This window comes from Pengzhenrongella frigida, assembly GCF_004168625.1.
Lineage (GTDB): Bacteria > Actinomycetota > Actinomycetes > Actinomycetales > Cellulomonadaceae > Pengzhenrongella > Pengzhenrongella frigida.
Genome location: NZ_SDWW01000021.1, coordinates 1 through 56,763 on the forward strand (window position 1 = coordinate 1; position 56,763 = coordinate 56,763).

The following is a 56,763-nucleotide window of genomic DNA, read 5'->3' on the forward strand; positions in this document are numbered from 1 at the left end:
GTCACCGAACCCGCCAGCACCAGCGGGGCGAACCCCGCCCGCGCCGCATACAGGGCCGCGGTGTACCCGGCGGGGCCAGACCCCACGATGATCAGGTCGCGGAGGGTGCTCGTCTGCTCGGTCAAGAGATGGTCCTTCGAAGAGATCGGTCGAGGGTGGACTTGTTCGGATCCACCGTGCAGCAGAACGGTTTCACCGGAGGATCTGTTCCGGTCGAGCGGTCAGGACACGCCCACCTCGGCGAGCTCGAGCCGGTTCTTGCCGTCGGCCGTCTGCGGCAGCGAGGTGAACCACAGCACGATGCTCTGGGTCTCGGTCGGTGCGGAGAGCGTCAGGACCGTCGTGCCGCCGAGGGTTCCCGACGCCAGGACGTCTCCCTGGTTCGGGGTCGACGGATCCGTGGCCCGGACCTCGACCTGCCCGCCTGTGCCGTTGACCTGCAGGGTCACGGTGGAGACGTTCGCCGGGGCCTGGAGGGACACCGCGTAGCCGACGCCCTCCTTCAGGCCGGAGAATTCCGGCGAGTTGAACGTGCGGGTGAACCAGAAGGTCCCGGGGTCGCCGTCGATCGCGAGCGGGGCGGCCTCGGGGTGCTCGTTGTCGTCGCCGGCGGGCGGCGGGTCGAGCGACTGGCCCGAGACGATCGCGGGTGCCGCACCGGGCTCCACAGCCGGGGCCGGGGCGGCATCGGGCTCAGCGGCGGGGGCCTCCTCGGCGGGAGCGCTGACCGTCGGGAGCGGATCGCTGCGCGGCGGCGCGTCCCGGATCGGGGCCGTCAGGGCCTGGAGCGCGAGGTAGAGCCCGATCACCACGGCGATCACGACGACGGCGAGCACGAGGCGCGTCGGGTCGAACCGCTTGGTCGCGACCTGCTCCCGTGCGGAGACGACCTCGTCGAAGGCCCGCGGGCCGGTGCCTTCCCGGCCGGCAGCGGGTCCACCGGTGGGTCCCGCTGTGGGTCCCGCTGTGGGTCCGGCGACGGAGGGACCACCCACCACGGCCCCCGCGGCGCGCGGGAGCGGCGCGCTGCGTCGCTCGTCGTCCACCGCAGGCGCGGGTCGGGGCGGGGCCGCGGGCGCCGCGGGTGGCGTGGTCGGCGTCGGCGGCAGGGCCCGCGACGAGCTCGGTTCCGCCGGCGGGAACGCGGGCGGGGGAGTCGAGGCGACCACTGCGGTCGGGACCACTGCGGTCGGGGCCGCGGCGGAGTCGTCCGCCGATGCGCGCGCCGTCTGAGCCGACGCGCGCGCCGCTTCGGCCGCGGCGGCCTGCGCAGCGTCAGCCGTGCGGGCGGACGCGTCCCGGGCTGCTGACGAGGCTGCTGCAGCGCCGACAACTGCCGCAGCGCCCGCACCGACCCCGGACACGGCACCGAACTGGCTGGACCGGGCCGGGGCCGCGGCGGGAGGGGTCGCCGGGCGAGCGGCGGTACCGGGCGGCTGCGCGGCGAACGCGGAGCGGACCGACTGACGCTGCACCGTCGGGGGCGCCGACACCGGGGCGGGCTCCACCGCGGCAGCCTTGGCGTCCGCAGCGGCCTTGCGGGCGGACCGGGCCGAGGTGGTCGTCGGGTCCCACTGCGGCTCCTTGGCGGCTGCGAGGAGGTCGCGTGCACGGATGCTGCCCCACGGCTCGAGCTCGAGGACGAGCTCGGCCGGGCTGTGCGGCCCGTCGTCGTTCGGCCCGAGAGTGACGGCGCAGAGGGTGTCGAGGTCGTTCGGGATGCCAGCCACCAGCTCGGAGGGCGCGATGGGGCGACCCTCGACGAGCGGGGCCGCGGGGAGCTGGGCGGTCGCGCTGGCGGGGTCGTCGGTGCCGAACGCGGCTCCGGGCCACCGGCCGGTGAGCGACGCATAGAGCAGGGCGACGAGGCCGACCGTGTCCGCGCGGGTCGTCGACCGAGCGTCGCCGATGCCCTGCCCCAGGAGCGCGCCGTCGACGGCGAGGCCGGTGATCAGCACCCGGTCGTCGGCCGCGAGGTGGAGGACGGAGGGGCGCAGCGTCAGGTGGTGCACTCCCCGGCGTCGAGCGGCCTCGAGCGCGGCGGCGGCCTCGCCCACGATGGCGCGCGCCTGGTCGGCGGGCAGCGGACCGCGTGAGACGAGCTGGGCCAACGACGGGCCGGTGACCGGCTCGGTGATCATGTACGCGACGCCCTCGTGGTCGCCGACGTCGAGCACGCGCACCAGGCGCGGATCGGCGACGAGCGCCGCGCGGCGGGCGGCGTCGACCGCCTGCGGCACGCGGCCCTCGGTGAGGAGGGCGACCCGAACGCCTCGATCCAGGATCTGGTCGTTCGCGTCCCAGGCGGCGGCACCGACGAGGTCCGACGGGATAGGTCGCAGCAGCCGATACCGGCCCGCCAGCAAGGTGCCTTGTCCGACGACGCCGTCCACAGGGCCTCCCCCTCGCTCGTCACGCGTGACCCGCGTGGTTGTGGGTTACCGACCGCTGGCCGGTGCGGCCATGCTACGCGGAGCGGCCCACGCGCCGGAGCAGGGGACGCAGCAGGTCGTCGAGCTCGCTGACCCGCATGACCTTGAGCAGGCCCGCGTAGATCGCGGTCATGAGCAGGCCCACCACCGCGCAGATCAGCGCCGCGCGCCCGAACCCCGTGTCGGGGAGCCCGCCGATGAGGTGCACGACGGCCCACCCGGCACCCGCCGCGACCCCGGCGGCCACGCCGACCCGGACGTACAGCCGCAGCACCCGCCCGGCCCCGAAGCCCTCGAGCCGGCGCCGCTGCATCCACAGCGCGACGACGGCACCGACACCGTACGAGAGCGTCATGGCCGCGCCGGCGCCCGCGACCCAGTATTTCGGGGACAGCAGCGCCTGCCCGAGCAGCGAGCCCGCCACGACGACCAGGGCCATGCCGATCTGGATCGGGAGCATGGACCGGGCGTCCTCGTACGCGTAGAAGACGCGCTGGGCCATGGACCACGCCCCGAACGCGGGCAGGCCGAGGATCATCACGACGATCACCGTGGCGAGCGCCGAGATGTCCGCCGGACTCGCGGAGAACTGCAGCACCCGGGCGAACGGGTAGGCAAGGACCGCGATCACCGCGGTCGCGAAGACCGTGAACAGGCCGACGGTCCGGAGCCCGAACGACAGCTCGTCGCGCACCGCAGCGACGTCACCGACCGCAGCCTTCGCCGAGAGGCCGGTGAACAGCGCGGTGAGCAGCGAGACGGTCACCAGCGAGTGCGGAAGCATGAAGACGAGGAAGGCGTAGCTGTAGACCGCGTTGCCGGCCACGCCGAGCCCGGCGTCGGGTGTGGAGTTGACCGCGCTGGCCACGTTCGTCACGACGAGGATGCCCAGCTGGCCGACGACGAGCCCGGCGAACGTCCACGAGGCGACCTGCCCGGCCCGGCCGAGGCCCACGCCGCGGAAGCCCCAGCGGGGCAGGTAGCGGAACCCGCTCCGGTAGAGCGGGATGAACAGCACGAAGGCCTGCGCGACGACCCCGAGGGTGGCCGTCCCGGCGAGGAGCGCGACCTGCCCGCCGGACCAGGTGGTCGGATCGGCGATGACGTCCTTGTTCGCGTTGAAGCTCCCGAAGACCGCGAGGTAGACCCCGAGCCCCGCCATGGACACGAGGTTGTTGACCACGGGCGCCCACATCAGCGGGCCGAAGCTGCCGCGCGCGTTGAGGACCTGGCCGATGAGCGTGTACACGCCGTAGAAGAGCACCTGCGGGAGGCACCAGTAGGCGAAGAGCACGGCGAGGCCGGTCAGGGCCGGATCGCCGAGATTCGAGTAGATCGCGACGAAGACGGGCGCGGCGAGGGTGAGGATCGCCGTCAGCACGGCGAGCGCGACCGTGCCGAGCGTCAGCAGCCGGTTGACGTAGTCGTCGCCCTGGCCGTCGGTCCGCTGGTAGGCGCGGACCACCTGCGGCACGAGCACCGCGTTGAGCACCCCGCCCGCGATCAGCAGGTACAGGATGTTGGGCAGCGTGTTGCCGAGGGCGAACGCGTCGGCCGCACCGCCGGTCATCCCGATCGCGTACACGAGCAGCGAGCCCTTGACGAACCCGAGGATGCGCGAGACGGCCGTGCCGGACGCCATCAACGACGTGTGCTTGCCGAGGTTGGTGTGGCCGGAGGCGGTCGGGGACGTGGTCATGACTTCTCCGGGGGAGGTCCGGTGATCTCGGCGATCTCCGCGATCTGGGCGGGACTGGCGCCTCGGGTCTTGGTCTGGCCTCGGCGGATCGTGCGCCCGATCCCGAACAGGAGCCCGAGCCCGAGGACGCCGGCCACGACGGCGGTGCCGACGTTCTCCCAGTCGGCCCGCACGCGCACGGTGAACGAGGTCGGCTCGGACACCGGGGCGCCGCCGGGCGCGAGCAGGGTCACCTCGACCCGGACGTCGCCGCTGCCCACCGCGTGGAACGGGATCCGCGCCTGCGTCTCGGAGTTGGCCGGGACCGTGATGGTCTCGGGTCCGTCGACCACGAGCAGCCGGTTCTCCGGGACGAGCGAGACCTGCAGCGTCACGTCCTGGTCGAGCTCGTTGCGAAGCCCGACGGGCAGGAAGCCGGACCGGGAGATGAGGCTGAGCACGCTGCCAGGAACCACCGACACGCCGGTGGCCCGCGCTGCCAGGTCCGTCGCGACCTCCTGCACGACGTCGGCGCGTCCGCCCTCGTCGGCGCGCCAGGCCACGGACAGCGGGGCGAGCACGGCGGCATCGGCTCCCGCGGTCAGCGCCGCCGGGTCGGGGACCAGGGTGGCGAACGTCGTGAGGTCCGCGCGGGCCGAGCTCAGCGAGCTGATCGCGGACGGGGTGAGCTCGCGGTCGGCGGTCACCTCCGAGGGCAGGGCTTCCCGCTCGACCGCTGGGTCGGCCGTGCCGATCAGGGTCGCCAGCGGGGCCAGGTCGACCCAGGGCGCCTCGGCCAGCGCCGCGAGCTGCGCACGCGCGACGGCGACGTCCGGCGACCAGCCGCGCCGGGGGGCGATGAGCAGGTGGCGGGAGTCGCTCGGCCGTTCGCGCGCGACGATCGCGGTCTCGGCGAGCACGCGCTGCGCCGCGGTTGCGGGGGTCGTCTGCGCGGCCGGGTCGCCGGTGGCGGCGGTCGGCGCCGCGGGGTCCGTCTCGCTCGCGTCCGACTCGCTGGTGCTGTCGGGATCGGTGAACAGGTCGGTCAGCGTGCTGTCGGCGACGAGCGCGGCGACCTCTCCCGCGGCGGTCGGCACGGTCGCTCGACCGGTCGAGGTGTAGTTGAGGTCCAGCGCCGCCAGCCCGTCCCCGCCCACAATCACGGTGCGCGCGCCGACCTGGGCCGCCAGGGCGACCGTCTCGTGGTCGGGGACCTCGTCCGCCGGCCAGGCCAGGTCGGTGCGCGGCGGCGAGCCGAGCAGGGGAAGGGGGGCGGCTCCTGCGAGCGAGACCGCGGTGGCCGCGACGTCCTGCTCTCCCGCGTGCGCCAAGGCGGCGAGGTCGGGGTCGAAGGCGGGCAGGGTGAACACGTCGCGACCGGCAGCGGCCCGGCCGAGACCCGTGCCCAGGGCCCGGGCGTCGGCGTCGGACGCCGCGGTGCTGAGGTCGCTCGACGCCTCCGGCGGGGCGTCCGGCCCGGCCAGCCCGGCCAGGACTGCAGGGTCGAGCGCCCAGGCGACCTCGGGCCGGTCGCGGGTGATCTCGAGCAGGTCGGCGAGCCGTTCGATCGTGTCGTCCGTCGGGAGGGTGGGTTCGGTGGCGGCCTCGGCATCGAGGGCCTCGCCCGTGAAGGGCACGGCCACCGACACCCGGACGGAGGCCTCGGGCTCGGCCGGGAGCCAGAGGGTGAACGTGCGGGCCAGGCCCACCCGGGCGCCGTCGTCGGTCACCTCGACCGAGATCCCGCGCGGCCCCCAGGCGGCCGGCGCCGAGGAGAGGAGCAGGTCACCGGCGGGGACGAGGAACTCGACGTCGGCCGACGCGCCCGGGGCGAGCGGTGCGCCCAGCACGACCGGCTGCCCCACGGGGGTGCCGGCCGTGTCGGTCGCGCCGAAGCCCGTCCACTCCTCGACCGCGCTGCGGGTGGAGATGAGGAAACGTCGGATCCGCAGCGTCGCGCGCGGCTCGGCGATCGCCTCGTCGCTCCGGTTCGTCACGGTCGCCCGGACCGCGAGCTGGCCGTCGGGTCGCAGCACCTGGGGTGACACGGCGGTCACGGCGACCTGGACGGGAAGCTCGAGCGGCACCTCGTCCGTGGGGGAGGGGGTCGCGCTCCCGACCTCGGCGAGGGCGTCGCTGCCCGTGCTCACCAGGCCGGTGAGGACGACCGCCGCGCCCAGCAGCGTCCCGAGCAGGCCGCGAAGCAGGGGGCCGGGCCAGGGGCGCCGCGCGCGTCGGAGGTGGGCGTTCATGCCCCGTTGACGAGCACCACGTGCGCCGCCTCCGCGAGCCGTCGCTCGTTGGGGTAGGCGAGCCGCTGGGGGAGGTCGCTCAGGGCGACCCACTCCGCGATCTCGGCCTCGCCGTCCGGGTCGCCCTCGACCGTCAAGGTCCCACCGAGGGCATCGAGCAGGAAGTGGTGGACGACCTTGTGCACGCGTCGGTCGTCGCCGGTGAACCAGTAGTCGACGATTCCCAGCCGACGCACGACCTCGCCGCGGATGCCGGTCTCCTCCGCGATCTCACGGACGGCCGCCTCCTCGGGGGTCTCGGTCCCCTCGAGGTGTCCCTTGGGCAGGCACCACTCGAGTCGACCGGCCCGGTTGCGCCGGGCGATGACCGCGGCGAGGTGCACGCCGTGCACCAAGGACACGACCAACCCGCCCGCGGAGGTCTCGTCGACCACCGGAAGGCTCGGTGGCACTGCCCGCGCCACGGAGGGGTCGATGCGTAGCGCGTGCCCGCCGGGAGGCGCCGGCACGCCGGGCGGGCGTGGTTGTGGCGCGACGCTGGACATGCCGCCACTGTAACTACCCCACGCGGCGACCCCCGGCATCTGGGGGACTCCGGACGGTCCGACTGCAGGTGAGCGGGCGCCTGCGTCCGCCCGCGGAGACTTCTGGCAGGCTTGGACGCCGTGCCCCCGAACGAGAACACCACCGTGAACGCCGCCCCGTCGGACCCGGGAGCCGCCGGCGCCGGGCCCGCGGTGCTCGCCGACCTCCAGCGACGGGCACTGGGAATCCTCACCGAGCTGGCTCCCGCCGCCATCGAGCTGGGCGAGGTGTTCGCCGCCGCCGGCCACGAGCTCGCGCTGGTGGGCGGACCGGTCCGCGACGCGTTCCTCGGCCGGGTCAGCGCCGATCTCGACTTCACGACGTCGGCCACCCCCGACCAGACGCAGGCGCTGCTCGCGAAGTGGGGCGACACCCACTGGGACATCGGCAAGGCGTTCGGCACGATCGGCGCCGGGCGGCGCCGGGGCGGCGAGGACGTCGTCGTCGAGGTGACGACCTACCGGACCGACGCGTACGACCCGTCGTCGCGCAAGCCGGAGGTCGCCTTCGGGAAGACCCTCGAGGGCGATCTGTCGCGGCGGGACTTCACGGTGAACTCGATGGCGGTGCGGCTGCCGGGCCTCACGTTCGTGGATCCGTTCGACGGGCTCGCCGACCTCGCCGGTCGGACGCTGCGCACCCCGGTGGCGGCGCGCCAGTCGTTCGACGACGACCCGCTGCGGATGATGCGGGCGGCGCGGTTCGTGGCGCAGCTCGGGTTCACGCTCGACCCCGAGGCGCGGACGGCGATCGAGGAGATGGCCGAGCGGATCACGATCGTCTCGGCCGAGCGGGTGCGCGACGAGCTGGTGAAGCTGATGATCTCGCCCCGGCCGCGGCGCGGGCTCGAGGTGCTGGTCGACACCGGGCTCGCCGACCACGTGCTCCCCGAGCTGCCGGCGCTCCGGCTCGAGATCGACGAGCACCACCGGCACAAGGACGTCTACCAGCACTCCCTGACGGTGCTCGAGCAGGCGATCGACCTGGAGACCGGGCCGGCGGGCGCGGTGCCGGGTCCCGACCTCGTGCTGCGGCTCGCGGCGTTGTTGCACGACGTCGGCAAACCCGCCACCCGCCGGTTCGAGGAGAACGGCGGCGTGAGCTTCCACCATCACGAGGTCGTCGGCGCGAAGCTGATCTCCCGGCGGCTCAGGGCGCTCCGGTTCGACAAGGACACCGTCAAGGCGGTCGCGCGGCTGACCGAGCTGCACCTGCGCTTCCACGGGTACGGCGAGGGCAGCTGGACCGACTCGGCCGTGCGCCGCTACGTGACCGACGCCGGCCCGCTCCTCGAGCGCCTGCACCGCCTCACCCGCTCCGACTCCACGACCCGGAACCGGCGCAAGGCGGAGCGGTTGTCCGGCGCCTACGACGCGCTCGAGGCGCGGATCGCGGTCCTGCGGGAGCATGAGGAGCTCGCCGCGATGCGGCCCTCGCTGGACGGCGGCCAGATCATGGCGATCCTCGACCTGAAGCCGGGGCCGGTGGTCGGGAAGGCCTACGCGTTCCTGCTCGAGCTGCGGCTGGACCGCGGCCCGCTCTCGGAGGCCGAGGCCACGCAAGCCCTCCAGGAGTGGTGGGCGCAGCAGCCCCGGTAGCGGTGAGGCCTGTCCTGGGGCCTGTCCTGGGACCTGCTCAGGGGTGGCGCGCGGTCCGGGGGGCGCGGGCGCCGTAGACCGCCGCGGCGGTGAGGTAGGCGACCGCGAGGAGCGCGAACAGGGCCGGCGAGTACCCGGTGTCGGGCAGGACGAGCGCCGCCAGCGCCGCAGCACCGACGAACGCGGCGTTGTAGAGCACGTCGTACAGCGCGAACGCCCGACCGCGGAACGCGTCGTCGGTGTCCCGCTGCACGATCGTGTCCACCGCGATCTTCGCCCCCTGGGCCGCCAGCGCGAGCGCGACCGCCGCCGCGAGAAGGGCCCACCGCGAGATGGTCACCGTCAGCAGCAGCTGGCTCACCGCGGCCAGCACGAGGCAGTACACGATCCAGGCGTGCGGACCCGTGCGGCGGCTCAGCACCGGCGTGAGCACGGCGGCGAGGACGAACCCGACCGCGGACGCGGCGAGGACGGTGCCGAAGGTCCGCAGCCCCGCAGCCGGGTCGGCGGGGTCCGCGAGCAGGTTGCGCGAGATGAGGATGCTCGCGATGAACACCACCCCGTAGAGGAACCGGTGGGTGGCCATCACGCCGAGCGCCCGCGCCGGGGTCTGGCGCTCGCGCAGGTGGCGGGCGCCGGCGACCAGGCCGCGGGCGAGGTTCTGCAGGGCCGCGCGCATCTGACCGGCGTCGGTCCGGCGCTCGGGGCCGAGCAGGTCGCGGCCCATCCGGGTGGCGAGCAGGGATGCCGTGGCGAACAGGATGGCGGCGACGGTCAGGACCGTCGCGTCCTTGCTGCGGCCGGGCTCGAGCAGCAGCCCGAGCACGAATCCGATGCCCGCACCGAGGCCGGCGGCGCCCGCGCCGAGCGTCGGCGTGAGCGAGTTCGCGGTGAGGAGCAGCGGACCGTCGACGACGCGCGGCAGCGAGGCCGACAGCGCTGCGAGCAGGAAGCGGTTGATCGACAGGTCGACGAGCGCGAGCACGTAGACCACGGGACCGACGCCGCTCGTGAGCAGGATGCCGGCGATCGCCAGGGTGATCACCACCCGGACGAGGTTGCCGACGAACAGCACCTGGCGCCGCCGCCAGCGGTCGAGCAGCACGCCGGCCCACGGTCCGACGACCGTGAACGGCAGCAGCAGGACCGCGAACGCTGCCGCGACGCCCGTTGCCGTGCTCGCGTTCTCGGGGGAGAAGAAGAACAGGGTGGCGAGGCCGACCTGGAACATCCCGTCCCCGGTCTGGCTCACCAGGCGCACCGCGAACAGCTTGCGGAAATCGGGAAGCCGCAGGAGCTCCTGGAGTTCGCTGATCACCTGCACGCGGGTCAGCGTAGTCGGCGTCCAGGGCCCCGTCGTCGACCCCTCGACCACCACGACACGGGGCGCCCGCACCTCTCCTCGGAGAGGGCAGGTGACCCCCGACCGGTCGGCGGTAGCGTGCCGGTGGCCTCGAACCTTCGAGGCCCGACCCGTCTTGGCGGGCGACGAAGGGATCTGGCGCGATGACGGACGACCGGCTGAACCTCACGCACGTCGACGAGCGCGGTGCGGCCCGGATGGTGGACGTGAGCGCGAAGGACGTCACCGTCCGCAGCGCGACCGCGAGCGGGTTCGTCTCGACGACGCCGATCGTCATCGGGCTGCTGCGCGGGGAGGGCGTGCCGAAGGGTGACGCGCTCGCCGTCGCGCGCATCGCGGGGATCCAGGCGGCCAAGCGCACGCCCGACCTGGTCCCGCTGTGCCACCCGATCGCGATCCACGGCGTGACGGTCGACCTCGAGGTCACCGACGACGGCGTCCGGATCGTCGCCACCGTGCGCACCGCCGACCGCACCGGCGTCGAGATGGAGGCGCTCACCTGCGTGGCCGTGGCCGGCCTCGCGCTGATCGACATGGTCAAGGCCGTCGACCGGGGCGCGACGATCACCGACGTCCGCGTCGAGGAGAAGACCGGCGGGCGCAGCGGGACCTGGCGCCGGACCCGGTAGTCGACGTCGGCCCTGGTTCGTCTGGGCCAGGCACGACGAAACCCCCGGCGACGTGCTTGCCGGGGGCCTCGTCAATCGCGGTGAACGACTAGCGCTCGTTGTCGCCGCGGATGAAGGCCTCGAGCTCCGCGCGGCCCTTGGTGTCTTCCATCTGCACGGGCGGGGACTTCATGAAGTACGTCGCGGCCGAGAGGATCGGGCCACCGATGCCGCGGTCCTTGGCGATCTTGGCGGCGCGGACGGCGTCGATGATGATGCCGGCCGAGTTGGGCGAGTCCCAGACCTCGAGCTTGTACTCGAGGTTGAGCGGGACCTCACCGAACGCGCGACCCTCGAGGCGGACGTAGGCCCACTTGCGGTCGTCGAGCCAGGCGATGTAGTCCGACGGCCCGATGTGGACGTTGCGCGGGGCAAGGTCCTGCTTGAGGTTCGAGGTGACGGCCTGCGTCTTGGAGATCTTCTTCGACTCGAGGCGCGTGCGCTCCAACATGTTCTTGAAGTCCATGTTGCCGCCGACGTTCAGCTGGTAGGTGCGGTCCAGGATGACGCCGCGGTCTTCGAAGAGCTTCGCGAGCACGCGGTGCGTGATGGTCGCGCCGACCTGCGACTTGATGTCGTCGCCGACGATCGCGACGCCGGCAGCCTCGAACTTGGCAGCCCACTCGGGGTCGGACGCGATGAACACGGGCAGGGCGTTGACGAACGCGACCTTCGCGTCGATGGCGCACTGCGCGTAGTACTTCGCGGCCTGCTCCGAACCGACCGGCAGGTAGCAGACGAGCACGTCGACGCGGGCTTCCTTGAGCGCGGCGACGATGTCGACGGGCGCTGCGTCGGACTCGTCGATCGTGTCGCTGTAGTACATGCCGAGACCGTCGAGCGTGTGGCCCCGCTGCACGGTCACGCCGAGCGGCGGGACGTCGGCGAACTTGATCGTGTTGTTCTCGCTGGCACCGATGGCCTCGGACAGGTCGAAACCGACCTTCTTGGCGTCGACGTCGAACGCAGCGACGAACTCCAGGTCGGAGACGTGGTAGTCACCGAACTGCACGTGCATGAGGCCGGGCACGGTGCTGGTCGGGTCAGCGTCCGCGTAGAAGTGCACGCCCTGGACCAGTGATGACGCGCAGTTGCCGACGCCGATGATGGCGACGCGGATGGAGGTCATCCTCGCTCCTTCGGTTCTGTGCCGGGACGAGTGCCGTCCACGGCGGGATCGGCGACGGTCGGTTGACCGGTGCCGTTGAGGCTCGCGCGGCGGGTGCCGCGCTCGTTGTCGATGAGGTCGTCGAGCCAGCGGACCTCTCGCTCCACGCCCTCGAGCCCGTGCCGCTGCAGCTCGAGGGTGTAGTCGTCCATGCGCTCGCGAGCGCGGTTGAACGACAGGCGGACCGTCTCCAGCCGCTCGGTGAGCCGGCTGCGCCGGCCCTCGAGGATCCGCAGGCGGGTCTCGGCGTCGGTCTGCGCGAAGAACGCGAACCGCACGTCGAAGTTCTCGTCCTCCCAGGCGGCCGGGCCGGACGAGGCCAGGATCGACTGGAAGTGCTCCTTGCCGTCGGCCGTGAGCTGGTAGACGATGCGCGCCCGCTTGCCGGACAGGGCGTGCGGCGGGGCGTCGGGGGAGTCGGTGCCGACGATCCAGCCTCGGACGACGAGCGACTTCAGGCAGGGATACAGCGACCCGTAGGACAGGGCGCGGAACGAGCCGAGCACGAGGTTGAGCCGCTTGCGCAGCTCGTAGCCGTGCAACGGGGACTCGTCGAGCAGGCCGAGGATGGCCGGCTCGAGAACGTCCGAACGTCCGCGCACAGCGGTCCTCCTCTACGGTGATCGTCGGTACTGCCATGCTTGACCGGCGGCGTTCGCGCTGCCGATGTATCGAATGGATACATCGAGAGAGTATGACCAACCGCGCGATCCGGCAACTGTCCGGCGTGCGGAGCAGTCGTGCGCATCGTGTGGAGCATCCCGGTGTGGAGCCCGGCACCGGGTCTTCTCCCGGGTTGCTCACGCATACTGTTCGCGCAACGGGCAGGTCCGCGCCAGGTCGCGGGGCCCTTGCGGACTAGTCGTCGGCGGGAAGGCAGGACGTGGCAAGCGCGAATCAGCAGGGTCGATCGGCGGGGTCGTCGCGATCGGCGGGTCGAGGTGCGACGAAGCGTGCGTCGTCGGGCAAGGGCGCGGCCAACGGCCGGCTCATCGACTACCCGCGGGCGGGCAAGTCCGGCGTCCGGCGCTGGCTGCCGTCCTGGCGGTTGGTGCTCGGCGTGATCCTCGCGGCCGGGTTCATGCTCCTCGGGCTCGTGGTCGCGGCCTATGCGACGACGACCATCCCCGAGGCGGACGAGTTCGCGCTGGCCGAGACGACGACCGTCCGGTACGCGAACAACGCCGACGGCACCCCCGGCGCCGTGATGGGGACCTTCGCCGAGCAGAAGCGGGTGCTCGTCGACGCGACGACGCTCCCCGAGCACGTGGGCCACGCCGTCGTCGCCTCGGAGGACTCCAGCTTCTACGAGAACGCGGGCGTCGACCCCGTCGGGATCGTCCGGGCGTTCGTCAACAACGTCAAGGGCGGTGCCACCCAGGGTGCCTCGACGATCACGCAGCAGTACGTCGAGCGGTACTACAACGGCAAGACCACCTCGGACTACGTCGGCAAGTTCCGGGAAGCCCTGCTCGCGGTGAAGATCAGTCAGAGCCAGGACAAGGAGGTCGTCCTGGGTAACTACCTGAACACGATCTACTTCGGCCGTGGCACCTACGGCATCCAGGCGGCGTCCCAGGCGTACTTCGCGGTCGACGCGAAGGACCTGACCGTCGCCCAGGGCGCCCTGCTCGCGGGGATCATCCCGTCGCCGTCGAACTGGGACCCCAAGACCAACCCCGAGCGGGCGCAGCAGCGTTGGGAGCGCGTCCTGGACCGGATGGTGCTGGGGGGCTGGCTCACGGCCGAGGAGCGCGCCGCGCAGGTCTACCCCGAGACCATCGAGCCCACGACCTCGCAGACCTTCGCGGGCCCGCAGGGGTACCTGCTCGCGATGGTGAAGGCCGAGCTCATCGACAAGGCCTCGTTCACCGAAGACCAGATCAACCGGGTCGGGCTCGACGTCGTCACGACGATCGAGCAGCCGCTCCAGGCCGCGGCCGAGGCGGCCGTGACGAGCCTGCGCGACGGCTCCCTCGCCGGCGAGGCCCCGAACGCCGCCACCAAGGTGGGGCTGACGTCGATCGATCCGGCGGACGGCGCGATCGTGGCGCTGTACGGCGGCCCGGACTACATCACCTCGGCGCAGAACGCCGCGACGCAGGACGTGGCCCAGGCTGGGTCGACCTTCAAGCCGTTCACGCTGGTCGCCGCGCTGGAGAACGGCGTCAGCCTGAGTGACACCTTCAGCGGCAAGAGCCCGCAGAAGATCGAGGGCTGGGAGAGCGAGACCGGGAAGGTCACCAACTTCGGCTCGGGCGGCGGGCAGAGCTTCGGCACGATCGACCTCGTCAAGGCCACCGCCGAGTCGGTCAACACCGTGTATGCCCAGCTCAACATCCAGGTGGGACCGGACAAGACCGCCGAGGTCGCCCACCGGGCGGGCATCACGACCGACGTGACGCAGGTCCCCTCGAACGTGCTGGGCAGCGACGCCGTCCACCCGCTCGACCTCGCCTCCGCCTACGCGACGTTCGCGGCCCAGGGCTACCACGCCGCACCGTTCATCGTGCGGGAGGCGAAGTACCTCAAGGACGGTGGCATCGCGTACCAGGGTGCCGGCGCTCGCGAGCAGGTGTTCGCCCCCGAGGTGATGGCCGACGCGACCTACGCGATGACCCAGGTGGTCGAGACGGGGTCGGGCAAGAAGTGGGTCAAGCCGCTCGGCCGCCCGATCGCCGGCAAGACGGGCACGTCGTCCGACAACAAGTCCGCGTGGTTCGTCGGCTACACCCCGCAGCTCGCGACGTCGGTGGCGTTCTACCAGCCGACGGCGGACGGGCTCGGTGAGGATCCGATCTCCGAGTTCGGCGGGGTTGCGCAGATCACGGGTGGCACGTGGCCGGCCAAGCTGTGGGCCGCGTACATGAAGCCGGTGCTCGAGGTGCCCAAGTACGCCGAGGTCGTGGACTTCCCCGAGCGGTCCAACGTGAACAAGAAGAAGCCGACCGCGACCGCGACCCCGACCCCCACGGCCGAGCCGACGCCGACCGAGGAGGCGCCGGTCGCGCCCACGGAGTCGACGGTGCCGGCCGGACTGGTGGGGATGACCCGGGCCGACGCGGAGGCCGCGATCATCAACGCCGGGCTCAGCGCCGGCGTGACCGAGGCGGTCGATGCGACCGTGCCGAAGGGGCGGGTCATCAGCGCCTCGCCCGCGGCGGGGGCCTCGGCGGCGCCCGGCTCGACGGTGGCGATCGTGATCTCCCTCGGTCCGGCGGTCGTGCCAGCGACACCGGTGGAGCCGACGCCGGCCGGTCCACCGGCCCAGTAATCCACACCTGCCGCCCCGGAGGTCTTCGGGGCGGCAGGTAACCGGTATCGTGGTGGGCTGCTGTGCCCATCGGACCTCGTCGCCTATCGATGCAGGCCCGGGTGCAGCGACGTACAGCCCTCCTGTCACGGAGAGACCGTGACCGCAAAGTCCACAGGAGGTGGGTAACCGCATGCGTCAGTACGAACTGATGATCATCCTCGACCCCGAGGTCGAAGAGCGCACCGTCGCACCATCGCTCGACAAGTACCTCACGGTGATCAAGACCACCGGCGGCACCGTCGACAAGGTCGACATCTGGGGCAAGCGCCGTCTGGCGTACGACATCCAGAAGAAGTCCGAAGGCATCTACGCGGTCGTGGACTTCACGGCCAGCTCGGACACCGCCAAGGAGCTCGACCGCCAGCTCGGCCTCAACGAGGTCGTCCTGCGGACCAAGGTCATGCGCGCCGACGCCAAATAGCGGCGTCGTTCGCACAATCTGACTCTCAAGACGACAAACGAGGAGCTGGCATGGCTGGTGAGACCGTCATCACGGTAGTCGGGAACCTGACCGGGGACCCGGAGCTGCGCTTCACCCCGTCGGGTGCGGCCGTGGCCAACTTCACCGTGGCATCCACTCCGAGGACCTTCGACCGCCAGAGCAACGAGTTCAAGGACGGCGACACGCTGTTCATGCGTTGCTCGATCTGGCGTGAGGCTGCCGAGAACGTGGCCGAGTCCCTGACCAAGGGCACTCGCGTCATCGCCTCCGGCCGGCTCATCCAGCGCTCCTACGAGACCCGCGAGGGTGAGAAGCGCACGGTGGTCGAGCTGCAGGTCGACGAGATCGGCCCGTCGCTTCGTTATGCCAGCGCCAAGGTCACCCGCGCCCAGCGCAGCGGTGGCGGCGGTGGTGGCGGTTTCGGTGGCGGCGGCAACAGCGGTGGCAGTGGCGGGGGCAACAGTGGCGGCGGTGGATTCAGCGGTGGCAGCTCTCAGGGCGGCCACCAGCAGGACGACCCGTGGGCCACGTCGGGCCCCGGCAACTCGTCGTCGGGCAGCTCGCTCTCCGACGAACCGCCGTTCTGACTCGTCTGTCTTCCGTTAGTCAACCGGGCGCCGAGCCCGTTCACCACCCATCCCGGGGCATGGCAACGCCCCGGGCTCCGCATCACGACAAGGGAGCCCCACGATGGCCAAGGCCGTTGTACGCAAGCCCAAGAAGAAGCTGAACCCGCTCAAAGCGGCGAAGATCACCGTTATCGACTACAAGGACACGGCGCTGCTGCGCAAGTTCATCTCCGACCGCGGAAAGATCCGCGCTCGTCGGGTGACCGGCGTGACCGTCCAGGAACAGCGCGCGATCGCGCGTGCCGTCAAGAACGCTCGCGAGATGGCGCTCCTGCCGTACTCGTCGTCTGCACGCTGAGAAGGAGGTTGAACTCATGGCAAAGATCATCCTGACCCACGAGGTCACCGGTCTCGGTGCCCCGGGCGACGTCGTCGACGTGAAGGACGGGTACGCCCGGAACTTCCTCGTCCCCCGCGGCCTGGCTCACGCCTGGTCCAAGGGCGCCGAGAAGCAGATCACGTCGATCCGCAAGGCTCGCAAGGCCCGCGAGATCGAGTCGCTCGACGACGCGAAGGCCATTCGGGACTCGCTGCAGTCGAAGACCGTCTCCGTGACGGCCAAGGCCGGAAACGGCGGCCGCCTGTTCGGTGCCGTCACGACGTCCGAGATCGCCGACGCCGTCAAGGCGGCCGGTGGCCCCTCGGTCGACAAGCGCAAGGTCGAGGTCGGTCAGCCGATCAAGGCCCTGGGCGACTACACGGTCCAGGTTCGCCTGCACCCGGAGGTCACCGCGACCATCTCGATCACGGTCGTCGCCGCAGCCTGATCCACCAGCTCGTCCCGGTTCGCGCAAGCACCGGTCGCACGCCAGAAGGACCCGGCCCCCTCGGGGGGACCGGGTCCTTCTGACATCCACCCCCGGCCGATCCGGCAGATCTCGCCGAGTGCGGGCGTTCTGCTGCTCGGCAGGCCTCCGGACCAACCGAAGGCCCGCACTCGGCGCCTTTTGGGCGGGTGGGCGGGTGGGCGGGGGGTGGGGTCAGGTTCCCGTGAGCATCCAGGTGGTGGTGCGGGCGCGCAGGCCGGTGGTGACGGCTCGGGCCAGCATGAAGATGCCCGCGAAGGCGGCCCAGAGGTAGGCGAGGCCGGGCGCGCCGTCGGGGGCCCAGGCGCGGACCGCGAGGGCGACCGGCGCGTACGCGAGCAGGGTCAGCAGGCCGGTCGCTGCCAGGTACCGGCCGTCGCCGGCGCCGATCAGGACGCCGTCGAGCACGAAGACCCAGCCGGCCATCGGCAGGAAGACCGCCATCACGACCAGCGAGACCGCCACCGCTCGGCGCACGTCCGGGTCGGTGGTGAACAGCGGAGCGAGCCACCACCCGCTCACGGCCACCACGACCCCCAGGGCGGCGCCGGCCCCCACCCCCCAGGTGAGGGTGCGGCGCAGGACGGCGCGGGTCTGGCCGACGTCGGCCGCCCCGAGCGAGAACCCGACCAGCGCCTGCGCGGCGATGGCCAGCGCGTCGAGCGCGAACGCCGTCAGACCCCAGATCGAGTTCACGACCTGGTGACCGGCGAGGGCGACCTCCCCGAGTCCGGCCGCGACGAACACGGTGAGCAGGATCGCCAGCCGCAGCGACAGGGTTCGGACGAACAGGGGCGCACCGGCCCGCGCGCTGCCCCAGATCCCGCCCCGAGCCGGTCGCAGCGCCGCCCCCCGGGCGCGGGCTCCGCGCACGACGACGACGGTCAGCGCGGCCCCCATCCCGAGCTGGGCGAGGGCGGTGCCCAGGCCCGAGCCCGCGATGCCCATCCCGGCGCCGTACACGAGGGCGAGGTTGAGCACGGTGTTCACGATCGCGCCGCCGGCGGCCACCCACAGGGGCGTGCGGGTGTCTTGCAGGCCCCGCAGCGCGCCGGTGGCGGCGAGCACCACGAGCATGCCGGGCAGGCCCGGTGCCGACCACCGCAGGTAGGCGACGGCGTGCTCGGCGACCGCGGGCGTGGCCCCGAGCACCGTGACCGCCCAGGGGGCCGCCAGCCAGGCGGCCACGGCGAGGAGCAGCCCGAGCCCGGCTCCGAGCCACATCCCGTCCACCCCGAGGGTCAGGGCGCCGCGCGCGTCGCCCGCACCGATGCGCCGCGAGACCGCGGCCGTGGTCGCGTACGCGAGGAAGACGCAGAGCCCGACGAGCGTGACCAGGACGGTGGACGCGAGCGAGAGACCGGCGAGCTGCGCCGTGCCCAGGTGACCGACGATGGCCGAGTCGGCGAGCACGAACAGCGGTTCGGCGACGAGCGCGCCGAGGGCCGGGACGGCCAGTGCGAGGATCCGGGCATCCAGCGCGCGGACCCCCGGTCCACGCCTTGGATCGGCCACAACGAATCTCCTGTCCACAACCTGCTGCGAGTGTCGGTGCCGGTCACGCGGGGTATCGGTTGACAAACTGAACCTTGTACACAGGCTTGTCCACTACCTGTGCACAGCCGTCCGGTCTGTCGTCCACAGGTTGCCCACAGGTGGGCGCACAGGCCGCGTTGAAGTCCGACCCGCTGGAGCCTAACCTCGCGTAGGCGCAAATCCCGAAGTCAGGAATGTGGCTCGGGATCGTCCTGTCGGACCCTCCTGCTAGAACATCTGTACGACGAGGTATGACAAGGCAGGGGTGGGTCCGGGTGTCGATCGACGAGCTTGAGCAGGGGTACTCGACGGGCCCCGCACGGCCGAGCTTCGACCGGACCCCGCCGCAGGACATCGCCGCCGAGCAGAGCGTGCTCGGCGGGATGATGATCTCCAAGGACGCGATCGCCGACGTCGTGGAGCACCTGCGCGGCACCGACTTCTACCGGCCCGCCCACGAGGCCGTCTACGACGCGATCCTCGACCTCTACGGCAAGGGCGAGCCCGCCGACGCGGTCACGGTCTCGGCCGAGCTGACCAAGCGCGGCGAGATGGGCCGGATCGGCGGGGCGCCCTACCTGCACACGCTGATCTCGATGGTCCCGACCGCGGCCAACGCCGGGTACTACGCGAAGATCGTGCGGGAACGGGCCGTGCTCCGCCGGCTCGTCGAGGCGGGCACCCGCATCGTCCAGCTCGGGTACGCGACCGAGGGCGGGGACGTCGACGAGATCGTCAACAACGCCCAGGCCGAGGTGTACGCGGTCACCGAGCAGCGCACCTCGGAGGACTACCTCCGCCTCGGGGACGTGATCGGGGGCACGGTCGACGAGATCGAGGCAGCCGGTCATCGCGGCGACGGGATGGTCGGCGTGCCGACGGGGTTCGCGGACCTAGACCGGCTGACGAACGGGCTGCACCCCGGCCAGATGATCGTCCTGGCGGCACGCCCGGCAATTGGCAAGTCAACAATGGGTCTAGATATTGCAAGGTCTGCGTCAATAAAACACAATATGGCGTCGGTGATCTTCTCGCTCGAGATGAGTCGGAACGAGATCACGATGCGACTGCTCTCGGCGGAGGGCGGCATCCCGCTGCAGAAGATGCGCAACGGGACCATGGGCGACGGCGACTGGCAGAAGCTCGCCGGCACCATGGGACGCATCTCCGAGGCGCCGCTGTTCATCGACGACTCGCCGAACATGTCGCTGATGGAGATCCGGGCCAAGTGCCGCCGGCTCAAGCAGAAGCACGACCTCAAGCTCGTGATCATCGACTACCTGCAGCTGATGAGCTCCGGCAAGCGCGTCGAGTCCCGTCAGCAGGAGGTCTCGGAGTTCTCCCGCGCGCTCAAGCTCCTCGCGAAGGAGCTCGAGGTCCCGGTCATCGCGATCAGCCAGCTGAACCGTGGCGCCGAGCAGCGCACGGACAAGAAGCCCGCGATGAGCGACCTGCGCGAGTCGGGCAGCATCGAGCAGGACGCCGACATCGTGATGCTGCTGCACCGCGAGGATGCCTACGAGCGCGAGAGCCCCCGAGCAGGAGAGGCCGACCTGATCGTGGCCAAGCACCGAAACGGCCCCACCGACGTCATCACGGTGGCCTTCCAGGGTCACCTGTCCCGCTTCGTCGACATGCAGAGCAACTGATGATCCGTAGCCAGCTCGCACGCCTGTACTTCGCCGTCAGCCGCTGGAACCTGCGGCTCGAACCGCTCCCGGAGGAGGGGGTCGGGCTCCTCATCGGGGCCCCGCACACCTCCAACTGGGACTTCATCCTCATGCTCGCCATCACCTGGCGGGCCGGGGTCTCGGCGAAGTTCCTCGGCAAGCACACGCTGTTCACGGGGCCGGCGGGTCCCCTGATGCGCGCGCTCGGCGGCATCCCGGTGGACCGGGCAAATCCGCGCGGCCTGGTCGAGGACATCGTGGCGCGGGCGGCCGCGGGGGAGAAGTTCTACCTCGTGGTGACCCCCGAGGGCACGCGCAGCAAGGTGAAGTTCTGGAAGTCGGGCTTCTACCGCATCGCGATCGACACCGGCCTGCCGGTCACCCTGGGGTACGTCGACCGGACCACGATGACGACCGGGCTCGGGGTCACGCTGCACCTCACCGGAGACGTGCGCGCGGACATGGACCGGATCCGGGAGTTCTACGCCGACAAGGCCGGGTTCAAGCCGCAGTACCGCACCGAGCCGCGCCTGCCGCACGAGGACTCCCGCCCGAACATGGACTAGGTGGACCAGACCCCGAACAGCTCCGCGAACGCGCCGCTGAACAGGTCGGCACCCTTCATCGCGCTCGTCTCGGCCGGGCCGAGGATCCGGCGGGTGCCGTCCGCGTCGACGAGCTGCGACGCGCCGCCGTCGGGCCCCAGGGGCAGCACGATGAGCTCGGGTGCGGCCGCGTAGGTCGCCGTCGGCTCCCGCCCCTCGATCAGGGCGCGGATGTTGGCCGCGACGACCTTCGCGTGGGCCTGCGCGGCCGACGCGCGCTTGGTCTCCCTGATGTCGGTGATGTCACCGACGGCGAAGACGCGATCGAAGCCCAGGACGGTGAGCCGGGTGGTGACCGCGACCTCGCCGTCCCAGCCGCGCGCGACCCGCAGCTCGCTGCCGAGGTAGTCGGTGGCGGGCAGGTTCCCGTAGCAGCGGAACCAGATCTGGGCCTCGATCGATCGCCCGGCGGCCGTCTCGACCGTGAACGGTCCGAAGACGCCGACGTCGTGCGGCGGCAGCGAACCGAGCGGCGCACCGAACTCGAAGACCACGCCGCGCGCTTCGAGCTGGGAGCGGACCGACGCGCGGAGCTCGGGGGAGTAGTCACCCGTGGTCAGCACGTCGTCGGCCTGGTCCACGATGGTGATGGCGAGCGCGGGGAAGGCTGCCAGCAGCTCCCCGGCGAGCTCGAGGCCGACGGGTCCCGCTCCGACCAGCAGCGCGCGGTCCGCGGCCCCCAGCGCCTCGCGCATCCGGGCCAGCCGTGCGCGGGCGACCCAGGCGTCGGACTCGACGAACTTCGCGGGGAACGGATAGGCGGTGCCTGTGGCCAGGACCAGGTAGTCGGCGGTGATCGACCGGTCGGCGGAGAACTTCACCTCGGTGGGACTGACCAGCTGCGCGTACTCGTGGATCACCCGGCCACGGGCCAGCAGCCGGTCGTACGGGAAGAAGATCCGGTCCTCCCAGGTGGCGTCGACCGCGGCCCGGAGCGCGCCCACCGCATGCACGAAGGCGTCCTTCGGCTCGACGAGGACGACGTCGGCGACGTCATCGAGCGCCTTCGCGACGGCGATCCCGCCGTACCCGCCGCCGATGACGACCACTGTGGGCATGACCATGAGCGTTCCTCCCCTTGACCGAGGCCCCCATCCTCACACCCGATGCGTGGTCGAGACGTTGCCGGGCGAGGTGGCGAGCGTCACGCTCCGGCTGGGCCCGCCGGGCCCGCCGGGTCGGCCGCACCGGGCTCCCCGGCCGGGCGAGCGGCGGCCAGGCTGGACGGGATCGTTCCCAGCGCGAGCAGGCCGCCGGCGACGAGCAGCCCGGCGCAGATCAGCATCGACGTGCGGTTGGCCGGGCCCAGGGTCGCGGGGTCGATCAGGCTGGTCCCGACGCCGGCGGCCAGGGGCAGGACCGCGACCGCCATCAGCCCGGCTGCGCGCGCGACGGCGTTGTTCACCCCGCTCGCGACGCCCGCGTGCCGATCGGCGGCGGAGGTGAGCGCTGTCACCGTCAGCGGCGCGACGGTGAGGGACAGGCCGAGCCCGAACACGACGATCCCCGGGAGCACGCCGGTCAGGTAGGTCGAACCGGCGTCGATCCCGGCGAGCAGGACGGCGCCGCCGGCGCAGATCAGCGGTCCGACTGCCATCGGGACCCGCGGTCCGATCCGCTGCGCCAGCCCGCCGGCCCGTGCGGACAGCACGAGCATGAGGGCGGTCACGGGCAGCGGGGCGAGACCGGCGGCGAGCGGCGAGAAGCCCACGACGACCTGCAGGGTGATGACGAGGAAGAAGAACAGCCCGCCGATCGCGCCGTAGACGAGGAACGTCACGACGTTGGTCGCGGAGAACACGCGCGAGGCGAAGATCCGCAGCGGGAGCATCGGATGCGACGAGCGGGCCTCGACGACGACGAAGCCGATCATCGCGGCCGCGCCGACCGCGAGGGTGCCGAGCACGAGCGCGTCGGCACCGCGCTCGGGCCAGGCCGTGAAGCCGTAGGTCACGCACGCCAGGCCCAGCGCGCCGGTGAGCGAGCCGGCCACGTCGATCCGGCGGGAGGCATCTGGATCGGCGGACTCGGGGACGTGGCGCAGGGCGACGACGACCACGGCCAGCGCGATCGGCAGGTTGATGAGGAACACGAGCCGCCAGCTCGCGACCCCCACCAGCCAGCCACCGAGGAACGGTCCGGCCGCACCCGCGATCCCGCCGAGTCCCGACCAGGCCCCGATCGCGCGCGACCGGTCGCCCGGGTCGAACGCCGACTGCAGGATCGCGAGGGAGCCGGGGACGAGCAGGGCCCCGCCGACCCCTTGCAGCGCCCGGGCGACGATCAGGGCGTTCACGTTCGGCGCGAGGCCGCACAACAACGACGCCACCGCGAACCACGTGACCCCGATGACGAACACCCGACGTCGACCGAACCGGTCACCGAGCGACCCGCCGAGCAGGATGAAGGCCGCCAGCGGGAGCGCGTACCCGTTGACGGTCCATTGCAGGGAGGCCGCGTCGGCGGCGAACTCGGCGCCGATGCTCGGCAGGGCGATGTTGACGACCGTGCCGTCGATGAAGGCCATCCCGGACCCCAGCACCGTCGCGAGCAGCACCCAGCGGCCGGCGGGCGCGCCATAGCGGACGAGCGACATGCCCGCCATTGTGCTCCCGGGGGCCCCAGCGCTCCCGGGGACCCGCTCTCCCAGGGAACCGCGCCGCCGGCTGCGGTGACCGCGCGGTTGCGCCGCTGCGGCCGCCGGTGCGACGGTGAGCGCCGACCACGGGAGAGGGAGCGCTCATGAGCCCACGCACGGTGGACGCCGTCGTGATCGGGGCGGGCCCGAACGGCCTGGTCGCCGCGAACGCCCTGGCCGACGCCGGTTGGGAGGTGCTGCTCCTCGAGGCGGCCGACGACGTCGGCGGTGCGGTCCGCAGTGCGCAGGTCACCGCGCCCGGGTTCACGACGGACCTGTTCAGCGCCTTCTACCCGCTGGCCGCGGCCTCGCCGCTGATGCGCGACCTCGACCTCGGCGCGCACGGGCTGACCTGGGTGCGCGCGCCGGACGTCCTCGCGCACGCCCTCGACGACGGGCGCGCGGCGCTCCTGACCCCCGACCCCGCCCGGACGGCTGCCGGCCTGGACGCCTTCGCGGCCGGCGACGGCGACGCCTGGCTGGCGATGGTCGCGGACTGGGACCGCATCCGCGACCCGCTGCTCGACGCGCTGTTCTCCCCGTTCCCGCCGGTCGCCGCGGCGACCCGCCTGCTGCGTCGGACCGGGGTGGCCGGCGGCCTGGAGCTCGCCCGGCTCGCCGTCCTGCCCGTGCGCCGGCTCGCCGAGGAGCAGTTCCGCGGCGAGGGCGCCGCGCTGCTCCTCACGGGCAACGCCATGCACAGCGACCTCCCGCCGGACGCCGCCGGCAGCGGCCTGTTCGGCTGGCTGCTCGCGATGCTGGCGCAGGACGTGGGCTTCCCCGTCCCGCGCGGCGGGGCCGGCCGGCTGGCGGACGCGCTCACGCACCGATTCATCGCCGCGGGCGGCGCGGTGCGCACGGGGGCGCGGGTGGAGTCGGTGGTGGTGTCCGGTGGCCGGGCCGTCGGGGTCCGGATCGCCGGCGGCGACGTGGTCGTGGCGCGGCACGCGGTGCTCGCGGACGTCGCCGCGCCGGCGCTCTACCGCGACCTGGTCGGGCTCGACCGCCTGCCCGCGCGCCTGCGCCGTGACCTCGCCCGGTTCCAGTGGGACCACGCGACCCTCAAGGTGAACTGGGCGTTGGACCGGCCGGTGCCGTGGACCGCGCGCGAGGTCCGGGGTGCGGGGACGGTCCATCTCGGCACCGACGTCGACGGTTTCGTCGACACCGCCGCCGATCTGGCCGTCGGACGGGTGCCGCGGCGACCGTTCCTGCTGCTCGGCCAGATGACGACCACCGACCCGACGCGGTCGCCGGCCGGCACCGAGTCCGTGTGGGCATACACGCACCTGCCGCACCGTGAGGCGTGGTCTGCCGCCGACCTCGAGGCCCAGGTCGAGCGCATGGAGGCGGCGGTCGAACGGGTCGCACCCGGCTTTCGCGACGCCGCGATCGCCCGGCACGTCCAGTCGCCGGGCGACTTCGAGGCGGCGAACGCGAACCTGGTCGGCGGGGCGATCAACGGCGGCTCCGCGGCGCTCCACCAGCAGCTGTTCTTCCGGCCGACTCCCCGCCTCGGGCGGTCAGGGACGCCGCTGGAGGGGCCGTATCTGGCGAGCGCGTCCGCTCACCCCGGCGGTGGGGTGCACGGCGCGGCCGGGTGGAACGCGGCCCGGGCCGCGCTCGGCGGGGCCGGTCGGTTCGGCGGCGCCCGACGCCGGCTCACCCGGACCGCCTGGGGGCGGCTGCTGGGCGAGCGTTGACGGGTGAAGTCAGGCGAGATCGCACGCTGAGATAGTGCTTCTGTGCCGAGACCGTCAGTTTCAACGGACTATCTCGGCGCAGATGGACGATTTCGACCTTTGTGTTGCCGATGGGTCAGCGGCGCGGGCCGTAGACGGCGATGGTGTTGCCTTTGCTCGTCGTGCTCGAGTCGAGCAGGGTCAGGCGGGTCTGGGGGTCGCCCGGCTCGAAGAGCCGCCGACCGGATCCCGCGACCACGGGGTGCGTGGTGAGGGTCAGTGCGTCGAGGAGGCCGGCGAAGAGCAGCTGTCGCACCACGGAGATGCTGCCGTTCACGGCGATGTCCCCGCCGTCGTCGTTCCGCATCGCCGCGATCGTCGTGAGGAGGTCGCCCTCCAGGAGTCGGGCGTTCTGCCACTCCAGGTCGCCCGTCAGCGTGCGGGAGACGACCAGCTTCTCCACGGGGTTGATGAACGCCGCGAACGGGTCGTCGTCGGCCGCGTTCGGCCAGTACGAAGCCCACTCCTGATAGCTCACCCGGCCGAGCAGCACGGTGCCGACCTTCGCGATCGCGGCACCCATCGCCTGGCCGAGCTCGTCGTCGAACTGGTCGAACTGCCAGAGGTTGGGCGACTCCACCACGCCGTCGACGGAGTGGAAGAGGTGGGCGGTGACGGTGCGCATGGGCTTGCTCCTTCGGATCGGCAGACGACACCTTCACCGTAGGGGAACGCAGCGCCGAGGCGCCCGGCTCAGTCCGTCGCGAGCTTGCTGTAGATCACCAGGTCGATGCGCTCGTGGTTGCGGCCGGGAGCGGCGCTGCGCAGCAGGCCCTCCTGCAGGAAGCCGATCCGCTCGGCGACCCGACGTGACCCGGCGTTGCCCTCTGCCGCGAGCAGCTCGACGCGCGCGAAGCCGACGTCGCGCAGCGCCCACTCGGTGACCGCCGCGGCGGCGCGAACCGCAACCCCCCGGCGTCGGGCGTCGGGCGCGACCCAGTAGCCGACCTCCGCGACGGACTGCAGCGGTGCCATTCGGACGAGCCCGAAGGATCCCACCAGGGTCCCGGCCGGGTCGGTGACGGCGAAGTTGACCGCGGTCTTGTGGGTCCACGCATCCGCGCTCATCGGTCCGACGTAGCTCTCGGCATGCTTGAGCTCGTACGGGAACGGGATGGTCGTCCAGCGCACGATCTCGGGATCTTGGCAGGCGGCGAAGACGGCGTCGGCGTCGGTCTCGCGCCAGGGCCGCAGGATCAGGCCGTCGGCCGCGAGGGTGGGCTGGTTCGCGGGCCACTTGAGAGGGGTCACGGGCCCGACCCTATGCTTTCCGGCCCCCGTTTTGGACCCGGGTGACCTAGGTTGATTCTCTCGACCCTCGCCCACGCGAGCGCGGGCGCGGGGACAGCGGGTTGCACGACACCGGCGACGAGCGGGGAGAGGCACCATGAGGGAGCTCGACGTGCACCATCACACCGGCACCACCGCCTGCGCGGGGACCTGCGCAGGCTCCCGGAGCTGCGCCGAACCACCGGCTTCGCGAGGCTCGGCCGACGCCGGACTCAGCCGCCGGGCCGTGCTGCGCGGGGTCGGCGCGGCCACGCTCGGCGTCGCCGCCGTGGGAGTGCTCGCGGCCTGCGGTGCCGACAGCGCGCAGACACCTGCCGCCTCGGGCGGGACGTCTGGTGGCGACCTGCCCGACGGCGTGCTGGCGATGGTCGCCGACATCCCGGTCGGTGGGGCGATCTCGGCGACCGGCGCCGACGGCAAGCCGATCATCCTGTCGCAGCCGACGGCCGGCACCGTCGTCGGGCTGTCCGCGGTGTGCACCCACCAAGGCTGCACGGTCGCACCCGACGGTGCCGAGCTGGTGTGCCCCTGCCACGGGTCGGTCTTCACCGCGGCCGACGGCGCGAACGTGTCCGGCCCGGCAAAGACCCCGCTGCCCGCGGTCGCGGTCACGGTCGAGAACGGTGAGGTCCGGGCCTGATGTCGCAGCCACCGCGTCCCCCCGAGCGTCCCCGCATCGGCCCGGGGAGCCTGGCCCACCTGCTGCGCGCGCTCACGGCGGCGTCGGTGCTGCTCTCGGCCGTCGCGCACCTGTTCCTGTGGGCGGACGGGATGAGCGCCGTCGACGTCGTGGGGCCCGCGTTCCTCGTCAACGCGGTCGGCGGGATCGTGCTCGCCGTCTTCGTGCTCGCCTGGTACAGCCCGCTGCCGTTGCTCGGTTCGATCGCGTTCGGTGCCGGGACGCTGGCCGCGTTCGTCGTGTCGACCACGCCGGGCGGGTTCTTCGGGGTGCACGAGACCTGGAGCGGGACGCCCCAGCTGCTCTCGGCCGCGGCAGAGATCGGCGCGATCGTGTTCGCCGTGCTGGCGCTCGTCGTGGAACGTCGACGGTCGACCTGACGGACGGCTACATCTCGCCCTTGCGCTGCAGGTAGCGCATCGCGATCCAGCCGATCGGGATGCGCAGCCAGTAGGTCAGGACGCGGAACAGGATCGCCACCGACGCCGCGACACCGGGGTTGATCCCGGTCGCGGTGAGGCCACCGATCAGGGCCAGCTCGACCGTGCCGATACCGCCGGGGGTGGGGACAGCCGCTCCGGCGGCGTTGCCGACGAGGTAGACGAGCGCGACCTGGACGAGGGTGAGCTCCTGGCCGAACGCGGCCAGGCACGCGTCGAACGCGAGCACGTAGCCCATCGTCATGACGATGTTCCCGCCGATCGCGAGCGCGACCTTGCCGGGCTGGCCGACGACCTCGATCAGGCGGGGCCAGATCTGGCGCAGGGTCGGCATGGTGTGCTGGACGACCCACCCGCGCACCGCCGGGACGAGCAAGGAGGCCGCGACCAGGCCGGCGATCACGCCGATCGCGATCAGCATCGCCGTGCTGGGGGTGAACCGGGCGGCGTCGTTGCGGCCGGACGCGATCGACAAGATCAGCACCAGGGCGATCGTCACCAGGAACTGCGAGACCTGCACGAGGGCGACCGTGGCCACGGCGAGCGACGCGCTCACCCCGCGGCGGGTGAGCATGCGCAGGTTGAGCGCGGCCGGACCGATCCCCGCCGGTGCCGCCAGCGCGACGAACGCCCCGACCGCCTGGACGAGCGTCGCGCGCCACAGCCCGAGCTTGACCGGGGAGAACGAGACGAACGCGAGGGCGGCGCCGACGAAGGTGACCAGGCCGAGCAGGAACGCGACAACGCTCCAGCGCCAGTCGCTGGTCGCCAGCGCCACCCCGATCTGTTCGACGTTGACCCGGGTGACCACGATGATCACCGCGGCGATCGGCAGCAGCACGGTGAGGATGGTGCGCGCCCCGAACCGCACGAGCTGTTCGGGCTCGACGTCGGCCGCCGGGAGGTGCTCGACGAGGGCGGAGCGCAGCTCGGCCAGGACCTCCTTGTGCTCGCGCATCTCCTCGCGGGTGCGCCGGGGGAGCGCCACCGTCTGCAGCAGCGGCCCGATGGCGGCGATGTCCTCAACCGGCAGGACGGCGGTCGCGGACTCCAGCGCCCGGGTCGAGCCGACCCGGACCGCGAGCAGGGCGACCATCTGCGTCAGGTCCATCCGGCGGGCGAGCTCGGAGGACGCCACGTCACCCGACTCCCAGCCGGTCAGCCAGACCAACGGCTGGTCCAGCAGGTGCTCGACCAGCACGGTGTCCGAGGTCAGGGCCCGGTGCGCGATCCCGGCGTCGTGCGCGAGGCCTAGCTGGGCCCAGATCCCCTGCAGCAGCTCATCGGTCAACCGCTCCGAGGGCAGGTCGCGCAGGGGGACCGCCTCGCCCGGATGGCCCTGGACCAGCAGCATCGAGTCCTCGGCCTCGGCCACCGCGAGCAGCTGCGGGGTGCGGACCCCGGCGGCGGCCACGGCGTACTCGAGGAGCGCGGCACGTTCGGCCGCCTGGCGCAGCGAGACGAACGAGCGGCCCTCGATGCCGCGAAGCCGCAGCGACCGCCACAGCCGCGACAGCGCGCCCACGACCTGCCGGTCGCCGTCGAGCACGACGACGCACCGGTGCTCGTCCTCGGCCGTGGTCAGCTCGTAGACCCGGTTGTCCGAGTTGCGCGCCATCGCCAGCGCCGCGGCGCGGGGCTTGAGCGGGCCGTCGGGGTCGGTCGTCGTGGGGAGGGGTGCGTCGTCGGGGCCGACCCGGACCAGGCGCACCGGGGCGAAGCCCGCGCGCCGGATGCCGTCGACCAGGGCGGAGCCGTAGGCGCGCTCGGACTGGACGCCCGAGAGGTACCGCACGCCCAGGCCGGCGACCCGGCCGATCAGCAGGGCCACCGCAGCGCCCGGGAGGGAGACCTGGCCGGTGATCAGCACGGTGCCGAGGGTGAACCACAGCAGGTTCCACGACCAGGCCACGGTGCGACGTCGGGCCCGGGACCCGGCCGTGGTGAGCACGCCGGCGAGCGTGGCGAGCGAGGCCGGGATCGACAGCAGCCACTCGCCGCGGCGGTACACGGACAGCCCGCGCACGAGGTCGTCGGAGCCGAAGGACTGGACGGCCCAGTACGTCAGGCCGCACAGCAGCAGGGCGATGAGGCCGGCGGCGATGACCTCGAGGATCTGTCGCCCGAGCCGCCGGGCGGCGAGCTCGGCGATCACGGCGACCGGGGCGATGATCGTGATGAGGCCCTCGAGCACGGCCACGGGGAACACGAGCAGCTGGCCCAGCAGGGAGTTGAAGGTCTGGACGTCTTCCGCGACGCCGGCGGTCGTGGCGTGCGCGTACACGGCGAGCAGCATCACACCGGCGACGCTCAGCGCGGACAGGACGAGCCCGAGCAGGTCGCTGGGGTGATGCACGCGCGCGGTCGGGGTGTCGATGATCTGCACGCCGTGCGACGGCCCGAGCCGCGGCCCCGGCGCGAGACCGCGTCGGGCAGGGGTGAGCGGCACGGACATGGGGGCGAGTCTAGGTCGGTGACCGCCCGCGAGCAGGTCAACCCACCCGTCGCCGCGGGACCTAACTCAGCCCGAGGGCGGTGCGCCATTCGGCCGGAATCAGCGCATAGCCGACGAACGCGACGATGTCGAGGACGGTGTGCGCGATGACGAGCGGCATCACGCGCCGTCTGCGTCGGTAGTACTCGGCGAACACGACGCCCATCACGGCGTTCCCGATGAACGGGCCGATGCCCTGGTAGAGGTGGTACGACCCGCGCAGCAGTGCGCTGGTGAGCACGATCACGACGGGGGACCAGCGCAGCTCGCGCAGCCGCTCCATCAGGTAGCCGACGGCGATCACCTCTTCGACCAGCGCGTTCTGCAGCGCCGCGAGGATCAGCACCGGGACGGTCCACCACACGGAGTTGAGCGCCGAGGCCTGCACCTCGACCGTCCAGCCGACCGCGCGGCCGACGGCGTACAGCGCCAGGCCCGGGATCCCGATCGCCGCGGCCAGTCCCATGCCGATGCCGAGGTCCCGGCCGGGGCGGGTGCCGTCCAGGCCGATGCGGCGCACCGCGCTGCGCCCGTTCGCGGAGAGCAGGTACAGCGCGAGCGCCACCGGCACGAGCGCGAAGCCGATGCTCAACAGCTGGTAGGTGAGGTCCAGGTAGGGGCGCGGGGACCGGCTCGGGTTGAGCGTGGTCGACTGGTCCGCCAGCGGCGCGCCCTCGGTCAGGCGCGCGACGATGTTGACCAGGGCGTAGACGCCGGACCGGCCGAGCGAGAGGCCGAGCACGATCCAGACCTCGGCGCCCAGCCGCCGTCGGACGGCGGCCGGGCTCGGGGGCGGCGCTGTTCCCGTGGTGGCGCCGCGGGGCGGCGTCGCGCTGGTGGTGGCCGCGGGGGCTGCGGGCTCGTCGACCATGGGCACAACCTAAGCCCGGCGGCCCCCGCGGTGGGTCACTCGGTGGTCGCCTGCTCCTTCGGGGCAGGGGTGACCGGGACCTCGATCGGGCGCAGGTGCGACCAGGTGAAGAACACGGCGGCCACGACGACCATGACGAACCCGGCGATGAGGTTCGCATGCAGGCCGCCGGACTTCTCGAGCTGCTCCGGCGAGGAGAAGAACGCGCCCATCGCCAGCAGGATCACGCCGTACGTCCCGATGACGATGCCGATGATGTTGCGGATGTCGAAGGCGCCCGCGGAGTGCTGACCCGCGGACTTCGGTGTGGTGCTCATGTGGACCTTCGTTCCTAGAGGAAGACGATGTTGAGGGCGATGACCAGGACCAGGCCGAGGCCGGCCATCTTCACCGGCTGGCGGTACCACGGCAGCCGCTGCGAATCGGCGTCGGTCAGCATCTCCTTCGGGGTCTCGGAGTAGACCAGGCCCACGAGCTCGGCGGTCGGCTTCGGGGTCCCGCCCAGCGAGACCAGGATGCTGAGCAGGATGTCGACCACGAAGGCGACCCCGGCGGCGACGAAGCTCAGGCCCTGACCGGGCAGCGTGATGACGCCGACCGTGTCCAGCCCGAACACCACCATCGCCGAGCCGGTCCCGGCGACGAGCCCGACCCAACCGGCGGTCGCCGTCATCCGCTTCCAGAACATCCCGAGGATGAAGGTGGCGAACAACGGTGCGTTGAACAGGCTGAACAATGTCTGCAGGTAGTCCATCAGGTTGCTGTACCCGGAGGCGATGAATGCTGTACCGACCGCCGCCACCGTGGCGCCCACCGTGGCGTACCGGCCGATCTTCAGGTAGTAGTCGTCCGACCGTTCCTTCTTGACGTACTGCTCCCACAGGTCATAGGTGAACACCGTGTTGAAAGCCGAGATGTTCGCGGCCATTCCGGCCATGAATGCGGCGAGGAGGCCGGTGATGGCGACGCCGAGCAGGCCATTGGGAAGGATGTCTTTCATGAGCAGCAGCAGGGCGTCGTTGTAGGTGACCCCGGGGGTGCTCGGGTCCAGCTTGTAGGCGGCCATCTTCGGCACCAGGACGGCGCACAGCATGCCGGGCACGACGACGATGAACGGGATGAACATCTTGGGGAACGCGCCGATGATCGGCGTCGAGCGCGCCGCGGAGATGGACTTGGAGGCGAGCGCGCGCTGGACCTCGACGAAGTTCGTCGTCCAGTAGCCGAAGCTGAGCACGAAGCCGAGGCCGAACACGATCCCGATCACCGACAGCACCGGGTTGTCGAACCCGGTGAGCTCGGTGCCCGGCCAGGACGACATCTGCGCGGGGTCGGAGACCTTCGCGGTCAGTCCCTCCCAGCCGCCGACCTTGTACAGGCCGATCAGGGTGAGGGGCAGCAGCCCGGCGACGATCACGAAGAACTGCAGGACCTCGTTGTAGATCGCGGCGGACAGGCCCCCGAGCGTGATGTAGGTGAGCACGATGGCGGCCGCGGCCAGCACGGCGAGCCACAGCGGCCAGCCGAGCAGCACGTTGACCACGGTCGCGAGCAGGTACAGGTTGACGCCGGCGATGAGCACCTGCGCGACGGCGAAGCTGAGCGCGTTGACGAGGTGCGCGCCGGTCCCGAACCGGCGACGCATGAACTCCGGCACGCTGCGCACCTTGGAGCCGTAGTAGAACGGCATCATCACCACGCCGAGGAACAGCATGGCCGGCACGGCGCCGATCCAGAAGTAGTGCATCGTCGGCAGGCCGTACTGCGCCCCGTTGGCCGACATGCCGATGATCTCGACCGCACCGAGGTTGGCCGAGATGAAGGCGAGGCCGGTCACCCAGGCGGGCAACGACCGCCCGGACAGGAAGAAGTCCATGCTCGTCGATACCTGCCGCTTGGCGGCGTACCCGATGAGCATGACGAACACGAAGTAGATGGCGACCATCGCGTAGTCGATGACGTGCGCGTCGAGGCGCAGCGAGTCACCTGCCGCGAGAATCACAGGTCAATCCGCACAGGAATAGCCACAGCAATGTCCTTACTGTCAGGGCAGCCGGGCGGATTCATGCCGGGACAGATCAACTGTGACGTCACCCACGGTCATCATCCGTCCGCGCCCGGTTCTTGATGTTCTGGCTAGAGAATTTTTCAACCAAAGCATTCGTGCGGGTGGAGTCTAGTTCTCCCCTAGAAAGAGTCAACCGAGAACCGGCCGGTAAAACCCGCGACACATGAGGAGTATAGTTTGTCCGTCTAACAAATCATCCAACAATTCAAATGTGTGGGTGGGGACGCCGCACGACCCGTCGGCTAGGAGCCGGCGAGGCCGTGCTCGAGACGGCCGCCGCTGCGCTCGGCGCCGATCCCGGCGGCCACGACGAAGGCGATGCCGACCACGGGCGCCAGGGTCGGCTGCTGATGCAGGAAGACCAGCCCGATCAGCAGGGCGATGGCCGGTTCCAGGCTCATGAGCGTGCCGAAGGCGGCCGTGGTGAGCCGGCGCAGCGCGAGCAGCTCGAGCGTGAACGGGATGGTCGGCAGCAGGATCGCCAGCCCGAGCCCCCACGCCACCAGGGGCCAGGTCAGCGACCCGGCGGTGCTCGGCGCGGCGAACACCGTCGCGACGAGGGCCGCCACGGGCATCGAGACGGCCAACCCCTGCAGTCCGGAGACCTCGTCTCCCACCCGCTGGGTCAGCAGGATGTAGGCCGCCCAGCACAGCGCCGCCCCGAGGGCGAAGCCGATGCCGATCAGATCGACCGAGCCGTGCCACGGCTCGGTCATCAGCAGCACGCCGACGCCGGCCAGCGCGGGCCAGACCAGCTTGCGCAGCCCGGTGCTGTGCGCAACGGCCACGCCGAGCGGGCCGAGGAACTCGAGCGCGCTGGCCGTCCCGAGCGGCAGCCGGGCGACCGCCGCCATGAACAGCATCGTCACGCCCGCGGTCGCGATCCCGAGCAGGACGCTCGCCTGCAGGCCGCGGCGGGTCATCGAGCCCCATCGCGGTCGCACGACGAGGAGCAGGATGACGCCCGCCCACCCGAGCCGCAGCCAGGCGACCCCCGCCGGGCCGAGCTCGTCCAGCATCCCGACCGACGCGGCGAGCCCGAGCTGGACGCACAGCATCGAGGTGATGGCCATTCCGGTCCCCACCCGGGCGGGGGAGCGAACGGGCCGGCGCAGGGTCGTCGTCATGCCCCGAGTAAACCCAGGTCGGATCGTCCATGTCCACTAGTCGATTTCGAACGTACAGATCGGCATTGGTGAATGATGGGCCCATGGATCCCCGCCGGTTGCGTCTGCTGCTCGAACTGTCCCGCCGAGGTTCGATGCGGGAGGTGGCCGACGCGGTGGGAGTCGCGACGTCGACCGTCTCGCAGCAGCTGGCGGTCCTGTCCACCGAGGCGGGCGTCCGGCTGATCGAGCCGGCGGGGCGTCGGGTGCGGCTCACCCCCGCCGGCAGACGGCTCGCCGCGCATGCCGTCGCGATTCTCGGCGCGATCGAGGCGGCCCGCTCCGATCTCGACCCGGCCGCCGAACCGGCGGGCGACGTGCGGGTGGCCGCGTTCGCCACCGCGGCCCGCAGATCCTTGCTGCCGGTCGCGCGAGCCCTGCTCGCCGACCACCCCCGGGTGCGACTGCACATCTTCGAGCACGAACCGACCGAAGCGCTCAGTCTCCTGCACGACGACGTCGTCGACCTGAGCCTGACCTACGACTACAACCTCGCCCCGCAGGTGCTCGACCCCGCCCTGGTGACCACGCCCCTGTGGCACGCCGGCTGGAGCCTCGCCGTGCCGGCCTCCGGCGACCTCCCCACCGGCGACGCCCTGGCGGTCTTCCGCCACTTCCGCGCCAGCGACTGGGTCGTCAACTCGCGCGAGACCACCGACGAGGAGGTCATCCGCACCGTCTCCTCGATGGCCGGCTTCACGCCCACGATCGCGCACCGCGCGGACAGCCTCGAGCTCGTTCAGGACATCATCGTGGCCGGTCTCGGCGTCGGCCTGCTGCCGGCCGCGGGCCCGGCCCTCCCCGGTGTCGCGCTGCTCCCGCTGCGGGACCCCGCGGTCGTCCTGCGCGCGTTCGCGGTCACCACGCTCGGGCAGAAGAGCTGGCCGCCTCTGGCCCTGGTGCTGCGTCTCATCGCCGACGCCGATCGGACGTCACCCCCGGGCACTAGCGCGACGACGTGAGAACCTGGCGTGTGCCGATCATCCTTGCGCCCATGAGCGGAGCCCGGCTGCGACCCTGGTTCGAGGCGGGGGAGAGGGAGTACCACGGCGACCTGATCCGCGCGGGCAAGTCCCCCGAGCAGGCGGACGTGGCGGCCAGCCAGTCCTTCGAGGAGTACTTCCCGGGCGGTGTCCCGGCCCCGGGGCACCACGTCTTCGACGTGCTCGCCGACGACGAACCGGTGGGCTACGTGTGGATCGGGCCGCAGACGAGCGGCGACCCGCAGGACTGGTGGCTGTGGGACATCGCGATCGACGATCGGCACCGGGGTCGTGGTCTCGGGCGGGCCGCCGTCGAGCTCGCCGAGGCCGAGGCCGTCCGGCGTGGGGCACGCTCGCTGGGCCTGAAGGTCTTCGGCTTCAACACCGCCGCGCGCTCGCTGTACGAGTCGCTCGGCTACGACACCGTGTCGCTGCTGATGACCAAGCGGCTCACGTAGCCGCAGCGGCCAGGATCAGCCGCGAAGGGTCAGGACCGCGCGGGGCGTGCCGTTCCAGGCCAGCAGGACCGCGGGCGTGCCCGTCGCCTCGGCGGCGGCAAGAGCGCTCGCGAGCATGGTGTCGGCCGGACGCGCGCCCTCGGCTGCCAGCCAGGCCGAGCTGCCGACCAGCACCCGTCGGCCCAGCAGGAGTCCGCTGTGCGCGGTGCGAACCAGGCCGCTGAGCCCGGTCCCGGGGGTTGCCTCGACCCGCAGCTCGCGCACCTCGGCGGAGCCGACGACGACGCCGTCGCCCCCCACCGTCGGCACCGGCTCGGGGCCCCGCTCGCCGGGATCGGCCGTCGCGGCGCGGGCGAGCGCGGCCAGCACCGGGTGCATGGCGGTCGCGGCCTCACGACCAGCCGCCGCAGCCAGCGCGCCGGCGAGCTCGAGGACCTCGGCCCGCGTGCAGCCGTCGAGAGCCACCACGTCGATCACCCGCTGGTCCGGCATGTCGGGACGCAGTCAGGCCGGTCGAGCGGCAGCAGCCGCGCGGGCCGCGGCCGGCAGGGCCGAGAGCACCCGGTCGAGCGCGGCGTCGTCGTGCGCGGCCGAGACGAACCACGCCTCGAAGACCGACGGCGGCAGGTTGACCCCGCCGGCGAGCATCGCGTGGAAGAACGGTGCGTGCCGGAACACGTCCTGGGCCTGCGCGGCCGCGAAGTCGGGCACCCCGACGCGGGCGGCGTCGTCCCCGAAGAAGACGCTGAACAGGTTGCCCGCGCGCTGGATGCGGTGCGCGACCCCCTCCGCCGCCAGCGCCGCTGAGACCGCCTCACCCAGCTGCAGCGCGACGTCGTCCATCCGGGCGTAGACGCCGGCGTCGGCGGCACGGAGCGTGGCCAGGCCCGCCGCGGTGGCGACCGGGTTCCCCGACAGGGTGCCCGCCTGGTAGACGGGACCCAGCGGGGCGAGCCGCTCCATCAGGGCGGCCGGACCGGCGATCGCCGCGACCGGCAGCCCGCCGCCGACGACCTTGCCGAAGGTGAACAGGTCGGGTGCCCAGCCCTCGACGGAGCCTTCCAGGCCCCACCAGCCCGACGGGCCGACCCGGAACCCGGTGAGCACCTCGTCCTGGATGAGCAGCGCACCGTGCGCGCGCGCGATCCGGGACAGCCCGGCGTTGAACCCGGGCAGCGGCGGTACGACGCCCATGTTCGCGGGGGAGGCCTCGATGATCACGGCCGCGATCTGGTCCCCCCGCTCGGCGAACACCGCCTCGACGGCGGCGAGGTCGTTGTACGGCAGGACGATCGTCTCGGCGGCGGTGGCGGCGGTGACCCCGGCGGACCCCGGCAGCGCGAGGGTGGCGACGCCCGAGCCGGCCTGCGCGAGCAGCGAGTCGACGTGCCCGTGGTAGCAGCCGGCGAACTTCACGATCAGGTCGCGGCCGGTGGCGCCGCGCGCCAGGCGCACGGCCGTCATGGTCGCCTCCGTGCCGGTCGACACGAGCCGGACGCGGTCGGCCGCGGGCACCCGGCGCAGGATCTCCTCGGCCAGGTCGGTCTCGCCGGGGGTCGGCGCACCGAACGACAGCCCGCGCGCGGCGGCCTGCTGCACGGCCTCGACGACGGCGGGGTGCGCGTGGCCGAGGATCATCGGGCCCCACGAGCAGACCAGGTCGACGTACTCGCGCCCGTCGGCGTCGGTGACGTACGGCCCGCGTGCGGACACGAGGAACCGCGGCGTGCCGCCGACGGAGCCGTACCCGCGCACCGGTGAGTTCACGCCCCCGGGCAGCGCGGCCCGGGCGCGCGTGAATAGCTCGGCCGAGCGGGGGGCGGCGTCGGGCAGGGTGGCGGTCTTCTCGGTCATCGGGTGCTCCCGGTCGGTTCGGTCAGCCAGCCGGCGAGCTCGGTGGCCCAGTAGGTGAGGATCAGCTCGGCGCCCGCACGCCGGATGCTCAGGACGGACTCCTCGATGGCCCGACGACGATCGATCCACCCGTTCGCCGCGGCGGCCTCGATCATCGCGTACTCGCCGGAGACCTGGTAGGCCGCCACCGGCACGGGGCTGGTCGCGGCGACGTCGGCCAGGACGTCGAGGTACGGCAGGGCGGGCTTGACCATGACGAGGTCGGCGCCCTCGGCGACGTCGGCGGCGACCTCACGGGCCGCCTCGCGCCGGTTGCCCGGGTCCATCTGGTAGGTCCGGCGGTCACCCTCGAGCGTCGACTCGACCGCGTCACGGAACGGGCCGTAGAACGCGGAGGCGTACTTCGCCGCGTAGGCGAGCACGAGCACGTCGGTGAAGCCGGCCTCGTCCAGCGCGTCGCGCACCCGCGCGATCTGGTGGTCCATCATTCCGCTCGGCGCGACGAGGTGGGCGCCCGCGCGAGCCTGGACGACGGCCATCTCCGCGTACCGGTCGAGCGTGGCGTCGTTGTCGACGACCACCTCGCCGTCGGGGCCTGGCCGCAGCACGCCGCAGTGGCCGTGGTCGGTGAACTCGTCGAGGCACAGGTCGGCCATCACCACGAGGCGCCCGTCGGCGGCGGCGACCGCGTCCGCGATGGCGAGGTTGAGGATGCCGTGCGGGTCCGTCGCGCCCGTGCCGGTGGCGTCCCGCACGAGCGGCACCCCGAACAGCATGACGCCGGCCAGCCCGGCGTCGGCCGCCTGCTCGACGGCGGTGCGCAGGCTCGCCCGGGTGTGCTGGACGACGCCGGGCATCGACGCGATGGGGTGCGGGGCGGTGAGGCCCTCCTTGATGAACAGCGGCAGCACGAGGTCCGCCGGGCGGAGGCGCGTCTCGGAGACCATGCGCCGGACCGCGGCGGTCGTGCGCAGACGGCGGGGACGGTTGCGGCGGTCAGGGATCACGGGGTTCACCTGGGGATCTGGTTCTGGTGCGGGGTGGGAACGCGGTGCGGGGCTCGGGGCGGGCGGGGGCGCGGTGCGTGGGGGCGGTGCCGACGGGGCGAGCGCGGTCGGCAGTGCTGCGGTCGGCAGTGTTGCTGCCGGCAGGGTCGTCGCCGGCCCAGTGCCCGACGGCGGCGTCGGCTGCCCCGGGGTGACGGCCGCGACCAGGGCGGCCACGACGGCGTCGGGCACCGGACGGTCGGCGACGACCCCCACAGGCAGGCCGAGATCGGCCGCGACCTCGGCGGTGCGCGGGCCGATCGAGCACACGAGGGTCGTTGCCGGCAGGGCGACCTGCTGGACCAGGCGTCGGGCCACGCTTCCCGAGGTGAGCACGACGGCGCCGACGCGGCCGGCGGCCAGGTCGGCGACGAGCTCGGGCGGCAGGGACGGGGCGGGGCGGTTGGTGTACGACACGACCGTCACCGGCTCCCACCCGCGCGCGGCCAGCCCGTCCGAGAGCGTCGGCTCGGCCAGGTCGCTCTGCGGCAGCAGCACGGTGGCGCCCAGCCGGGTCGACGGCCACTCGGCCAGCATGCCGCGGGCGGACTGCAGGGCTACCGGGACGAAGTCGGCGGGGACCTGGGCGCGGGCCAGAGCTGCGGCGGTCGCGTCCCCGACCGCGGCGACCCGCGTGCTGCCGGGATTGGCCAGGCGACCCGCGGCCAGGAGGTCGGCCAGCGTGTGCCCGGCGCGCAGCGCGGCCGCCTCGAGGCTGTCGACCGTGAACCCGCTGGTCACCGCGACCCAGTCGTAGCCGCCGGCGGCCAGCCGCGCGGCGGCGTCGTCCATGGGGGCCGGATCGATCGGTCGGGCGATGGTGACCAAGGGGGCGGCGACGGGGTCGGCGCCCGCGCGGCGCAGCGCGTCGAGCAGCGGGCCGGCGCGATCGGCCGACCGTGGCACGAGCACCCGCAGCCCGGCGAGCGGGCCGCCGCCGGTCTCGACCTCGGCCAGGGCTCCGGCGTCGGGCGCGGTGACGTCCGTGAGGTCGCTCATCGGGCCGGGCCGAGGTCGGCGAGCTCGCCCGCGCCGTCGGCCAGGAGCAGGTCGGCCAGGTCGGTGCCGAGCCGGGCCGCCGCCCGCAGCCGCTCCTGCTCACCCGAGGGGTCGGCGGCGGCATGGGCCCCGGCTCGCGCCGGGTCCGACTCCGCGTGCAGGGGCGTGGTGAGGGTGCGGCGGAGCGCGGCGGTGCCGTCCGGGCGGCAGACGACGGCGTCGAGCGCCAGGCTGTGCCCGTCGAGGCGGGCGTGCGTGCCGACCGGCGCGGCGCAGCCGGCCTCGAGCCGGGCAAGCAGGGCGCGCTCCGCGGTGACGGCGAGGCGGGTCGGGGCGTGGTCCAGGGCCGCGAGGGCGAGAGCGAGGGGGGAGCCGGCGTCGGCGACGTCGGCCGCCCGGGCCTCGACCGCGAGGGCGCCCTGGCCGGGGGCCGGGGACATCACGGCCGGGTCGAGCAGCTCGCTGACCGCGTCGAGGCGGCCCAGGCGGGCCAGGCCCGCGGCGGCGAGCACGACGGCGTCCAGGTCCCCGGGGGCGACCCGGTGCAGCCGGGTGTCGACGTTGCCGCGGATCTCCACGACGACCAGGTCGGGCCGGGCCAGGAGCAGCTGGGCCGCGCGCCGGGGCGAGCCGGTGCCGACCCGGGCCCCGGGGGGCAGGTCGGCGAGGGTGAGTCCGTCGCGGGCGCAGAGCGCGTCGCGCGGGTCCTGGCGCAGCGGGACGGCGGCGATCACGAGCCCGGGGGCGTGCGCGGTCGGCAGGTCCTTGAGGGAGTGCACCGCCACGTCGCAGCGCCCGTCGAGCAGGGCGTCGCGCAGCGCGGTCACGAACACGCCGGTGCCCCCGAGATTCACCAGCGAGCCGGTGAGGCGGTCACCTTCGGTGGTGATCCGGACCAGCTCGACGGCCAGATCCGTTCCGGCGGCGAGCTGGTCGGCGACCATCTGGGTCTGGGTCAGGGCGAGTGCGCTGGCCCGGGTGCCCACCGTGACGACTGGCCGCGCGAGGGAAGACATGGGCCTCAGTCTGCGCGTTTCGCCTGGTGATGTCGAAATGCTGCGCACCGGCCTTCTTTGATATGACTATGTGTCAGGTCGTTCGACAAAGTTGTTGCGTACGTCACGATCAAGGCCGGGCGGAGCCCCGCGAACAATGCCGAGAGCGATTTCCTGACGAATTGTCAGGATCATTCATCCCCGGGTCGGCTCGACGGGGACGGGGAGCGCGGCCGCGGCGGTCCGGGCCTGGGCCACGACCGCCGCGAGGCCGTTGCCCGCGACCCACGACCCGCACACGGCGAGGCCGGGCAGCGTGGCGGCGCCCGCGCGGGCGGCGGCGACGGCGGCCCGGTGGGCAGGGCTCGGCTTGGGGAGCGACTGCGACCAGCGCACCCGGGCGGCCTGCAGCACCTGGGACTCGTCGAGATCGACCCCGAGCAGGGTCGAGGCGTCCCGCAGCGCCACGGTGGTGAGCTCGGCGAGGCTCAGGCCCGCGATGTCGGGCGTCGCGGGATCGGTGCCGGGGGGCCCCGCCGGCTGCCCGTACGACAGCCGCACGACGTGCCGACCGGGACCCGCCACAGCGGCGAGCCAGGCCCACTTCGCGGTCGCGTGCGTCAGGGCCTTGGCCCGGACCCCGGCGACCCCGGGCGCGACCAGCACGCCGGTGCCGCGCGGGGCGGCGTCCAGCGCGGGCGCGTCCAGCACCAGGGTCGCGAGCACGACGTCGGCCCCGGTCTCCGGGCGGACCTGCGCCAGCGCGGGGACGAGCGGCCCGAGCAGATCCGCGGCGGCGGGTCCGGGCAGGGCGAGCACGAGCAGCGGGGCGTGCAGTGCCCGCTCCGCGACCGCGGCCGACCCCGAGCGGGCCGGCACGCCGGCCACGGTGACGACCCATCGGTCCACTCCGGTCGCCGCGGGGTCGGGGTCGACCGCCGATCCGCTCCGCGCGATCGCCGTCACCCGGGCCCGGGTCTCGATCCGGCCACCCCGGGCCACGACGTCGGTGGCCAGGGCGTCGATGATCCCGTGCAGACCGCCGGTCAGCCCGGCCACCGCGGACCCGGCCGGTGCCGAGGCCCGGATCGAGGCGACGGCCGCGCCGAGCGACCCGTGCGCGGCGAGGGCCAGGCGCAGGCCGGGTGCGACCGTGTCCAGGTCGAGCTCGTTCGGGTCGGCGGCGTGCACCCCGCTGACGATGGGCGTCACGAGCCGGTCCAGGACGCGGTGGCCCATCCGGGCGCCGACGAGTGCGCCGAGGCTCGCGGGGGTCCCTTCGCTGGTCAGCGTGCCGTACCCGGCCGGGAGCCGGCGGTCGGCGGTCGCGCGCAGGGCGCCGAGCAGCCCGATCGTGCCCCGGACGTCGCGGGCCCACGGGTGCGCCGGGATGCCGAGGATGCCGGTCCGCGGCAGCGTGCCCGCGCCGGTCGGCAGCTGGACCCACGCTCCCCGGCCGGTCGGCGCCTCGATCGTGGCGCCGAGCCCGAGCTCGGTCGCCAGGGCCGCGACGATCCCGTCCCGGGTCGCGAACGAGTCCGCGCCGGCGTCCAGCTCCAGCCCCGCCACGGTGTGCCGACCGACCGCCCCGCCGGGCGCGACCCACGCCTCGAGCACGACGGTGCGCAGCCCGCGGAGCGCCAGCTCGCGCGCGGCGACGAGTCCGGCGATGCCGCCCCCGACGACGATCGCGTCCACCGTCGCGTCGGCGCGCCCGACCTGGTTCACGTCAGCTGCCCCACCCGTGGACCAGCTCGACGATCCGCGTGAGCACCGCCGGATCGGTCGTGGGCGGCACCCCGTGGCCGAGGTTGAGCACGTGCGACGGGGCCTTGGCCCCGCGTGCGACGACGTCGCGCACGTGCGCCTCGAGCACTGGCCAGGGCGCGGCGAGCATCGCGGGGTCGAGATTGCCCTGCAGTGGCACGGTGCCGCCGAGCAGCTCGTTCGCCCGGTCGAGCGGGGTCCGGTAGTCCACGCCGACGACGTCGGCCCCGACGTCGCGCATCGCGGTGAGCAGGTGCTCGGTCCCGGTGCCGAAATGGACGATCTTGACATCCAGGTCCGCGACGTGCGCGAGCGCCCGGGCGCTCGCCGGCGCGGCGTGCGCGAGGTAGTCGGCCCGGGAGAGCGAGCCGGCCCACGAGTCGAACAGCTGCACGGCGCTCGCCCCCGCGAGCACCTGGGCCCGCAGGAACGCGCCGGTCACGTCGGCGGCCCACTCGGTCAGGGCGAACCAGGTGGACGGGTCCGCGTGCATGAGGGTGCGCGCGGCCAGGTGGTCGCGCGACGGCCCGCCCTCGACGAGGTACGCGGCGAGCGTGAACGGCGCCCCGGCGAAGCCGATCAGCGGTGTCGCGCCGAGCTCGGCGACCGTGAGGCCGACCCCGGCCGTGATCGGCGCGAGCGCCTCGCGGGTGAGCGGACCGGTCTGGGCCAGCCGCGCGACGTCGTCGGCCGTGCGCACCGGGGCGCCCAGCACGGGGCCGACGCCGGGCACGATGTCGACGTCGACCCCGGCCAGCCGCAGCGGGATGACGATGTCGCTGAAGAAGATGGCGGCGTCGACCCCGTGCCGCCGCACGGGCTGGAGCGTGAGCTCGCTCGACAGCTCCGGGCGCAGGCAGGCCTCGAGCATCGCCGTGCCCTCGCGTGCGGCGCGGTACTCGGGCAGGGAGCGGCCGGCCTGGCGCATGAACCACACGGGGAGCCGGTCCGGCCGGTCACCGGAAAATGCGCGGACGACGGCGGAATCGGCGGTACGACCGTCGCGGAGCGGATGCGTCAGGGGGAGGGTCACCGGGCAATTGTGCCCACCATTGTCGAGGTTGGTTAATATTGCGGGTGCTGTGGTGCTGATGTCATTGATCGCCAGTCACCGTGACCTCGACCTCGATCTGCTCGAACGGCTCTCGGCCGGAGCGCAGTCGGTGGGCCAGACCGTCGCGGCGATGGGTGCTGCCCCGACGTCGTCGACCTCGAAGGACGCCGGCCCGGCCGGGCCGCGGGGGGCGCTCGTGCTCGCCACGTGCAACCGGTTCGAGGTCTACCTCGAGCTGCGCCCGGGGCAGGACCCGCGCGCGGTGATCGCGGCGGCGACCTCGGTCATCGCCACCGCCTCGGGTCTCGCGGCCGACGACGTCGCGGCCAGCCTGCGGGTGCTCCGTGGCCGCGAGGTGCCCGCCCACCTCTTCTCGGTGGCCGCCGGGCTCGACTCGATGGTCGTCGGCGAGCGCGAGATCTCGGGCCAGGTCCGCCGGTCGCTGTCGACCGCTCGGGCCGCCGGGACGACGTCCTCGGGGCTCGAGCGCCTGTTCCAGACCGCCGCGCGCACCTCGCGCGACGTCGGGGCCCGGACCGGGCTCGGCGCGGCCGGCCGGTCGGTCGTCGGCGTGGCGCTCGACCTGGCCGAGGCCGACCTGCCGGCCTGGGCGCACACCGCGGTGGTGCTGATCGGCACGGGGTCGTACGCCGGCGCGAGCGTCGCCGCGCTGCACCGGCGCGGCTGCCGCGACATCCGGGTGTTCTCGCCGTCCGGCCGGGCGCCGGGCTTCGCGCACGACCGGGGCGCCGTGGCCATCCCCGACGACGGGCTGGAGCAGGCCCTGACCGCGGCCGACCTCGTGGTCGCGTGCAGCGGCGCGGTCGGCGGCGTGATCGACGCGGCCTCGGTGGCGCGGGCCCGGGCGACGAGCGAGCACCCGCGCGTGATCGTGGACCTGGCCCTGCGGCACGACGTCGACCCGGCGGTCGGCGCGCTGCCCGGTGTGCGCCTGATCGACCTCGCCACGGTCCGGGACCAGGCCCCGGTGGGGTACGCCGAGCCGGTCGAGCGCGCACGCCGGCTCGTGGCCGACGCGACCGAGACCTTCGAGGCGGTGCACCGGGCGCTGGAGCGGGACGCGGAGGTCGTGGTGCAACGGCGTCGCGTGCTGGGTCCGCTCGAGGCCGAGGCCGCACGGCTGCGCGCGAGCGCCGAGCCGGAGATCGTCGGCCGAGCGGTGCGCGCCCTGCGGCGCCGCACCCGCACGCTGCTGCACGACCCCACGGTGCGGGCCCGGGCGGCCGCCCTGGCCGGGGACGACGGCGCGTTCGCGGCGGCGCTCGATGAGCTTGCTGCGATCCCGGTGCCCAGCCTTCCGGCTCCGCCGAGCCCTGCACCGGCGCCGCCCGTGCCGGCGCGACCCGTGCCGACCGCCGTTGATCAGTCGAGCTCCGGGCCGACCATCGTCTCGACGTCCAAGACCAGCCGGCGCGCGACGAGGTCGTCCAGCTCCGCTGCCGGGACCACCGACTCGTAGAGGCCGGGCTCGACGCAGGGCATCGACAGCTGTTCGGCGAGCTGGCCGTCATCGGAGAGCGCCGAGATCCGCGCGATCACGTCGCGCCGGCCGTCCATCCACTGGTCCACCATCCGGACCTCGAGGCCGTGCCACGACGCGACCACGTCGAGCTCGAACAGCTCGTCGACCTCGTGGCGCGGGACGACCCGTCGCCAGCGGCCGTTCTCGGTCGGGGTGAACCCGGTCTCCTTGAGCGGCGGGCTGTCGAGGGCGAGGACCACGGACCGGCCGTCGTCGACGAGGTCGGCGTCCACGTAGCTGCCGTGCCACAGGGCGACGGGGCCGACGCACCGGGACAGCGGGGCGATGCTGGCCCGGGGGCCGGTGGTGTGGCTCACGTCCCACCCGGTGCCGACGTCGCCGTACCGGGCGAGCAGCGCGCAGGAGCCGTCGTCGAACATGCGCAGGAGCTCGGCCCCGGGGGTCAGGCGCGAGTGGCGCAACCACCACTGCGGCACCAGCGTGTCGGCGTCGCCCGGGAGGTACTGGAACTGCGGTGAGGCCTCGAAGCGCAGCACGTCGAGCCAGGGCGCGTCGGCCCGGAACGGGAACCGCGGATCGGTCAGGCCGTGCGCGGCGATCAGCTGCGGCGGGCGGGTCGCGAGGTCGACGTCGGTCGTGCGCACGACGTAGCCGGCGACCCGGTCGTGCCCGCCGACCAGATATGCCTCGGTCAGCGCGGGCGTGACCACCTTCTGCAAGAGCATGCGGGAGCGACCTCGACGATGACGAAAAGGATGAACCGGACGAGCGTCGCAGACCAGTGCCGTTCGCGCAGCGAAATCCCACCCCGATCGGGTGCCGGACTCCCGGCACCCGATACCGGCGGTCAGTCGTCCAGGTGCTCGACCAGCTTCGCGGAGAGGCCGGTGTACGAGGCCGGCGTCAGCTCCGCGAGGCGTGCCGCGACGTCGTCGGGCAGGCCGAGCCCGCCGATGAACTCCCGCATGTCCGCGCCGGTGAGCCGCTTGCCGCGGGTGAGCTCCTTGAGCCGCTCGTACGGGTTCTCCATGCCGGTGACCCCCGCGACCGAGGCGGCGCGCATCGCCGACTGGACGGGCTCGCCGAGCACCTCCCAGTTCGCGTCGAGGTCGCGCGCCAGCAGGTCGTGGTCGACGTGCAGCGCCCCCAGACCCCGGTGCAGGTTGTCGATCGCGAGCAGCGAGTGCCCGAACGCCGGGCCGATGTTGCGCTGCGTGGTGGAGTCCGTGAGGTCGCGCTGCAGGCGGCTGGTCACGAGCGTCGCGGCGAGCGTGTCGAGCAGCGCGCACGACAGCTCGAGGTTCGCCTCGGCGTTCTCGAACCGGATCGGGTTCACCTTGTGCGGCATCGTCGACGAGCCGGTCGCCCCCGGCACCGGGACCTGGATGAAGACCCCCATGGAGATGTACGTCCACATGTCCGTCGCGAGGTTGTGCAGCACCCGGTTGAACCGCGCGAGGTCGCTGTAGAGCTCGGCCTGCCAGTCGTGCGACTCGATCTGGGTGGTGAGCGGGTTCCAGGTCAGGCCGAGGTGCTCGACGAACGTGCGCGAGACCTCCTGCCAGTCGGCCCCCGGGACGGCGGCGAGGTGCGCGCCGTAGGTCCCGGTCGCGCCGTTGAGCTTGCCCAGGTACTCCGCGCGCTCGATTCGCTTCAGCTGGCGGTCTAGGCGGTGGGTCAGGACGGCGAGCTCCTTGCCGAGCGTGGTCGGCGTCGCGGGCTGGCCGTGGGTGCGGGCCAGCATCGCCGCGCCGCGGTGCTCGCGGGCGAGCTCGGCGATCTGGGCGACCAGGGCGCGCGCGGCCGGCAGCCACACGTCGTGGACCGCGCCACGCACCATCAGCGCGTAGGAGAGGTTGTTGATGTCCTCGCTGGTGCAGGCGAAGTGCACGAGCTCGCCGACGCCGGGCAGCACCGTGTCGGGGCCGAGCGAGGCGGGCGCGGCCGCGAGCCGGGCCTTGAGGAAGTACTCGACCGCCTTGACGTCGTGCACGGTGACCTTCTCGATCGCGCCGAGCTCCGCGATCTGCTCGGCCCCGAACGTCGCGACGACGTCGCGCAGGTAGGCCTGCTCCTCGCCCGCCAGCGTCGGCGCGCCGGGCACCACCTGGTGGGAGGTGAGGTGGATCAGCCACTCGACCTCGACGTGCACGCGCTCGCGGTTGAGGGCGGCCTCGCTGAGGTGGTCGACGAGCGGGGCGACGGCACCGCGGTAGCGGCCGTCGAGCGGCCCGAGCGCGATCGGGGGCACGACGTCGGCGAGGGCGACCCGGGCGGCACCGGTCGGCTGGGCGGGCTGGGCGGGCGTGGCGTTGGCTGGCACGGCGAATATCGTCCCACGGGCGCACGACCGGCGACTCGCTCGAGCGGGCCGCGGCCGATCGTGCTCGGCGCCTCGTCGAGCCGTGCGGACGGCGCCGGCCCTCCCGCACGCTCAAGAGCGGGGTCCAAGGTGCCGACAAAATGGACATGGACCCGCGCATGCGCCGCAACCTGGCGGTGCTGTGCGTGCTGGCGGCCGCCACGATCGCCTATCCCCTCGTCCCGCTGTCCGGCGACACGTGGCGGGTCTACTACAACGCTGTCGCCCTCAGTGCCGTGCTGATCGCGTTGTCCGGGGTGGTGTTCCACCGGACGCCGCAGCGTCGGGCCTGGTTGTCGGTGATCGGCGGCTTCTGCGCGTGGGTGCTGGCGGACCTCGTGGCCACCCTCGAGCAGCAGGTCTGGCACCTCCCGTACTACCCGGTGCCCTCGGATGCGGTCTACCTCGTGGGCTACGTGCTCGTGGCGGCCGGGGCCCTGCGCCTGGTCCGGACCCGGGACGAGGACCGGGACCTGACCGTGCTGCTGGACGCGGCCATCGTCGCCACCGGCGCCGCGGTCGTCGCGGCCGTGTTCCTGATCGCCCCGTTGGCGACCGACTCGACGTTGACCGGCTTCGGGAAGGTGGTCAGCTCCGCGTACCCGGTGGCGGACATCCTGCTGATCGCCGTGATCTTCCGCCTGTGGGCGGCGCCCGTCGCCCGCACCGCCTCCTCCCGCCTGCTGATGTGCGCGGTGACCTTGTCCCTCGCGGGTGACGTCGTGTGGAACGTGCTGATCGTCACGGACGGGTCGCAGGCGGACCGCTGGAGCGACCAGCTGTACCTCGCCACCTACGTCCTGTTCGCCGCGGCCACGTGGGCTCCGTCCATGGCGAGGCTGGGTGCGGTCGCCCCCGAGCAGGCGGGTGCCGGGTCCTTGCACCGACGCGTGGTGGTCCTCGCCGGTGGCTTGATGCTGCCGTCGGTGACCCTGCTGATCAGTGGCGCGACCGGTCGTGCGGTGCTCTGGCAGGTGATCGGGCTGGGTTCCCTGCTCATCTCCGGACTCGTCCTGGTCCGGATGTCGGGGATCCTGCGCACCGTGGAGTCCCAGTCGAGGAGGCTGGCGGACCTGGCGCGGCTGGACGAGCTCACCGGGATCCCCAACCGGCGAACCTGGGACCACGAGCTGGACCGCGTGTGTGCCGAGAGCCGGTTGCAGGGTGCACCGCTGTGCGTCGCGATCATCGACCTCGACCACTTCAAGGTCTACAACGACGCGTTCGGCCATCAGGCCGGCGATCGACTGCTGCGCGACTCGGTCGCCGCCTGGGCGGAGCACCTCGGCGACCGGACCTTCCTCGCGCGGTACGGCGGTGACGAGTTCACCGTGCTGCTGCCCGGCCTCGACCTCGACGACGCTCGCGCCCGACTGCAGGGGTTGCGGGGCGTCACGCCCCACGGCCAGACGATCTCGGCGGGGGTCGCCCGGTGGGATCCGCAGGCGGAACCGGCCAGTGCGGTCGCGGGCGCCGACGTCGCGCTCTACGCCGCCAAGGAGGCCGGCCGAGACCGCGTCCTCACCCAGGTCGTGGTGACGGCGGACGCCGGCGGGGTCGGTCTCCTCGGCCTTCCCCAGGCCTGACCGGCGCTGGACTCAGACGGCGGTGTGCTCAGACCGCGATGGTCTCGGGCAGCGCCGCCGAGCGCGGCGCCCGGCGCGCAGTCTCGGCCAGGGCGACCCCGCCGAGCACGACGGCGCCTCCCACGAGCTGGACCGCCGTCATCGCCTCACCCAGCACCGCCCAGGCGGCGGCTGAGGCCACGACCGGCTCGATCATCCCGATCAGGCCGGTCCGAGCCGCACCGATCACCTTGAGCCCGGCGAGCACGAGCGTGTAGGGCACCACCGTCCCGAGCACGACGACCCACGCCACGAGCAGCCACAGCGGCACGACCGCGGGTTCGAGCGCACCTGTCAGTGCGACGTCGTCGGCCAGGAGTTCGGCCTGGAACGTCCACAGCGGCTGCACCGCGAGCCAGAACACGCCCGCGAACGCGAGCGACCACGCCTGCGTCGAGAGCGGGTCCCGCTCGGCGACCAGGCGCTCGCCCAACAGGTAGTAGACGGCGAGCGACAGCGCGGCGCCGCCCGCGGCGGCGAGCCCGATCGCGTCCAGCTCGACCCCGCGATGCACCTGCGCGACCAGCGTGAGCCCGGCCAGGCAGGCGGCGAGGGCCCACCACACCCGGGCGCGCACGCGTTCGCCGAGCACGAACCGGGCCCACAGCGCGACGATCAGCGGCGCCGTGTACTCGATCAGCAGGGCGAGGCCGACGGGCAGCCGGGAGATCGCGACGAGGTAGAACCACTGCACGAGCGCCATGCCGACGACGCCGAGCAGCGCGAGCGCGGCCACCTCCTTGGCGCGCAGCCGCATCGTGCGGCCGAGCACCAGCACCGCGATCGTCACGAGCACGACGGCCGAACCGACCGAGCGCAGCTCGACGAGCCGGGTGGGGCTCAGGCCGGCCTGCATGGCGAGCTTGGCGACGGTGCCGTTGACGGCGAACAGGACGGACGCGACGGCAACCGCGAGCACGCCGAACGGAGCTGATCTGGGCACGGTCGTGAGGTTAGCGTCCACGCGGGCTGCCGGGCTGCCGGGCGGGCGGAGCCGACCGGTGGGCAGACGGAGCCGACCGGTGGGCGGACGGGCCGGCGAGGGGACCCGAGATCGCCGGCGTCGGTGCGGTCCGGCCGCCCGGGCCGCACCCCGGGCGCCGGCCGCGTCGGCCCGTCCACACCGGCGTGCCGGTGACCGCCGGCGGCCGCCGGCTGATCCCTACGGTCGGGGCTATGACGAGCGGACTGGCGGGGGCGTCGGGGTGGTGGTCGGGCGCCGCGGCGCGGGAGCTCGGGTCGGCCGGGGAGTCGATCGCGGCGGCCCTGCGGGGTCTTGCCGCGGCCGACGACGTCGCCTGGGTCTCCACCGCCGCGACGCACTACCGAGCGGCCCTCACCGAGAGCTCGGCGACCCTGCAGGCCGCGCGGAACCTGCTCGACGAGGCGATGGTCGCGGTCGCCGCGCACGACGTCGCCGTCGAGCAGCACCGACGTGCTCGACAGAGCTACCTCGCGGGAGCGCGGAGTGACGTCCTAGGACAGAGCGACGTCGTCGGACGCAATGACCTCGCGGGACCGCAGACGGGCGGCGGACAGCCGACCGGCTGGGCCGAGATCGCGCGCTCGCTCGATCTGCGCGCCGGGCCGGGCCCGTGGTGAGCGAGTCGACATCGACGGCGACCGTGACTGCGACCGGGACATCGACCGCGACTGCGACTCCGGCGCCGGACCCGTTCCCCCTGCCCGGCCGGCCCGCCGGGATCACGATCCGGGGCGGGGTGGGTGCGACCTTCGCGGACCTGACCGAGCTCCGCGGAGCGGCCCAGGCGCTCCGGCTCGCCGCGGAACGCCTGGACGACGCCGCCGCCCGGGTCGGTGCCGCGCGGTGCTCGGTCGAGAACGGCGCGGTGGACGCCCCGGCGACGGCTCGGGCGGCGGTCGCCACCCTCGGTCCGCTGCTGTCCGGGCCGTCGTCGTTGGCGGCCGGCGCCGAGCGCACGCGGGAGCTCGCGCGTGCGCTGCTCGGTGCTGCGGACCTGTACGGCGCGGCCGAGGACCGCGCGCAGGACGCGGTCCGAGGCGTGCTGTACACGATGGGTGCCGCGGCCGGGGAGGCGCCCCTGGTCGCCACCCTCGGCGCGCTCGGCGCGGTCCGGTTCACCGCCCTGGCCGGTGCGCTCGCCGTGGGCTGGCGGGTGGCGCACGGCAAGGGGCTGCCGCACCCGAAGGACCTGCTGCTCGCGGTGCCGACGGAGCACGTGATGCTCCTGCTGGGTTCGTTCATCCGGGGGCTCGCGCCCGGGCGGCAGCTTCCGAACCCCTCACCCGTGCCGGGTGCGGCCGGGCTGGTCGTGGCGGGCCTCACGGCGCCGTCGGTGCTCGTCCCCGACCTGCGACGCCGGCACCTGCGGGTGACCGCGCGCCTGGACGGAGCCCGCCGGCCGGCACCGCGGACCGCGGCCGACGTGCTGCGCGAGATCGGGGCGCTGTACCCCGCGGCGGGCGGTACCCCCGGGACCGTCGGGATCGAGCGGCTCGACCAGCCGGACGGATCCCGCACCTGGGTCGTCGCGATCCCGGGGATGCAGGGCGCCGGGATGGGCTTCGGTCCCAACCCGATGGACATGGGCACGAACCTGCGCCTGATGGCCCGCACCGCCGACGACGGGACCGAGCTCGTGGTGCGGGCGCTCGAGCAGGCCGGGGTGGGTCCCGACGAGCCGGTGCTGCTCGCCGGCCACAGCCAGGGCGGCATGGTGGCGATGGTGCTCGCGGGCAGCGCGGCGTTCACCGCGAGGTACACCGTGGCGGCGGTGCTCACCGCCGGGTCGCCGACGGCGACGTTGGCCATGGACGCCACGACCCCGGTGCTGCACCTCGAGCACCGGCAGGACCTCGTGCCCGCCCTCGACGGCCGGCCCTCACCGGCTGGCCCGAACCGCACGTCGGCGGTGCGCGATCTGCGGGCGTCGTCGGACCCGGTCGACCGTCTCGCGGGTCACGACCCCGGTGCGGCCCATCGGATCGACACCTACGCGCGGACCGCGACGGCGGTGTCCGCGACCGGCGCGCCGTCCGTGCGCGACTGGGAGGAGGCGGCGGGGCGCGTGCTGGGCGGACCGGACGTCCGGGCGGTGCACCTGGAGTTCACCGGAACCCGGCCGTGACCCGGCCGCGCCGCGGGCCGTCGACAGTCGGCCGTCAGGTCAGGGCTGCCGCTTAGCGGCGGCGTGCGTCCCGGTGAGCACGCTCAGCGTGAAGCTGACGATCGAGATGATCAGGGCGCCGATCACGGCGGTGCCGAAGCTGTCGACGCGCAGGCCCCAGCTCGTCGCCTCGGTGATCCAGGCGGTGAGCATGAGCATCAGGGCGTTGACCACGAGGGTGAACAGGCCGAGCGTGAGGATGAACAACGGGAACGAGAGGATCTGCGCGATCGGCTTGACGATGGCGTTGACGATCCCGAACACGAGCGCGATCAGCGCGATGATGCCGATCTCCTGCCAGGTCGTCGTCGCCCCGACGATCTCCAGGCCGGACAGGAGCAGCGCCGCGAACCAGATGGCGATGCCGTTGATGACCACGCGCGCGAGGAAGCTCATGGTGCGATCTTGCCACCCGGCGTCCGGTGGCCGTCCTGCGATGCGTGTGCGACGCCGGTGCCCGGCGATGGCATGCTGAGTGCCGTGACTCGTCCTCAGGTGCCGTTGCGTGCGGCCGTTGCTGAGCTTCCCGCCTACGTCCCCGGGAGCCGCATCCCCGTGGGGGCCGCGGCGTTCAAGCTGTCGTCGAACGAGAACCCGTACCCGCCGTTGCGGTCGGTCATCGCAGCGATCGCCGACGGCGCCGCCGACGTGAACCGTTACCCCGACATGTTCGCCACCGAGCTCACCGAGGCGATCGCCGCGGCCCTGGACGTCCAGCCCGCCTCGATCGTCGCCGGGAACGGCTCGGTCGCTGTGCTGGGCCACGTGCTGGCGGCGGTCTGCGAGGCCGGCGACGACGTCGTCATCCCGTGGCGCTCGTTCGAGGCCTACCCGATCGCCATCTCCCTCGTGGGGGCGACGACGACCGCCGTTCCCCTGGCCGACGGCGGCCGGCTCGACCTGGTCGCGATGGCGGCGGCGGTGACGCCCCGCACGCGCGTCGTGATCGTCTGCACGCCGAACAACCCGACCGGTCCCGCCGTGCGGGCCGCCGAGCTCGACGCGTTCCTCCGGGCGGTCCCGCGGGACGTGCTCGTGGTGCTCGACGAGGCCTACGTCGAGTTCGTCCGCGACCCCGACGCCGCCGACGGGCTCGCGGTGTTCGCCGCGCACCCGAACGTGGTCGTCCTGCGGACGTTCTCGAAGGCCTACGGGCTGGCCGGGCTGCGGGTCGGCTTCGCGATCGCCCGACCCCGGCTCGCCCGCGGGATCCGGGCCGCCTCGACGCCGTTCGGTGTCTCGCACCTCGCGCAGCTCGCGGCCCTCGCCTCGCTGCGGGCCAAGGACGAGCTGTTTGCCCGGGTCGACACGCTCGTCGCGGAGCGCGGGCGGATGCTCGGTGCGCTGCGGACCCAGGGCTGGGTTGTGCCGGACAGCGAGGCGAACTTCGTCTGGCTCCCGCTCGGCGAGCGGGCGACGGCGTTCGCGGCCGCCTCGGCGCGGTCGGGGGTGCTGGTGCGACCGTTCGCGGGAGACGGTGTGCGGGTCAGCGTCGGCGAGACCGAAGCGACCGACGACCTGCTGGCGATCACGGGAAACTGGCTCTCCGGCGACCGCTGACGGCGCTGAACTCGGCGTTCCTCCCGAGTTCAGCCCCAGTGGTACACGGGCAGCCGGTACCGTACACATTCGATACCTGGTCCTGTACAGGACCTTCGGGGGCTAAGTTACGGTACCGTAGCCTACGCTTTCGTAGGTTGAATGGATGCACGTCGCGCCTCGGCGCTACCGAAGGAGGCCTCGCGTGATCCCCACCGGCGATCGCACGGATGTCGACACGGTTCAGCTGCTCACCCCGTCCGGGGAGCGGCTGGATCATCCCGACTACTCACCCCGCATCGCGCACCTCGGGCCGGACGCCCTGCGCGGGCTCTATCGGGACATGGTCCTGGTGCGGCGGTTCGACAACGAGGCGACCTCGCTGCAGCGGCAGGGCGAGCTGGCCCTCTGGGCGCAGTGCCTGGGCCAGGAGGCCGCCCAGGTCGGTTCTGGCCGGGCGCTCGCCCCGCACGACTACGCGTTCCCGTCCTACCGCGAGCACGGGGTCGCCCACACCCGTGGGATCGACCCGACCGACATCCTGCGACTGTTCCGCGGCGTGGACCACGGCGGTGGCTGGGACCCGACCGAGCGCGGATTCCACCTGTACACCCTGGTGATCGCGGCGCACACGCTGCACGCGACCGGGTACGCGATGGGGCTGCAGCGCGACGGGCTGGTGGGCACCGGCGATCCCGAGCGCGACTCCGCTGTGATCACCTACTTCGGCGACGGGGCCACGTCGCAGGGCGACCTCAACGAGTCGCTCGTGTTCGCCGCCGTGAACAACGCCCCGCTCGTGCTGTTCTGCCAGAACAACCAGTGGGCGATCTCCGAGCCGACCACCCGCCAGTCCCGCGTGCCGCTGGTCAAGCGGGGCGAAGGCTTCGGCATCCCGAGCGTGCGGGTCGACGGCAACGACGTGCTCGCGACCTACGCCGTGACCGCCGAGGCGCTCGACCGGGCACGCTCCGGCGGCGGGCCGACCTTCATCGAGGCCTTCACCTACCGGATGGGCGCGCACACCACGTCCGACGACCCCACGCGGTACCGGTCCTCGGCGGAGGAGGAGTACTGGCGCCAGCGCGACCCGATCGAGCGCTTGCGGCGGCTCCTGGTCGCCGACGGCGAGCTCCCGGACACGTTCGTGGCCGAGCTCGAGGCGGAGGCGGAGGCCCGGGGGGAGCAGCTGCGCACCGCGGTGCGGGCGATGCAGGCACCGGCGGCGGCTCAGATGTTCGACCACGTCTACGCCAGCCCGCACGCCGTGGTGGAGTCCGAGCGGGCCTGGTTCACCGAGTACGAGGCCTCGTTCCTCGATGCCGGCGCGACCGACGGGGGGACCCACCGATGACCGGTGTCGAACGCATGACCTTCGGCAAGGCGATCAACGCCGGGCTGCGCCGCTGCCTCGAGCAGGACCCCAAGGTCCTGCTCATGGGTGAGGACATCGGCACCCTCGGCGGCGTCTTCCGGGTGACCGAGAGCCTCCAGAAGGACTTCGGAGCCGACCGCGTCATCGACACCCCGCTCGCCGAGTCGGGGATCGTCGGCACCGCGATCGGCCTCGCGCTGCGCGGGTACCGGCCGGTGCTCGAGATCCAGTTCGACGGGTTCATCTTCCCCGCGTTCAACCAGATCACCACGCAGCTCGCCAAGATGAGCTACCGCTCGCGCGGGAGCCTGCACCTGCCGGTCGTCATCCGCGTGCCCTACGGCGGCGGCATCGGCGCGGTCGAGCACCACAGCGAGTCGCCGGAGGTGCTGTTCGCCCACACCCCGGGCCTGCGGGTGATCGCCCCGGCCTCCCCGAACGACGCGTTCGTGATGATCCAGCAGGCGGTGGCCTCGCCGGACCCGGTGATGTTCTTCGAGCCGAAGGCCCGCTACTGGGACAAGGGCGACGTCGACCTGTCGGTCACGATCACGGCCACCGACGCCACCGACGCCGGCGAGGCCGGCGACCCGGCCGCGTCGACGTCCGGCACGCCGGTCGCCATGGACCGGGCACGGGTCGCCCGCCCGGGTACCGACCTCACGATCGCCGCGTACGGGGCGACCGTCGCGATGGCGCTCCGGGCAGCCGAGGCCGCCGCGGCGGAGGGCATCAGCGTCGAGGTCGTCGACCTGCGCTCGATCTCCCCGCTGGACGCCGCCACCCTGGTGACGTCGGTACGCAAGACGCGCCGGTGCGTCGTCGTGCACGAGGCCCCGGTGTTCTACGGCACGGGCGGCGAGATCGCCGCCCGGATCACCGAGGAGTGCTTCTACGAGCTCGAGGCGCCGGTCCTGCGGGTGGGCGGCTTCCACACCCCGTACCCGGTCAACAAGGTCGAGCAGGCCTACCTGCCCAACCTGGACCGCATCCTGGACGCCATCACCCGATCGCTGGCGTACTAGCCCGCTGACCCGCCCCTGACCCACCCGCGCCGCTGTGACCACTGGAGATCTCGTGCCCAAGTTTGAGTCGTTCCGGATGCCCGACGCCGGCGAGGGGCTGACCGAGGCCGAGATCGTCGCCTGGCACGTGGCCGTGGGGGATCCCGTGCGCGTCAACCAGACGATCGTCGAGATCGAGACGGCGAAGTCGATCGTCGACCTGCCGAGCCCGTTCGCCGGGGTGGTCACCGCCCTGCTCGCCGAGGTCGGCGACACCGTCGACGTCGGGACGCCGATCATCACGATCGATGTCGACCCCACCGGCCCGACCCCCGAGATCGCCGCCCGCCCGGCCCTCGAGCTGGACGCCGCGCCAGCAGCCACGCCGGACGCGACGCCGGAAGCCGCCGGCGCGGGGGCCGGCGACGGGGAAGCGGTGCTGGTCGGGTACGGCATCTCGGGGGCCGCCGTCGCGCGCCGGCCGCGCCGGGCGTCCGCCGTCGTCGTGCACGTCGACGGCACGGCCGCGTCGCCGTCCCGGGTGCTCGCCAAGCCACCCGTGCGCAAGCTCGCCCGGGACCTCGGGGTCGATCTCGGGGCCGTCGTGCCGACCGGACCCGGCGGCATCGTGACCCGCGAGGACGTCGTGGCGAAGTCCGACCAGGGTGAGGCCCGCGCCCTGACCACCTACCCGGGCGACGACCAGCCGTGGCTCGCGTCCGGCAAGGTCTCGGCGGGCGGCCGTCAGACCCGCGTGCCCGTGAAGTCGGTCCGCAAACGCACCGCCGAGGCCATGGTCACCAGCGCATTCACCGCGCCGCACGTCACGGTCTTCCACACGATCGACGTCACCAAGACGATGAAGCTGGTCGCCCGCCTGCGCGCGGACAAGGAGTTCGCCGGGGTCCGGGTC

Annotated in this window: 50 protein-coding genes and 1 pseudogene (1 of these 51 only partly in view); 22 read left to right on the top strand and 29 right to left on the bottom strand. The window is 73.0% G+C overall.

Going from position 1 to position 56,763, the window contains the following annotated elements; genetic code table 11:
* The 5 genes from EUA98_RS20260 to EUA98_RS09955 form a co-directional block, all read right to left on the bottom strand.
* Positions 1-125 (bottom strand): FAD-binding protein (locus tag EUA98_RS20260; RefSeq protein ID WP_130102530.1); only part of this gene is annotated, 125 nt, incomplete at its 3' end.
* A gap of 96 nt (positions 126-221) precedes the next feature.
* Positions 222-2,393, bottom strand: a complete 2,172-nt coding sequence (locus EUA98_RS09940; RefSeq protein WP_130102531.1) for a protein kinase family protein — start codon at positions 2,391-2,393, stop codon at positions 222-224.
* A 73-nt stretch (positions 2,394-2,466) separates the two neighbouring features.
* Positions 2,467-4,131, bottom strand: coding sequence for a murein biosynthesis integral membrane protein MurJ (gene murJ, locus EUA98_RS09945; RefSeq protein ID WP_130102532.1), 1,665 nt, complete (start codon positions 4,129-4,131; stop codon positions 2,467-2,469).
* Positions 4,128-6,362 carry a DUF6049 family protein gene (locus EUA98_RS09950; RefSeq protein ID WP_130102533.1) on the bottom strand — a complete coding sequence of 745 codons (2,235 nt, stop codon included), beginning with the start codon at positions 6,360-6,362 and terminating at the stop codon, positions 4,128-4,130. The genes murJ and EUA98_RS09950 overlap by 4 nt, the downstream gene beginning before the upstream one ends.
* On the bottom strand, positions 6,359-6,907 hold the full coding sequence (locus tag EUA98_RS09955) for an NUDIX hydrolase (RefSeq protein ID WP_130102534.1): 549 nt from the start codon (positions 6,905-6,907) through the stop codon (positions 6,359-6,361). The genes EUA98_RS09950 and EUA98_RS09955 overlap by 4 nt, the downstream gene beginning before the upstream one ends.
* A 144-nt stretch (positions 6,908-7,051) precedes the next feature.
* Between EUA98_RS09955 and EUA98_RS09960 the strand changes: the two genes are divergently transcribed.
* On the top strand, positions 7,052-8,545 hold the full coding sequence (locus EUA98_RS09960; protein WP_130102583.1) for a CCA tRNA nucleotidyltransferase: 1,494 nt from the start codon (positions 7,052-7,054) through the stop codon (positions 8,543-8,545).
* Between the two features lie 37 nt (positions 8,546-8,582).
* Here the strand turns inward: EUA98_RS09960 and EUA98_RS09965 are convergent, their stop codons facing one another.
* Entirely contained in the window at positions 8,583-9,869 is a 1,287-nt protein-coding gene (locus EUA98_RS09965; RefSeq protein WP_130102535.1) for an MFS transporter, read from the bottom strand.
* Positions 9,870-10,051: 182 nt separating this feature from the next.
* Between EUA98_RS09965 and moaC the strand changes: the two genes are divergently transcribed.
* Positions 10,052-10,537, top strand: a complete 486-nt coding sequence (gene moaC / locus EUA98_RS09970) for a cyclic pyranopterin monophosphate synthase MoaC (RefSeq protein WP_130102536.1) — start codon at positions 10,052-10,054, stop codon at positions 10,535-10,537.
* 88 nt (positions 10,538-10,625) lie between these two features.
* On the opposite strand, the gene EUA98_RS09975 is transcribed toward moaC, so the two are convergent.
* Positions 10,626-11,705 carry an inositol-3-phosphate synthase gene (locus tag EUA98_RS09975; protein ID WP_130102537.1) on the bottom strand — a complete coding sequence of 360 codons (1,080 nt, stop codon included), beginning with the start codon at positions 11,703-11,705 and terminating at the stop codon, positions 10,626-10,628.
* Entirely contained in the window at positions 11,702-12,346 is a 645-nt protein-coding gene (locus EUA98_RS09980; RefSeq protein ID WP_130102538.1) for a PadR family transcriptional regulator, read from the bottom strand. The genes EUA98_RS09975 and EUA98_RS09980 overlap by 4 nt, the downstream gene beginning before the upstream one ends.
* A gap of 281 nt (positions 12,347-12,627) precedes the next feature.
* Here EUA98_RS09980 and EUA98_RS09985 point away from each other — a divergent pair, with 281 nt between their 5' ends.
* From EUA98_RS09985 to rplI, 5 genes are all read left to right on the top strand, one after another.
* Entirely contained in the window at positions 12,628-15,018 is a 2,391-nt protein-coding gene (locus EUA98_RS09985; RefSeq protein WP_130102539.1) for a transglycosylase domain-containing protein, read from the top strand.
* Between the two features lie 172 nt (positions 15,019-15,190).
* Entirely contained in the window at positions 15,191-15,481 is a 291-nt protein-coding gene (gene rpsF, locus EUA98_RS09990; protein ID WP_130102540.1) for a 30S ribosomal protein S6, read from the top strand.
* A gap of 50 nt (positions 15,482-15,531) precedes the next feature.
* Entirely contained in the window at positions 15,532-16,089 is a 558-nt protein-coding gene (locus EUA98_RS09995) for a single-stranded DNA-binding protein (protein ID WP_130102541.1), read from the top strand.
* Positions 16,090-16,192: 103 nt separating this feature from the next.
* Positions 16,193-16,429: a 30S ribosomal protein S18 gene (gene rpsR / locus EUA98_RS10000; RefSeq protein WP_130102542.1), complete on the top strand. Its 237-nt coding sequence runs from the start codon at positions 16,193-16,195 to the stop codon at positions 16,427-16,429.
* A 16-nt stretch (positions 16,430-16,445) separates the two neighbouring features.
* Complete coding sequence (gene rplI / locus EUA98_RS10005) at positions 16,446-16,898, top strand: 50S ribosomal protein L9 (protein ID WP_130102543.1); 453 nt, start codon at positions 16,446-16,448, stop codon at positions 16,896-16,898.
* Positions 16,899-17,111: 213 nt separating this feature from the next.
* Here rplI and EUA98_RS10010 read toward each other — a convergent pair whose 3' ends face one another.
* The gene (locus EUA98_RS10010) at positions 17,112-18,452 is read right to left on the bottom strand and encodes an MATE family efflux transporter (RefSeq protein ID WP_130102544.1); all 1,341 of its coding nucleotides are present in this window, start codon (positions 18,450-18,452) and stop codon (positions 17,112-17,114) included.
* 296 nt (positions 18,453-18,748) lie between these two features.
* Between EUA98_RS10010 and dnaB the strand changes: the two genes are divergently transcribed.
* Both dnaB and EUA98_RS10020 read left to right on the top strand, forming a co-directional pair.
* Positions 18,749-20,122, top strand: coding sequence for a replicative DNA helicase (gene dnaB, locus EUA98_RS10015; protein ID WP_207219037.1), 1,374 nt, complete (start codon positions 18,749-18,751; stop codon positions 20,120-20,122).
* Positions 20,122-20,709 (top strand): 1-acyl-sn-glycerol-3-phosphate acyltransferase, encoded by a 588-nt coding sequence (locus tag EUA98_RS10020; protein ID WP_130102546.1) that lies wholly within the window; start codon positions 20,122-20,124, stop codon positions 20,707-20,709. The genes dnaB and EUA98_RS10020 overlap by 1 nt, the downstream gene beginning before the upstream one ends.
* Here EUA98_RS10020 and EUA98_RS10025 read toward each other — a convergent pair.
* Positions 20,706-21,812, bottom strand: coding sequence for an FAD-dependent oxidoreductase (locus tag EUA98_RS10025; RefSeq protein ID WP_207219038.1), 1,107 nt, complete (start codon positions 21,810-21,812; stop codon positions 20,706-20,708). The two genes, EUA98_RS10020 and EUA98_RS10025, sit on opposite strands and share 4 nt — an antisense overlap.
* An 80-nt stretch (positions 21,813-21,892) precedes the next feature.
* Entirely contained in the window at positions 21,893-23,344 is a 1,452-nt protein-coding gene (locus EUA98_RS10030) for a DHA2 family efflux MFS transporter permease subunit (protein ID WP_130102548.1), read from the bottom strand.
* A 146-nt stretch (positions 23,345-23,490) separates the two neighbouring features.
* Between EUA98_RS10030 and EUA98_RS10035 the strand changes: the two genes are divergently transcribed.
* Positions 23,491-25,089, top strand: a complete 1,599-nt coding sequence (locus EUA98_RS10035) for a phytoene desaturase family protein (RefSeq protein ID WP_130102549.1) — start codon at positions 23,491-23,493, stop codon at positions 25,087-25,089.
* Positions 25,090-25,204: 115 nt separating this feature from the next.
* On the opposite strand, the gene EUA98_RS10040 is transcribed toward EUA98_RS10035, so the two are convergent.
* Both EUA98_RS10040 and EUA98_RS10045 read right to left on the bottom strand, forming a co-directional pair.
* The gene (locus EUA98_RS10040; RefSeq protein ID WP_130102550.1) at positions 25,205-25,753 is read right to left on the bottom strand and encodes a dihydrofolate reductase family protein; all 549 of its coding nucleotides are present in this window, start codon (positions 25,751-25,753) and stop codon (positions 25,205-25,207) included.
* Between the two features lie 68 nt (positions 25,754-25,821).
* Positions 25,822-26,379, bottom strand: coding sequence for a GNAT family N-acetyltransferase (locus tag EUA98_RS10045; protein ID WP_165372787.1), 558 nt, complete (start codon positions 26,377-26,379; stop codon positions 25,822-25,824).
* A gap of 136 nt (positions 26,380-26,515) precedes the next feature.
* Here EUA98_RS10045 and EUA98_RS10050 point away from each other — a divergent pair, with 136 nt between their 5' ends.
* Positions 26,516-27,058 (top strand): Rieske (2Fe-2S) protein, encoded by a 543-nt coding sequence (locus EUA98_RS10050; RefSeq protein ID WP_130102552.1) that lies wholly within the window; start codon positions 26,516-26,518, stop codon positions 27,056-27,058.
* Entirely contained in the window at positions 27,058-27,477 is a 420-nt protein-coding gene (locus tag EUA98_RS10055) for a hypothetical protein (protein ID WP_130102553.1), read from the top strand. Before EUA98_RS10050 ends, EUA98_RS10055 begins: the two co-directional genes overlap by 1 nt.
* Positions 27,478-27,484: 7 nt before the next feature.
* Here EUA98_RS10055 and EUA98_RS10060 read toward each other — a convergent pair whose 3' ends face one another.
* The 5 genes from EUA98_RS10060 to EUA98_RS10080 form a co-directional block, all read right to left on the bottom strand.
* Positions 27,485-29,992 (bottom strand): flippase-like domain-containing protein, encoded by a 2,508-nt coding sequence (locus EUA98_RS10060; RefSeq protein WP_130102554.1) that lies wholly within the window; start codon positions 29,990-29,992, stop codon positions 27,485-27,487.
* A 61-nt stretch (positions 29,993-30,053) separates the two neighbouring features.
* Positions 30,054-30,902: a CPBP family intramembrane glutamic endopeptidase gene (locus EUA98_RS10065; protein WP_130102555.1), complete on the bottom strand. Its 849-nt coding sequence runs from the start codon at positions 30,900-30,902 to the stop codon at positions 30,054-30,056.
* A gap of 35 nt (positions 30,903-30,937) precedes the next feature.
* Positions 30,938-31,219, bottom strand: coding sequence for a hypothetical protein (locus EUA98_RS10070; protein WP_130102556.1), 282 nt, complete (start codon positions 31,217-31,219; stop codon positions 30,938-30,940).
* A gap of 14 nt (positions 31,220-31,233) precedes the next feature.
* On the bottom strand, positions 31,234-32,847 hold the full coding sequence (locus EUA98_RS10075) for a sodium:solute symporter family protein (RefSeq protein ID WP_130102584.1): 1,614 nt from the start codon (positions 32,845-32,847) through the stop codon (positions 31,234-31,236).
* A 365-nt stretch (positions 32,848-33,212) separates the two neighbouring features.
* Positions 33,213-34,097 (bottom strand): EamA family transporter, encoded by an 885-nt coding sequence (locus EUA98_RS10080; RefSeq protein ID WP_242511382.1) that lies wholly within the window; start codon positions 34,095-34,097, stop codon positions 33,213-33,215.
* An 83-nt stretch (positions 34,098-34,180) separates the two neighbouring features.
* Between EUA98_RS10080 and EUA98_RS10085 the strand changes: the two genes are divergently transcribed.
* Both EUA98_RS10085 and EUA98_RS10090 read left to right on the top strand, forming a co-directional pair.
* Positions 34,181-35,098, top strand: a complete 918-nt coding sequence (locus EUA98_RS10085; protein ID WP_130102557.1) for a LysR family transcriptional regulator — start codon at positions 34,181-34,183, stop codon at positions 35,096-35,098.
* Positions 35,099-35,130: 32 nt separating this feature from the next.
* The gene (locus tag EUA98_RS10090) at positions 35,131-35,577 is read left to right on the top strand and encodes a GNAT family N-acetyltransferase (protein ID WP_130102558.1); all 447 of its coding nucleotides are present in this window, start codon (positions 35,131-35,133) and stop codon (positions 35,575-35,577) included.
* Between the two features lie 15 nt (positions 35,578-35,592).
* Here EUA98_RS10090 and EUA98_RS10095 read toward each other — a convergent pair whose 3' ends face one another.
* The 7 genes and pseudogenes from EUA98_RS10095 to hemE all read right to left on the bottom strand — a co-directional run bounded on the left by EUA98_RS10095 (position 35,593) and on the right by hemE (position 43,271).
* A complete protein-coding gene (locus tag EUA98_RS10095) occupies positions 35,593-36,069 on the bottom strand; it encodes a hypothetical protein (protein ID WP_130102559.1) in 477 nt (158 codons plus the stop codon).
* A gap of 12 nt (positions 36,070-36,081) precedes the next feature.
* Entirely contained in the window at positions 36,082-37,431 is a 1,350-nt protein-coding gene (hemL, locus tag EUA98_RS10100; protein ID WP_130102560.1) for a glutamate-1-semialdehyde 2,1-aminomutase, read from the bottom strand.
* Positions 37,428-38,435, bottom strand: coding sequence for a porphobilinogen synthase (gene hemB, locus EUA98_RS20265; RefSeq protein ID WP_305038285.1), 1,008 nt, complete (start codon positions 38,433-38,435; stop codon positions 37,428-37,430). Before hemB ends, hemL begins: the two co-directional genes overlap by 4 nt.
* A gap of 228 nt (positions 38,436-38,663) precedes the next feature.
* Positions 38,664-39,476 (bottom strand): annotated as a pseudogene (locus EUA98_RS20270) (uroporphyrinogen-III synthase); the annotation flags it as partial.
* Positions 39,473-40,492, bottom strand: coding sequence for a hydroxymethylbilane synthase (gene hemC / locus EUA98_RS10110; RefSeq protein ID WP_130102562.1), 1,020 nt, complete (start codon positions 40,490-40,492; stop codon positions 39,473-39,475). The gene hemC and the pseudogene EUA98_RS20270, both read right to left, overlap by 4 nt.
* Before the next feature lie 174 nt (positions 40,493-40,666).
* Positions 40,667-42,199 (bottom strand): protoporphyrinogen/coproporphyrinogen oxidase, encoded by a 1,533-nt coding sequence (locus tag EUA98_RS10115; protein WP_130102563.1) that lies wholly within the window; start codon positions 42,197-42,199, stop codon positions 40,667-40,669.
* A 1-nt stretch (position 42,200) separates the two neighbouring features.
* The gene (hemE, locus tag EUA98_RS10120) at positions 42,201-43,271 is read right to left on the bottom strand and encodes a uroporphyrinogen decarboxylase (protein ID WP_130102564.1); all 1,071 of its coding nucleotides are present in this window, start codon (positions 43,269-43,271) and stop codon (positions 42,201-42,203) included.
* 58 nt (positions 43,272-43,329) lie between these two features.
* On the opposite strand from hemE, the gene EUA98_RS10125 reads away from it, so the two are divergent.
* Positions 43,330-44,772, top strand: a complete 1,443-nt coding sequence (locus EUA98_RS10125) for a glutamyl-tRNA reductase (protein ID WP_130102586.1) — start codon at positions 43,330-43,332, stop codon at positions 44,770-44,772.
* Here the strand turns inward: EUA98_RS10125 and EUA98_RS10130 are convergent.
* The gene (locus tag EUA98_RS10130) at positions 44,676-45,521 is read right to left on the bottom strand and encodes a hypothetical protein (protein ID WP_130102565.1); all 846 of its coding nucleotides are present in this window, start codon (positions 45,519-45,521) and stop codon (positions 44,676-44,678) included. The two genes, EUA98_RS10125 and EUA98_RS10130, sit on opposite strands and share 97 nt — an antisense overlap.
* Positions 45,522-45,643: 122 nt before the next feature.
* Positions 45,644-47,119, bottom strand: a complete 1,476-nt coding sequence (gene purB, locus EUA98_RS10135; RefSeq protein WP_130102566.1) for an adenylosuccinate lyase — start codon at positions 47,117-47,119, stop codon at positions 45,644-45,646.
* A 140-nt stretch (positions 47,120-47,259) separates the two neighbouring features.
* Between purB and EUA98_RS10140 the strand changes: the two genes are divergently transcribed.
* Positions 47,260-48,744 carry a GGDEF domain-containing protein gene (locus EUA98_RS10140; protein WP_130102567.1) on the top strand — a complete coding sequence of 495 codons (1,485 nt, stop codon included), beginning with the start codon at positions 47,260-47,262 and terminating at the stop codon, positions 48,742-48,744.
* Between the two features lie 28 nt (positions 48,745-48,772).
* Here EUA98_RS10140 and EUA98_RS10145 read toward each other — a convergent pair whose 3' ends face one another.
* On the bottom strand, positions 48,773-49,726 hold the full coding sequence (locus EUA98_RS10145) for an EamA family transporter (protein ID WP_130102568.1): 954 nt from the start codon (positions 49,724-49,726) through the stop codon (positions 48,773-48,775).
* A gap of 233 nt (positions 49,727-49,959) precedes the next feature.
* On the opposite strand from EUA98_RS10145, the gene EUA98_RS10150 reads away from it, so the two are divergent.
* A complete protein-coding gene (locus EUA98_RS10150; protein ID WP_130102569.1) occupies positions 49,960-50,385 on the top strand; it encodes a hypothetical protein in 426 nt (141 codons plus the stop codon).
* A 23-nt stretch (positions 50,386-50,408) separates the two neighbouring features.
* Complete coding sequence (locus tag EUA98_RS10155) at positions 50,409-51,893, top strand: hypothetical protein (protein ID WP_130102570.1); 1,485 nt, start codon at positions 50,409-50,411, stop codon at positions 51,891-51,893.
* Between the two features lie 39 nt (positions 51,894-51,932).
* Here the strand turns inward: EUA98_RS10155 and EUA98_RS10160 are convergent, their stop codons facing one another.
* On the bottom strand, positions 51,933-52,328 hold the full coding sequence (locus EUA98_RS10160) for a phage holin family protein (protein WP_130102571.1): 396 nt from the start codon (positions 52,326-52,328) through the stop codon (positions 51,933-51,935).
* A 72-nt stretch (positions 52,329-52,400) separates the two neighbouring features.
* On the opposite strand from EUA98_RS10160, the gene hisC reads away from it, so the two are divergent.
* From hisC to EUA98_RS10180, 4 genes are all read left to right on the top strand, one after another.
* On the top strand, positions 52,401-53,492 hold the full coding sequence (hisC, locus tag EUA98_RS10165; protein ID WP_130102572.1) for a histidinol-phosphate transaminase: 1,092 nt from the start codon (positions 52,401-52,403) through the stop codon (positions 53,490-53,492).
* A 184-nt stretch (positions 53,493-53,676) separates the two neighbouring features.
* On the top strand, positions 53,677-54,825 hold the full coding sequence (pdhA, locus tag EUA98_RS10170; protein ID WP_242511383.1) for a pyruvate dehydrogenase (acetyl-transferring) E1 component subunit alpha: 1,149 nt from the start codon (positions 53,677-53,679) through the stop codon (positions 54,823-54,825).
* Positions 54,822-55,871, top strand: coding sequence for an alpha-ketoacid dehydrogenase subunit beta (locus EUA98_RS10175; protein WP_130102574.1), 1,050 nt, complete (start codon positions 54,822-54,824; stop codon positions 55,869-55,871). The genes pdhA and EUA98_RS10175 overlap by 4 nt, the downstream gene beginning before the upstream one ends.
* 52 nt (positions 55,872-55,923) lie before the next feature.
* Positions 55,924-56,763, top strand: the 5' portion of a protein-coding gene (locus EUA98_RS10180) for a dihydrolipoamide acetyltransferase family protein (RefSeq protein WP_130102575.1). 528 nt of this gene lie beyond the right edge of the window; the window shows 840 of its 1,368 coding nt (coding positions 1-840); it begins with the start codon at positions 55,924-55,926; the stop codon falls past the right edge of the window.

Excerpts from the sequence above, each read along its gene's own strand:
- EUA98_RS10060 (WP_130102554.1), bottom strand. The coding sequence starts at position 29,992 with ATGTCCGTGCCGCTCACCCCTGCCCGACGCGGTCTCGCGCCGGGGCCG.
- hemL (WP_130102560.1), bottom strand. The coding sequence starts at position 37,431 with ATGACCGAGAAGACCGCCACCCTGCCCGACGCCGCCCCCCGCTCGGCC.
- EUA98_RS10030 (WP_130102548.1), bottom strand. The coding sequence starts at position 23,344 with ATGTCGCTCGTCCGCTATGGCGCGCCCGCCGGCCGCTGGGTGCTGCTC.
- rpsF (WP_130102540.1), top strand. The coding sequence starts at position 15,191 with ATGCGTCAGTACGAACTGATGATCATCCTCGACCCCGAGGTCGAAGAG.
- EUA98_RS10055 (WP_130102553.1), top strand. The coding sequence starts at position 27,058 with ATGTCGCAGCCACCGCGTCCCCCCGAGCGTCCCCGCATCGGCCCGGGG.
- EUA98_RS10020 (WP_130102546.1), top strand. The coding sequence starts at position 20,122 with ATGATCCGTAGCCAGCTCGCACGCCTGTACTTCGCCGTCAGCCGCTGG.
- hemC (WP_130102562.1), bottom strand. The coding sequence starts at position 40,492 with ATGTCTTCCCTCGCGCGGCCAGTCGTCACGGTGGGCACCCGGGCCAGC.
- EUA98_RS10070 (WP_130102556.1), bottom strand. The coding sequence starts at position 31,219 with ATGAGCACCACACCGAAGTCCGCGGGTCAGCACTCCGCGGGCGCCTTC.
- EUA98_RS10040 (WP_130102550.1), bottom strand. The coding sequence starts at position 25,753 with ATGCGCACCGTCACCGCCCACCTCTTCCACTCCGTCGACGGCGTGGTG.
- hisC (WP_130102572.1), top strand. The coding sequence starts at position 52,401 with ATGCTGAGTGCCGTGACTCGTCCTCAGGTGCCGTTGCGTGCGGCCGTT.
- EUA98_RS10160 (WP_130102571.1), bottom strand. The coding sequence starts at position 52,328 with ATGAGCTTCCTCGCGCGCGTGGTCATCAACGGCATCGCCATCTGGTTC.
- EUA98_RS10140 (WP_130102567.1), top strand. The coding sequence starts at position 47,260 with ATGGACATGGACCCGCGCATGCGCCGCAACCTGGCGGTGCTGTGCGTG.
- rpsR (WP_130102542.1), top strand. The coding sequence starts at position 16,193 with ATGGCCAAGGCCGTTGTACGCAAGCCCAAGAAGAAGCTGAACCCGCTC.
- EUA98_RS10085 (WP_130102557.1), top strand. The coding sequence starts at position 34,181 with ATGGATCCCCGCCGGTTGCGTCTGCTGCTCGAACTGTCCCGCCGAGGT.
- moaC (WP_130102536.1), top strand. The coding sequence starts at position 10,052 with ATGACGGACGACCGGCTGAACCTCACGCACGTCGACGAGCGCGGTGCG.
- EUA98_RS10095 (WP_130102559.1), bottom strand. The coding sequence starts at position 36,069 with ATGCCGGACCAGCGGGTGATCGACGTGGTGGCTCTCGACGGCTGCACG.
- murJ (WP_130102532.1), bottom strand. The coding sequence starts at position 4,131 with ATGACCACGTCCCCGACCGCCTCCGGCCACACCAACCTCGGCAAGCAC.
- EUA98_RS09955 (WP_130102534.1), bottom strand. The coding sequence starts at position 6,907 with ATGTCCAGCGTCGCGCCACAACCACGCCCGCCCGGCGTGCCGGCGCCT.
- EUA98_RS10075 (WP_130102584.1), bottom strand. The coding sequence starts at position 32,847 with ATGGTCGCCATCTACTTCGTGTTCGTCATGCTCATCGGGTACGCCGCC.
- EUA98_RS10090 (WP_130102558.1), top strand. The coding sequence starts at position 35,131 with ATGAGCGGAGCCCGGCTGCGACCCTGGTTCGAGGCGGGGGAGAGGGAG.
- EUA98_RS10025 (WP_207219038.1), bottom strand. The coding sequence starts at position 21,812 with ATGGTCATGCCCACAGTGGTCGTCATCGGCGGCGGGTACGGCGGGATC.
- EUA98_RS10130 (WP_130102565.1), bottom strand. The coding sequence starts at position 45,521 with ATGCTCTTGCAGAAGGTGGTCACGCCCGCGCTGACCGAGGCATATCTG.
- EUA98_RS10065 (WP_130102555.1), bottom strand. The coding sequence starts at position 30,902 with ATGGTCGACGAGCCCGCAGCCCCCGCGGCCACCACCAGCGCGACGCCG.
- EUA98_RS09950 (WP_130102533.1), bottom strand. The coding sequence starts at position 6,362 with ATGAACGCCCACCTCCGACGCGCGCGGCGCCCCTGGCCCGGCCCCCTG.
- EUA98_RS09975 (WP_130102537.1), bottom strand. The coding sequence starts at position 11,705 with ATGACCTCCATCCGCGTCGCCATCATCGGCGTCGGCAACTGCGCGTCA.
- EUA98_RS10080 (WP_242511382.1), bottom strand. The coding sequence starts at position 34,097 with ATGACGACGACCCTGCGCCGGCCCGTTCGCTCCCCCGCCCGGGTGGGG.
- EUA98_RS10175 (WP_130102574.1), top strand. The coding sequence starts at position 54,822 with ATGACCGGTGTCGAACGCATGACCTTCGGCAAGGCGATCAACGCCGGG.
- EUA98_RS09995 (WP_130102541.1), top strand. The coding sequence starts at position 15,532 with ATGGCTGGTGAGACCGTCATCACGGTAGTCGGGAACCTGACCGGGGAC.
- EUA98_RS10035 (WP_130102549.1), top strand. The coding sequence starts at position 23,491 with ATGAGCCCACGCACGGTGGACGCCGTCGTGATCGGGGCGGGCCCGAAC.
- EUA98_RS10150 (WP_130102569.1), top strand. The coding sequence starts at position 49,960 with ATGACGAGCGGACTGGCGGGGGCGTCGGGGTGGTGGTCGGGCGCCGCG.
- rplI (WP_130102543.1), top strand. The coding sequence starts at position 16,446 with ATGGCAAAGATCATCCTGACCCACGAGGTCACCGGTCTCGGTGCCCCG.
- EUA98_RS10050 (WP_130102552.1), top strand. The coding sequence starts at position 26,516 with ATGAGGGAGCTCGACGTGCACCATCACACCGGCACCACCGCCTGCGCG.
- EUA98_RS10125 (WP_130102586.1), top strand. The coding sequence starts at position 43,330 with ATGTCATTGATCGCCAGTCACCGTGACCTCGACCTCGATCTGCTCGAA.